The organism is Catelliglobosispora koreensis DSM 44566, from assembly GCF_000379685.1.
Classification (GTDB): domain Bacteria; phylum Actinomycetota; class Actinomycetes; order Mycobacteriales; family Micromonosporaceae; genus Catelliglobosispora; species Catelliglobosispora koreensis.
Map to the genome: position 1 here is coordinate 1 of NZ_KB903293.1, position 57,431 is coordinate 57,431.

Below are 57,431 nucleotides of genomic sequence, written 5' to 3' on the forward strand. Positions count from 1 at the left end.
CCCGCCGTCCTTCCACCCCATTCCCCTCCCCATCCGCTTCCCGCCCGCTTCCGATCCGCCTCGCGCCCCTTCTCATCCGCTTCCCCCCTTCTCATCCGCCTCCCGCCTTCTCATTGATCCACATCCCTTGAGACGTGATCAAAGCGCCTTTGGATCACGTCTGAGGGGATGTGGATCTGCATTGTGGATGTCGATCACGACCATGTTCATCAACCGCTTCCGCCCGAAACGGCGGGAGCCGCGCGAGGAACGCCAGGAAGCGGGAGTCGCACGCGGAAGCGGGAACCCGGCGGGAAAGCAGAAGCCGCACGCGGAAGCAGGAGCTGCGCTGGGAAGCGGGAACCCGGCGGAAAGCGGGAGCTGCGCGGGGAAGCGGAGCTGCGCGGGAAAGGCGCGGCAGCGCGGGAAAGCAAGAGCCGCGTGCGGAAGCGGGAACCGCGCGGGAAAGCAAGAGCCGCGTGCGGAAGCGGGAACCGCGCGGGAAAGAAGAAGCCGCACGCGGAAGCGGGAACCGCATGGGAAAGGCGCGGCAGCGCGGGGATGCAGGAGCCGCGTGCGGAAGCAGGAGCCGCGCAAGGAAGCGGGAGTTGCGCGGCGCAAGGCGGGCCTGGGATGCGCGGACCTGGAGGGCCTCGCGGGAGGGACGGTCGCCACTACGGCGGACATCGGAAATGGTGATTAGGGGGTTAGAGCGGCTGGTTCTCGCGGGCCTGAAGCGGCGGCTGGGCAAAGGTGCGTGGGCGGCGGGGTGGCAAGGGGCGGAAGGCGATGACGGCGAAGAACGTCAGGGCTCCAGCGCCGAAGGTGAGCAGGCCCGGGATGGAGTTGGCGAGCTGATCACCCTCGGACGTCGGCGCGACGGCGGCGATCATGACGATGAGCCAGGGGATGGCCGCGAGGGACCAGGACCAAGTGGTGCCAACGGTTTCGCGGGTGAACCAGTAGAGGAACAGGTTCATGAGGACCGCCGCGATCGCTGGGACGAACCAGAGCCACGGGGTGTAGACGGCCTCGAGAAGGGCGCTGAGGGCACCCATGAGAACCGCGAGAATGCCGCCGAGCACGCGCAGCAGCCGATCAAAGACCCGCAAAAAGATCATCTTCCCAGCCGTTGGGGCCGTTGGCCGGACCCTTCTCGCCCACGGCGAGGATGAAGTGCTCGACGCCCATGAATTCGGCACCGAAGTTGCCGGCGATCGAGTAGAGCCAAGAGTTTTCCGGGATCTGGGTCGCGTGGGCTTTGAGCGCGCCGACCTTCGCCTCGTGGTGGTCAGAGCCGTCGATGCAGGCGCTGACTTCGTCATCAGGGGTGCCGAACGGGAAGTCATCGGCGTTTTCGATCCCGGCGAACGGGTTGTTCTCCGAGCCAGCGAAGGCTTCGATGCCCGCCTTCAGGACGCTCAGCGGCATCGCCGTCCAGTAGATCTTGGAAGGGGCGTCCGGGCCGGCCAGTTCAGCGGCACGCATCGCGACGCGGTGAGCCTGAATGTGGTCAGGGTGGCCGTAGAAGCCGTTGGGGTCATAGGTCACGACGACCTGCGGCTTGACTTCCCGCATGATCTCGACCAGGTGACCTGCCGCCTCGTCGAGATCGGCCTTCCAGAAGCAGCGCTCATTCTCGTTGGCGGCCGTGCCCATCATCCCGGAGTCGCGATAACGGCCCGCCCCGCCGAGGAACCGGTGATCGGTCACGCCCAGCGAGGCACACGCCTTCGCGAGCTCTGTGAGCCGGTAACCGCCGAGCTGGTCGGCCTGGGCCGCCTCCAGTTGAGCCAGAGCAGGCACGTGAATCTCGCCCTCTTCGCCGAGTGTGCACGTCACCAGCGTCACCTTTGCGCCCGCGGCGGCGTAGTGCGCCATGGTCGCCCCGGTTCCGATCGATTCGTCATCGGGATGCGCATGTACAAAGAGGATGCTGCGAGCCATCCGGCCACTCTATCGGGTTCCGCCACGAGCACCCCGGGCTGGCGCATAGCATCCCGTTCATGGGGTTCGAAGTCTCGGTCAGCGCTGACGGGATGCGGGTGCTGCATCTTTCCAGCGGAGTGCTGCGCCTATGCGAGGTGGCGACCGGTGAGGTCAGCACGCTAGCCGAAGGCGTCGACGACTACGGACTCGACCGGACCGGGCGAAATATCGCCTGGATTAGTGACGGCGCGCTGTTTCACAACGGCAAGCCACTGCCGACTCCGGCACCGGTGCTGGCCGCGGCGCCCGACCCCACGGGCAACCGGCTGGCCTACCTGGCGGACGGGACGCTGCGGGTTGTTCTCGACTCAGGTGCCGACGTCCTCCTCGCCGGTGAGGAAGACGGTGTGTGCTGGGGGTGCATCGACGAAGCCGGGCCGTACTTCGGGCGGGACCGCGGCTTTTGGTGGTCCCCCGACGGGGAAACGGTTCTCGCGTCCCGGGTTCAGGGATCCTCGGTGTCCCTTCACCTGCTCGACCTCGACGGCGGCTGGGTCGACGTGCACTGGGACCGCGAGATCTACCCCTATGTCGGGATCGTCTCGTGGTCGGAAGGCAGTCCGCTCATCACCGTCTTGCGGCGCTCACAATCACACGGGCTCGTGTTGGCCGTCGATCGCCGGACTGGGGAAACCCAGGTCCACGCCGAACTCGCCGATCCGCGCTGGGTTAACCCGATTCTTGGTACGCCACGTCATCTCCCCGACGGCCGCGTGCTCGTGGGCGGAGAGATAGCGCACGACGGCTACGACGCACGGTGCCTGTTCGCTGACGGCACCTTGCTCACGCCACCGTCGCTCTACGTTCGCCGCGTCGTGGGCCGGTTAGGCCCTCGCGCCGCCGGAGGTGAACTCGGCGAACTGTTGGTCGAAGGCAGTGACGGTGAGCCAGCCGAACAGCATCTGTTCCGGGTGCGGGGCGCCTCAAGCGGCGCGATGGTCGTGCACAAGCTGACGACCGCGCCGGGGTGGCACACGGCGGCCTGTGCGGCCGACACCATCGTGAGTGGATTCCGCTCGTGGGCACACGACACGACACAGTGGACAGTCATGCACGACGGCGATGTGGTCACCGAACTGACCGGTCACGTGCCTGTCGCCGCAACGGTTCCACCGCCCGGCATCGATCGTGTCACCGACCGTCGCCTGCCCGCCGCGGTGCTCTATCCGCCTGGTCACGTTTTCGGGCGGCGGCTGCCTGTCATCCTCATGCTCCCGCCCGACCCGGCGGTGCAGCAGGTGCGGGCCGACCACGCGGCGTTCACTCAAGCCCGCCGCCTTGCCGCGGAAGGCTTCGCGGTCGTGCTCGCCGATGGCCGCGGGTCGATGGGCATCTCCCCCAGCTTCGAAAAGGTGACCCATCGGCGGCTGGCTGACCTTGCCCTGTCGGATCAGGTCGACGCGCTGCGGGCCTTGGCGGACAAGCACTCTGACCTCGACCTTGGGCGCGTCGCCGCCGTCGGCTCCGCCTATGGCGGCTGGCTCGCCACCATGCTCGTGACACGCCGTCCCGATGCCGTTAACGCGGCGATAGCGGTCGACGCGTGGGATTGGGCTAACGTCCCGTCACCCGTCGCCGAGCGTTACCTGGGCCCACGCGACCTTGAGTCTGAGGTCTACGCCCGCCACGAACCCGGCGTGATTCCGTCTTCCGTCCTGGAACTGTCCACCATGGACGAAGCGGCCGCGCTGGCATTCCTGCGCGACCGCTTCACCTCATGAAGTTGTTCTAGTTCTCGATGAGAACGGCGTTCTCCGGGAAGTGACACGCGGCCAGCGAACCGGTTTCCTTGACGCTCAGCGCCGGTTCCTGGGTGGCACAGATGTCCTGCGCCTTCCAGCACCGGGTGCGGAAGCGGCAGCCGCTCGGCGGGTTAATCGGCGTCGGAACGTCGCCCTGCAACCGGATCCGGCCAACCGACTCGCCCAGGCGCGTCGCGTCAGGAACAGCCGACAACAGCGCCTTGGTGTAAGGGTGCGCCGGACGGTTGTAGATCTGCTCACGTGGGCCGATCTCAACAATCTTGCCGAGGTACATGACCGCGACCCGCTGCGAGAAGTGCCGCACCACAGCCAGGTCGTGCGCGATGAAGACGAACGCCAGGTTCAGGTCGCGCTGCAAGTCCCGCAGCAGGTTGATGACCTGAGCCTGAATCGACACGTCCAAAGCGGACACCGGCTCGTCAGCCACGATGATCTTCGGGCGAAGGGCGAGCGACCGGGCGATACCGATACGCTGCCGCTGGCCGCCAGAGAACTCGTGCGGGAACCGGTTGTAGTGCTCAGGGTTGAGACCCACCAGCTCCAGCAGCTCCTGGACCCGCTTCTTCACCCCGCCGGGCGGGTTGATGTTGTTGACCTTCAACGGCATGCCGACGATCGTTCCGACGGTGTGCCGCGGGTTCAGCGACGAATACGGGTCCTGGAAGATGATCTGCATGTCGGACCGCAGCCGCTGCAGCTGACCGCGCCGGGCGTGCGTGATGTCCTGACCCTCGAACGTGATCTTCCCGCTCGTGGGCTCCAGCAAACGCACCAGCATGCGGCCCGTTGTGGACTTGCCACAGCCAGACTCGCCCACCAGACCGAGCGTCTCACCTGGACGGACCTCAAAGGACACGCCGTCAACAGCCCGCACATGCTGCTTGCTGCCGAACATGCCGCCACGCACCGGGAAGTGCTTGATGAGGTTCTCCACCTTGAGCAGCGGCTCGCCCTGGGCTGCCTTCCAGCCCGTGTCGAGCTGGACCGCATCTACCGTCTCGGTCATTGCGCCACTCCAACCGACGAGATTTCTTCTTGGTACGTCTCGATCCGCTGCCGCTCCGGCAAGTGACAAGCCACGGTGTGCCCCGGCTCGTCAACTGTCCGCAGCTGAAGCAGCTCCGGGACCTCACGGTCACACGGGCCGCCCTTGAGCATGGCGTAACGGCAACGCGGGTGGAACACACAGCCGGGCGGCACGTTGAGCAAGCTCGGCGGGTTGCCCTTGATCGGCAGCAGGTCGGCCTCTGGGTCACCACGCAACGACGGCATGCTCGCGAGCAGACCCCACGTGTACGGGTGCTGCGGCAGCTTCATGACCTGTTGCGCGGTGCCGTACTCGGCCACGCGGCCGCCGTACATCACCAGGACGTCGTCGGCGACCTGGCTAACCACACCGAGGTCGTGCGTGATCAGGATGACCGCCGAGTGGAACTCGCGCTGCAGGTCGTTGAGCAGGTCCAGGATCTGTGCCTGCACCGTCACGTCCAGCGCGGTCGTCGGCTCGTCAGCGATCAGCAGGTTCGGGTCATTGATCAGCGACATAGCGATCATCGCGCGCTGCCGCATGCCGCCCGAGAACTCGTGCGGGTACTGGCCGAACCGGCGCTGTGGCTGCGGAATGCCGACGCGGTCGAGCATCTCGATCGCCCGCTTCTTAGCGACAGCCTTGGTCACCTTGTGGTGCACCCGATAGGCCTCCACGAGCTGGCGGCCGATCGTGTAGAAGGGGTGCAACGCCGTCAGCGGGTCCTGGAAGATCATTGCCATGTCGCGGCCACGCAGCAGACGCAGCTTGTCGTCAGGCATCCCGACCACGTTGCGGCCGTCAACCAGGATCTCGCCCTGCAGCAGGGTCGACTTTGGATTGTGCAAGCCCATGATGGCCAGGCTCGTCACGCTCTTTCCAGAGCCCGACTCACCCACGATGCCGAGGGTCTTGCCCTTCTCCACCGAGAACGTCACGCCATCAACGGCTTTGACCGTGCCGTCGTGCGTTTCGAACTTGACCCGGAGGTTGCTGACCTGGAGGTATGGGTTATTCGCAGTGCTCATGCTCAGTGACCCCCACTCGTGCCGAGCTTGACGCGCGGGTCGATCACCGAGTACAGGATGTCCACGATGATGGTGCTGAGCACGAGGAACATCGCGCTGAACAACACGATTCCCATCACGACTGGCAGGTTGGCCTCGTCGATCGCCCTGACTGCCGTGCGTCCCATGCCGTTGAGGCTAAAGGTTGTCTCGGTGATCGCGACACCACCTAGCTGGCCGCCGATGTCCAGACCGGCGATGGTGACGATGGGCGTGACTGCGGCCCGCAGCGCGTGCCGGAAGTAGATCGGCGCGATAGCAAGACCCTTGGCCCGTGCGGTACGCACGAAGTCTTCACTCAGCGTCTCGATCATTTGAGCTCTGGAGAGCCGCGCGTATTGGGCCGAGTTGATGAGCCCCAGCGCGATCCACGGCACGATCATGCCGCCCAGCCAGCCCAGTGGGCTTTCGGTGAAGGGCACATATTTCGGCAGCGGTAAGAGGTCCGTCTGGTACACGAAGACGAGCAGCAGCACCGAGCCGATGAAGAAGATCTGAGTCGACGCGAAGGTCAGGGCGGTACCGGAGGCGATGCGGTCAAAGATCGATCCGCGTTTGATCGCGGAGAGCATGCCGAGGCCAGTACCTATAAGGACGTACAAGACGGCACCGCCGAGGACGATGCTGAACGTGATGGGCATGGTCCGGCCGATAACCGTGCTGACCTGCTCATACGTTCGGAAGTTGATGCCTAGGCAGGGCGCCGGGCACTCGATCGCGTCAGGCGAGTCGCCTCCGATCGTGCGGCCGACAAAGATCCCGCGCATGTAAGAGGCGTACTGCTCGTGCGGCGGCCTGTCGAGCTCCAGGAATGTGGTGATCCGCTCATGCTGCACCGGAGTGCACTGCTTGGTGCCACACATCGATGCCGCCGGGTCAGCCGGACCCATGAAAAACAGCGCAAACACCGTGACGGAGATTGCGAAAAGGGTCGACACGCCAAGGAGGACCCGTTTGATGAGAAACCGAAACATGGATGTTGCCTTCCGGGGGATGCCGGCAGCTGGAGCGTGCTAGGTCGGGGCGGGCAGCAAGGGAGCTGCCCGCCCCGGTTATCTAGACGTGCTGCTAACTACTTGACGTAGGCGGCGAGCAGGTCGAACTGGCTGAACTGGTTGAGGAAGGTGTTGCCCACGTTCGGACCGTAGATGCCGAACGTGCGGCCGTAGCGGAGCGGGATCAGCGGAGCGTGCTGCTCCATGATCTGCTTCTCCAGCTCGCCGTAGCCCTTCTGAGCGGCGCCACGGTCTGCCATCTCACGCAGTTCCTTGAGCTTGGCCACAACAGCTGCGTCGTTGAAGTACGAGTAGTTGTTGTTGCCCTCGGCCTTGATCTGAGCGCCATCCATCAGCACACCCAGAACCGACTGCCCGTCGGCCCAGTCCTGGCCCCATGCGGAGGTGATCAGGTCACAGTCGATGCCCTTGCGGCCAACGGTCGTGTAGTAGTCACCAGACGGGATGAACTTCGGCGTAACGGTGATGTTCGCGCGCTTGAACGACTCCTGGAGCACAGCGGCAACCTTCTGGTTGACAGCGGTGTTCGCGGTGCAGAGCGTCAGCGTGGGAACGGTCTTGCCTTCGAGCAGCTTCATCGCCTTGTCAATGTCACCGTGGTTGTCCGACTTCGACGGGTAAGCGTCGAACTCAAGGTAAGCCGGGTTAACTGGCGAGGTGATCGTCGAAGCCGGGTTGGCGATGTCGTAACCACCGACGGCCTTGAGGTAGGCGTCACGGTCGAACGCGTAGTTCAGCGCGCGGCGGACGTCCACGTCGGTGACGCGGGTGGTGTTGATGTTGAGGTAGTACACGTACTGGTTCGGAGCCGAACCAACGCGCTTCATGAGCTCGGCGTTGCCCTTGACGACCGGGATCTGGTCCGGGGGAACGTTACCGGTCATGATGGCGGCGGCGTCAGGACCGTTGGCGGCCGACATGCGGTCCGTCTGGGTCTTGGCGTCGGTGGTGCAGTCGAAGACGAACTTGTCAACGTACTGCTTGCGGATCGGGTCCGAGTTGGGGTCCCACGCCGGGTTCTTCTCGAACACGATCCGGGTGTCCGGAACGAGCTCGGCACGCTTGTACGGGCCGGACGAGACGAACTCGAAGTCGTACTTCTCCTTGGTGTCCTTGGCGGCCGGCACCGGGGTGCTGGTCGGGAAGGCGAGCCAGTAAGGAAGCGCGACCTGCGGGGTGGCGAACTCGAACTTGATGGTCTTGTCATCCGGCGTGGTCACACCGGGGACCTTCAGGTCGCCGGTCGACGGTCCGGCGTAGCCACCCTCGGCGCCGAACTTGGCGTCAAGCGCGGCCTGCAGGAACTGCGGGCCCTGAACACCAAACTGGCCGAAGGAACGGGCGATACCGTAAGCGACGTCCTTGGACGTGATCGCGGTGCCGTCTTCGAACTTGATGTTGTCACGCAGGGTGTAGGTCCAGGTCTTGCCGTTGTCCGTCGTGGTACCCGCGTTGGTCGCGAGGTCGCCAACGAGCTTCATCGGCTCGCCCTCGACACCCGTCTCGACGTAACCGGTCAGCGAACGGTGCACCAGCGGGCCGTAGGACAAGGCGTCAGAGACGTAGATCTGCTGCGGGTCGAGGTGCTCGAAGCAGGCGGCCTTCAGAATCGTGATGGTGCCACCGGTCTTAGCTCCGGCAACCTCAGCACGCGGTCCCTTAACGTCACCCTTGTAGTCGACGATAAAGTTCTGCTCTTTGGCCGTGTCCTTTTCCTGGTCCGTACCTTTGTTGGCCGAACAGGCGGCCGTGAGGACCAGGCTGGTGGCGATAGCGCCCAAGGCTAATGCCTTGACGGTCTTTCGCACGGGGGTTCTCCTTCCTTTTTTGCCCGGGCCCTCACGGTTTTGGAGAGGTGAGCACCGGGACATCTTTGGGATCCTTCGGTCGCGGCTTTCGGGTTACCGCGACGACTTCGGATCGAGTGCGTCGCGCAGGGCGTCGCTGAACAGGTTGAACGAAAGCACCAGGGCCCAGATGGAAACACCGGGGATCACCAGGTACATGAAGTCGGATCGCATGTAGAGCAGGCTGTCGTTGATCATCCGGCCCCAGTCGGGCGTCGGCTGCTGCACGCCGATGCCGAGGAAGGACAGGGCCGCTTCGGCGGTCACCGTCGCCGGCAGCGACAGAGAGAAGGTCACCAGGATCGGCGCCCAAAGGTTGGGCAGGATCTGCCGGAACATGATGTGCCAGGAGTTGGCGCCAGCGGCGCGCGCGGCTTCGACATATTCACGTTCGCGTAGCGAGATCACCTGACCGCGCACGAGGCGGGCGGTGTACATCCAGCCGAAGAGGGAGAAGACGACGATGATGGTCGCCACGCGCTCATAGACGGTGACATATCCGGTTTCGTCTTCGAGACGCGTGTTGAGGATCGGGATGACCGCGATCGCCATCAGCACGAAGGGGAACGCCAGCATGTAGTCGGTGAACCACGACAGCGCCTGGTCGATCCATCCACCGAAGTAGCCGGCGAGGGTGCCGATGAAGATGCCGATGATCACGGAGATGACCGTTGCCAGCAGCGCGATGATCAGTGAGGTTCTCGCGCCATAGACGAACTGCATGAACACATCCCACCCGGTGGCCGGCATGACACCGAGGATGTGGATGTGCCCGGAGGGGTTATCCGTGGTGAAGTCGATGCCGCCGAGGTAACCCAGCGGCTGGCCCGTGGTGTCCAGCAGGTCCGGGCTGTTCACAGTGGGCCCGATGCCGTAAATCCACTCGATCACGTCGGCGAAAACGGCGATGAACACGAAGAAACCGAGCACCCAGATCGTGCTGCGAGCGGTCCGGTCTTGCTTCAACCGGAACCAGGCGAGCTGTCCGGGGGACTTGCCAACGATCGCCTTCGGCGCCTTGGCGGTCTCTTCAATAGGGGCGACCTCGAGCACATCCGTGGCAGAGTCCGTCTGCCGCGGCACAAAATCGCTCATTCGCGCCTCGCTTCCTCATCGGTCCTTCGGTGGCAGCCAAACGCACTGAGGATGTACAGCCCCAGGCGTCCTCGAAAACGTAGTGCGGATTCCTGCTGTCGTGAAGGACACTCAACATCGGTTCGGTAACAAACAGGGCACGAGCCGGAACCGTGACCCAATAACGAAGACGCCTGAGTGCTGAATCAGGGTTCAGCGAAAGATTGTTTCGTTTGGATAACGCCTTGTGAAACTCAACTTTCGGTCGCCCAGAGCCCGCCGAACTGCGGATTTACCCAGATGATCGGCTAGCCGAATTCCGTCTCTTCCGCTGATGCGAAAGGGGCTAAGGTCAGGATTCATGACTTACTTCGGCCTCGCCGAGACGGCTATTTCGGCCGCGCTTGACGCAGGGGCGCGTTATGCCGACGCCCGCGTTATGCACAGGCGATATGAATCCATGAATGCGCGTAATGGCGAAGTGGAGGAACTCGCCTCGGACGAATCCGCCGGGCTCGGTGTCCGGGCACTCGTCGGATCCAGCTGGGGCTTCTTCGCGGTACCAACACTGTCGGAAGCGGGAGCACGACAGGCTGGAACGCGCGCCGCTGAGATCGCGAAAGCCAGCGCTCGCGTCCCCGGTCCGGCTCTTGACCTTATTCCTACGCAGGTCAACACGGCCTCGTGGCAGAGCGACTGTGTCATCGACCCGATTGGCGTAGCTCTGTCCGAAAAGGGTGATCTGCTCACGCACGCCAGCAAGCTGATCCTTGAGCACGGCGCCACCCTCGCCGAAGCGCAGTACCAGATCTGGGACACCACAAAATGGTTCGCGTCCAGCGAAGGTCACCGCATCGACCAGCACATCCGTGAGACCGGGGCCGGCATCACCGCCACCAGCATCGGCAACGGCGAGTCCCAGCGCCGGTCCTACCCCGCCGCTCGTGGGCAATACGGCACCCGCGGCTGGGAGCTCGTGCACGACCTGGACCTGCTGGCACACGCGCCGCGCGTCGCGGAGGAGTCGCGTGCGCTGCTCACCGCACCGCTCTGCCCGTCGGGCGAGACGACGCTGATCCTGGGCGGTGAGCAAATGTGCTTGCAGATTCACGAATCGGTCGGTCACGCCATCGAGCTCGATCGCATCCTCGGCTGGGAAGCCGCGTTCGCGGGAACCTCCTGGCTGGACTTGAACCAGCTCGGCAGCCTGAAATACGGCTCGGAACTGATGAACATCATCATCGATCCCGCGATCCCCGGAGCGCTCGGCAGCTTCGGCTTCGACGACGAGGGCACCCCGGCACAACGCCGTTACGCCGTCCAAAATGGAATCTGGAAGGGTGTCCTGGCTGGCCGCGACTCGGCGGCACGCGCAGGGCTCGACTACGGCGGCAGTGTGCGCTCCGACGGCTGGGCCCGCCTGCCCATGGTCCGGATGACCAACGTCGGCCTGGAGCCCGGCCCGCACACGCTCGAAGAGATCATCGCGAGCACCGACGATGGCGTCTTCATGGAAAACAACCGCTCCTGGTCCATTGACGACAAGCGGCTGAACTTCCAGTTCGGGTGCGAGATCGGCTACGAGGTCAAGAACGGCAAGCTCGGCCGGATGGTCCGCAACCCCACCTATACCGGCATCGGCCCGAAGTTCTGGAGCTCCATGGACATGCTGTCCAGCGAGATCATCAACTGGGGCACGCCGAACTGTGGCAAAGGCCAGCCAAGTCAGACCGGGCACACGGGCCACCCCGCCGCGCCAGCCCGCTTCCAGAACGTCCGGGTAGGAGTCCGTTCATGAACGCAGATCAGGTTCTGCAAGCTATGGCCAAGGCTCTGCCGGGCGCTGACGTCGAGGTGCGCGTGGAATACCGCGACTCGGCCCTAACCCGGTTCGCCAACTCGTTCATCCACCAGAACGTGGCAGAACAAACCACGACCTTGGGGGTACGAGCCAACCACGCCGGCCGGACGGTAAGCGTGACCACGACGACCGTCGATCTGGAGTCGCTGGCTGAGCGCACGAAAGCCGCGCTGGCTGTGGCACCGCTCGACCCGGCGTGGCCGGGGCTGACGGCACCCAGTCCGCTCGTGGCCGAGTCGGTAGTGGACGACGCCACCGCTAACGCCACGCCGGATGAACGCGCGTCGATCGTGCGCGACTTCGTGGAGGCGGCGAAGGGGCTGGAGACAGCTGGGTATTGCCGGTCCGCGCACTGGACGGGGTCGTATCGCAGCACGGCTGGCCAGTCCCTCGACGCGGCCGCCACTGACGCCGCTTTCGACGGCATCGCCCGCCTGAACGGGGCAGACGCCGTGGCCAGGCGAGCGTCCGCACGGCTGTCCGATGTGGATGGCACGGCGATGGGCGAGCGGGTCGCGGCCTCGGTGCGTTCACTGGCCGATCCGGTGGAGCTTGAGCCCGGACGTTACGAGGTCGTGCTCATGCCGGAAGCGACCGCGGACATCCTGCACGCGCTCGCGATGTACAGCTTCAACGGGCGGTTCTTCGCTGACGGGCGATCCTTCGCCGAGCCGGGTGCCACGCAGTTCGACAGTTCGATCAGCATCGTTGACGACCCGTTCTTCGCGGGCCGCCCCTACGACCCCGAAGGCACTCCGCGCACGCGGCTGACCCTCGTGGACAAGGGCGTCACCAAGGCGATCGCGCACGACCGGCGTACAGCGGCGCAGGCTGGCGTGGCTTCCACCGGTCACAGCCTCGGCGAGGAGGGCGTGTTCGGCCCGATGCCCCTGAACCCGGCCTTCCTGCCCGGCACGGGTTCCGTTGACGACATGGTGGCCAATGTGGAACGCGGGCTGCTCGTGACCGACTTCTGGTACACGCGCGTGCTCGACCCCAAGACACTCGTCATCACGGGCCTGACCCGCAACGGCGTATGGCTGATCGAGAACGGCAAAGTCGTGCGGGCCGTGCGGAATCTGCGGTTCACCCAGGGCTACGCCCAGGCGCTGGCACCGGGTCAGGTGCTTGCCGTGGGCAGCGAAGTCGTGCCGCAACCAAATCGCCGCGACCTTGTTAACTCAGCGCCGGTCGCGCTGCGCCTCGCTTCCTGGAACTTCACGGGTGGGGCGAGCGGCTAGGAAAAACTCCCCCGGCGTAACGTGTCGGTGATCGGTACCACATATAGCTGTAGTCCGCTGGAGTGACTTGATATGACTACGTTGGCAACGAGGCCGTCCGGCGCCAAAGCGCGCGCCGCGATTTCGGCCAAGACGTTGCGCACCGACAGATGGTGGCTCTCGCCCCTGATAATCGCCGCGATCCTGCTGTTCTTCATCGTGTACTCAACGGTCCGTATCTTCATGGCCAAGTGGTACTTCGTTGAGGACTACGGATACCTCACACCGCTCTACTCACCGTGTTTGAGCGACTCGTGTGTGGAGGGTTCCTCGCACTTTGGAACCCCGCTGCCGAAGCTGCCTTTCTTCCTGCCGCTGGGCATCGTCGCGTTTCCCATCGTCGCCGGGTTCCGCGTGACCTGCTACTACTACCGCAAGAGTGGCTACCGTTCGCTTTGGTTGTCGCCGCAAGCTTGCGCTGTTACTGAACCGCACAAGAAGTACAGCGGCGAGACGCGCTTCCCCCTGCTGTTCATGAACCTGCACCGGTACTTCTGGTACTTCGCCCTGCTCGTGCTGGCGATCAACGCCTACGACGCGATCCTCGCGTTCCGTGGCAAGGACGGTGGTTTCGGGCTCGGGCTCGGCACCATCATCATCGTCATCAACGTGGCGATGTTGTCGCTGTACACGTTCTCGTGTCACGTATGCCGGCATGTCATGGGCGGCAGGCTGAAGCACTTCTCGAAACACCCAGTGCGTTACCGCTTCTGGACGTGGGTGTCCAAGCTCAACGAGCGGCACGGCACGTACGCGATGATTTCGCTGTTCACCGTGCTGCTCACGGACTTTTACATCATGGCCGTGTCGGCTGGTTGGTTCCCTGATCTGAGGTTCATAGGCTAATGGACAAGTTCGTATATGACGTCGTCGTCATCGGGGCTGGCGGTGCCGGTCTGCGCGCGGCGATCGAGGCAAGGCTCGCGGGCAAGCGCGTCGCCATCATCTCCAAGTCACTGTTCGGCAAGGCGCACACGGTCATGGCCGAGGGCGGCGCGGCCGCCGCGATGGGCAACGTCAACAGCAACGACAACTGGATGGTGCACTTCCGTGACACCATGCGGGGCGGCAAGTTCCTCAACAACTTCCGCATGGCCGAGCTGCACGCGAAGGAATCGCCGGACCGCATCTGGGAGCTGGAAACCTACGGCGCCCTGTTCGACCGCACCAAGGACGGCCGCATCTCGCAGCGCAACTTCGGTGGCCACGAATACCCACGGCTGGCCCACGTCGGTGACCGCACCGGCCTTGAGCTGATCCGCACGCTGCAGCAGAAGATTGTTTCGCTGCAACAGGAAGACAAAGCGGAATACGGCGACTACGAAGCCCGCATTCGCGTTTTCGCCGAGTGCACGATCACGGAGCTTTTCGTGACCGAGGGCCGGATTTCAGGCGCGTTTGGCTACTTCCGCGAGTCGGGCGACTTCGTGTTGTTCGAGACGCCCGCGGTGGTGCTCGCGACCGGCGGCGTCGGCAAGTCCTACAAGGTCACCTCGAACTCGTGGGAATACACGGGCGACGGGCACGCGCTCGCGCTGCGGGCCGGAGCCAAGCTCATCAATATGGAGTTCCTGCAATTCCACCCGACCGGCATGGTGTGGCCGCCTTCGGTCAAGGGCATCCTGGTCACCGAGTCGGTTCGTGGTGACGGAGGCGTCCTCAAGAACACCGAGGGCAAGCGCTTCATGTTCAACTACGTGCCCGACGTGTTCCGCAAGCAATACGCCGAAACCGAGGCCGAGGCCGACCGCTGGTACACCGACCCGGACAACAACCGCCGTCCCCCGGAACTGCTTCCCCGTGATGAGGTCGCGCGCGCGATCAACAGCGAGGTCAAGGCTGGGCGCGGCACGAAGGCTGGCGGCGTTTACCTCGACATCGCGTCGCGGTTGCCCGCCGAGCAGATCCGCAAGCGGCTGCCCTCGATGTACCACCAGTTCAAGGAACTGGCTGACGTCGACATCACTTCGGCGCCAATGGAAGTCGGCCCGACGTGTCACTACGTCATGGGTGGCATCGAGGTTGACCCCGACTCAGCGGCCGCTGCCGTGGAAGGTCTGTTCGCCGCGGGCGAGTGCTCCGGTGGCATGCATGGCTCCAACCGTCTGGGTGGAAACTCGCTTAGTGACTTGCTCGTGTTCGGCAAGCGCGCCGGTGAGCACGCGGCGTCCTATGTGGACGCTCTGCCCGCCCGGCCGAAGGTCGCGGCTTCCGATGTGGACAGTGCGACACAGGCCGCTCTGGCGCCGCTGGAGCGCAAGGACGGGGACAACCCGTATGCGCTGCAGCATGAACTTCAGGAAATCATGGGCGACCTCGTCGGCATCATCCGCCGCGAGGGCGAACTGGCCGCCGCCATCAAGAAACTCGGCGAACTGCGCGCCCGCGTGGCCGCCGTCAGCGCGACCGGTGGCCGCCGCTACAACCCCGGCTGGCACCTCGCCCTCGACCTGCGCAACATGCTGATCGTCAGCGAGTGCACGGCGATCGCGGCTCTTGAGCGGGAAGAATCGCGCGGTGGGCACACCCGCGAGGACTTCCCGAAGATGGAACCCAAGTGGCGCAAGGTAAACCTGGTTTGCGGCATGGGCCCCAATGGCGAGGTGACCCTCGAGCACCAGCCGGTTCCGACCATGCGTGACGATCTGCTGAACCTGTTTGATAAATCCGAGCTGGCCAAGTACCTGACCGACGAGGAGCTGCCCGCATGAGCAAGCGCAAGTTCAGAATTTGGCGCGGGGACGCTACCGGCGGGGAGCTCAAGAACTACCAGGTAGAGGTCAACGAGGGTGAGGTCGTGCTCGACGTCATCCACCGGCTGCAGGCCACGGAGGAACCAGACCTGGCGTGCCGCTGGAACTGCAAGGCCGGCAAGTGCGGTTCGTGCTCCATGGAAATCAACGGCATGCCGCGCCTGAGCTGCATGACGCGGATGTCTACGTTTGAGGAGACCGAGACCGTCACGGTCACTCCACTTAGGACCTTCCCGGTCATTCGCGACCTCGTCACGGACGTCTCGTTCAACTACGAGAAGGCTCGTGAGATGCCAGCATTCGCACCGCCTGTGGGTCTCAAGCCCGGCGAATACCGGATGCAGCAGATGGACGTGGAGCGCTCGCAGGAGTTCCGCAAGTGCATCGAGTGCTTCCTGTGCCAGAACACGTGTCACGTGGTTCGTGACCACGAGGAGAACAAGAAGGAATTCGCCGGGCCGCGGTACTTCATCCGCGCCGCCGAGCTGGACATGCACCCGCTCGACGCGAAGACCGACCGCAAGGAACTGGCTCAGCAGCAACAGGGATTGGGCTTCTGCAACATCACCAAGTGCTGCACCGAGGTCTGCCCCGAGCACATCAAGATCACAGATAACGCCATCATCCCGATGAAGGAACGGGTCGTGGACCGGCGTTATGATCCGCTGGTGATGCTTGGACGCAAGATTCTGCGGCGCGACCAGATCGCCCCGCTCGCCAGCACCGAGCCGGCCGTGCACGCCGGCCCGGTTGTCGTCGACGAAACCAAGGCTCCCGTTGACTTCGGGCGTGAACTGCTGCCCCCGATGGGTGCCGCAGTCAATGCAAAAGGCAAGGTCGACCTCAACGAGATGTTGTCGGACCGGTCGGCGGCGGCATCACCGTTCGGCGATGACGTTCAGTTCCCGGTTGACCCGACGGCGCTGAACTACTACCACCCAGACAAGCTGTAACACTTACAACCAAAAAGGCAGCGCGGCGACTATCGGAGCGTCAGCGGGCAGCCACGGAACCGTGTGCAGCTCGCTGGCGCTCAGCCATTTCAGCTGTGAGTGCTCCAGTGGCTCTGGTGTCCCTTTGAGCAGCGTGGCCAGATAAATGCGCAACACGGCCCGGCCGTGGCCCAGCATCACGTCTTCGCCGACGCGTGGGCCGACCGCGATAGTCACGCCCAGTTCCTCTTCACACTCGCGGATCAGCGCCTCCTCTTCGGTCTCACCGGGCTCGACCTTTCCGCCGGGAAATTCCCATTTTCCAGCGGTTTCAGCAGGTTCGGCACGTTCGCAGGCCAGAACCCGGCCATCGCCGACGATCGCGGCACCAACGATGACTCTGATCTCGGGTGAGGAATGCCTCGGCGAGCGGTCTGGCGCCGAGCCGCGATGCTGCTCGTGCGCGGAAAATTCAGCCACGGCGGACACTGTGCCAGACAAACGGCCAAAGTTGGGAGTGGGTGAGGTTTCTGGGGCTCAAGTCGCTTTTGTGCGCGTGGACACACAGCGAGTTAGCAGGCAGGATAGGGGTCACCGAAAGGTGACAGTGCGGAGAAGATTCGGCCACAAGCCGGCAACGACGCTGGAGGGTGCTCATGGGTGTTGTCTGGAGAAGGCGACCGCAAACCGACTATCTCAGTGACGCCCTATCGCAGCTCAGTGGCTGGATGCGCGACGGTGAATGCATCAAGCGGACGCTCCAGATCGACGACTCCCAGCACGCTGTCCTCACCGAACGGATCACGATCGCGGCTGACGCTCTCGGAGTGCGCCCGCAGATTCGCCGCCTCGACGGCCGCACCCAGATTCGCCTGTGCCACGAGAGCCAGGGATCGCTGACGCCCGCCGAGGTTGGTCTCGCAGCCCGGATCGAAGCGGTCTACTCCCAGCTCACACGTTAAAGCGGAATTCGACGACGTCTCCGTCCGCCATAACGTATTCCTTGCCTTCAATGCGCACTTTACCGGCTGACTTCGCGGCCGCCATCGACCCTGCGGCCATAAGGTCGTCGAAAGCGACCACTTCGGCCTTGATGAAGCCGCGCTGGAAGTCGGTGTGGATGACGCCAGCCGCTTCTGGGGCGGTGGCGCCCACGGGAATCGTCCAGGCCCGTGTTTCCTTCGGCCCAGCGGTCAGGTAGGTCTGCAGCCCGAGCGTGCGGAACCCGACGCGGATCAGCTGGTCGAGGCCCGGCTCAGCCTGGCCGATCGACTCAAGCATTTCGCGCGCTTCATCCTCGGGCATATCGATCAGCTCTGACTCGATCTTCGCGTCCATGAACACGGCCTCGGCCGGGGCGACCAGTGCCCGCAGCTCGTCGAGGAACTCGGCGTTGGCCAGCTCGGCCTCATCGACGTTGAAGACGTAAAGGAACGGCTTGGCCGTCAGCAAGTGCAGCTCACGCAACGGTTCCAGGTCGAGACCGGCGGCGAACACGGTCGTGCCGTTGTTGAGCACCTCACCGGCTTTGCGGGCCGCATCGAGGTTGGCCTGGCGCGCCTTGTTGCCGCGGGTTTCCTTCTCCAGCCGGGGAATCGCCTTTTCGATGGTCTGCAGGTCAGCGAGGATCAACTCGGTGTTGATGGTCTCGATGTCGTCCTTCGGGGAGACCTTTCCATCGACGTGCACGACGTTGGGGTCGCTGAACGCGCGAACAACCTGGCAGATGGCCTGAGTGTCGCGAATGTTGGCGAGGAACGCGTTACCCCGGCCCTGGCCCTTCGACGCGCCACGCACGAGGCCGGCGATGTCGACGAAGGAGACGGGAGCCGGCAGGATCTTCGCCGAGTTGTGCATCTCCGCGAGCTTCGCGAGCCGCGCGTCGGGCAAGCCGACGACGCCCACGTTCGGCTCGATGGTGGCGAAGGGATAGTTCGCCGCGAGCACGTCATTGCGGGTCAGAGCGTTGAACAGGGTGCTCTTCCCGACGTTGGGGAGGCCGACGATGCCGATAGAAAGACTCACGGAGAGCAATCGTAGTCGCGTCCGTTTTCCGCCAGCGGGCCGGGAGTTAGAGGGGGCAATATTGGCGACGTGGACTTGTATCCGGCTATAAGCAGCAAGGACCGTCGCTTTGACGGACGGTTCTGGGTCGGGGTGACCTCGACGGGAATTTACTGCCGTCCCTCTTGCCCCGCACGCACCCCGAAACGGGAGAACTGCCGGTTCTTCCCCAGTGTCGCCGCCGCCGCCAAGGCCGGGTTCCGGGCGTGCCGCCGGTGCGCTCCGGATGCCGTGCCTGGGTCTCCGCTGTGGGACTCGCGGGCCGACCTGACGGCGCGGGCGGTCCGTCTCATCAACGACGGAGTCGTCGACCGCGGCGGCGTGCCTGCCCTGGCTGACCGTCTCGGTTACACAGAGCGTCACCTGAACCGGCTTCTGACCGCCGAACTCGGCGCTGGGCCGCTCGCGCTCGCGCGCACCCAGCGGGCACAGACCGCCAAGACGCTCATCGCCAAGACAGGGCTGAGCCTGGCCGAGATCGCGTTCGCTTCGGGCTTCGGCAGCGTCCGGCAGTTCAACGACACGTTCCGTGAGGTTTACGGGTGTGCTCCGAGCGAGCTTCGCCGAGTACCAGCTGATGATGTTGATGGTGAGATCAAGCTGAAGCTGACCTATCGCCCGCCCCTCGACGCGGCTTCGCTCTTTGGGTTTTTGGCGGCGCGAACGGTCGATGGCGTTGAGTCCTATGTGGACGGAACGTATTCGCGTTCCCTTATGCTGCCCCACGGGCCAGCGAGCATCAGCTTGACTCCGGCCGAGGGGCACATCGCCGCGTCGCTGCGCCTGACCGACGTGCGCGACCTGACCCCTGCCGTGGCGAGATGCCGCCGGCTGCTCGATCTCGACGCCGACCCGGTCGCCATCGAGGCCGCGCTCTCGCAAGACCAAACCCTTAAATTCCCTTTGGGGGTACGCCTTCCGCGCGCCGTGGACGGCTTCGAGGCCGGAGTCCGCGCGATCGTCGGTCAGCAGATCAGCGTCGCCGGTGCCCGAACGGTGCTCAAGCGCTTGTGCCGCAACGGTTTCTTCCCATCACCACAACAGCTGCTGGAGTTGCCCGACGAGGCGTTCTCGATGCCGACACGACGACGGGAAACGTTGCGCGGCTTGGCAAACGCGATGCTCGACGGGCTGACCCTCGACACGGGAAGCGACCGGGCGCAAACGCGCGCGGCTTTGCTTGAGCTGCCCGGGATTGGCGAGTGGACGGCCGACTACATCGCGCTGCGCGCTCTTGGTGACCCTGACGTTTTCCTGCCGACCGACCTGGGTTCACGGCACGGTGCCGTGGCCTTGGGCTTGCCGTCTGACCCTGTCTCGCTAGCCAAGCACGCCGAACGTTGGCGCCCTTGGCGTTCCTATGCCCAGATCCAGCTTTGGAGAGCCGCATCATGATTACCCTGAGCACCCCTGCCGGACCGTTCACGATGACCGGAAACGGCGTCGCGGTCACGGCTGCCCGGTTCCACTCCGATGACCTGCCTACCGGTGACGTCCCGCAGAGCGCGATCGATGCTGTGAAGTCCTATCTCGACGGTGACATCGCCGCGCTCGATGACGTCCCTGTCCTGCAACACGGCTCGCCCTATCTGTCGCACTGCTGGGAAATTTTGCGGACGCTCCGTGAGCCCGTGACCTACACCACGTTCGCCGCTCTCACCGGCAAGGGACCGCAGGCGGCGCGGGCGGCGGCCCAAGGGTGTGCCCGCAACACGATCGCGCTGTTCGTTCCCTGTCACCGCGTCCTGCGCACGGACGGTTCCCTCGGTGGTTATCGATGGGGTCTGCCCGTCAAGCAGTGGCTGTTGCGGCATGAGACAGAATTCCTACTAGACCGATAGAGTTTTAGGAGATAATCTGAGCCGGTGCCAACCGTTACCCTCACCGTCACGCTCTCCGGCCCGGACGCACAAGAGTCCGCCGACCGGCTCGTTCAGGCCATCTCCGAAGTCGAGCACACAGCTGCCGTGAGCGGATCGCCCTCTGTCCTCATCGACACGGTGAGCCGCAAGGTGGTTCTTGGTGGCGGGGAGGCGCTTCGCTTCACCCGCCGCGAATATGACCTGCTCTTGTTCCTCGCGTGCCACCCGGGTGCGGCTTTCACGCGGCTACAGCTGCTGCGGGCGGTGTGGGGACACGAGTTCAGCGGCGAACGCACGGTCGATGTGCACGTGCGCCGGATCCGGATGAAACTTGGCGCCGTGGGCGATTCGATCTCCACGGTGCACGGCTTCGGCTACCGCCTGGAAAACGCGCACGAGTTCTCAGTGGTGCGGCAAAGCTTCTGAGGGCTAGATTCTGGTTCCATGACCCAAGAACAGGCCGACAAGAAAGACGCAAAACCGGAACCGGTTGATCAACTGGTGACAACCGTTCACGAACGGGCCGGCCTGCGTTACACCGCGACCGCGGGCCGGGTGGTCGTCCGGTATGAATCCCACACCGAAGACAAGTTCGACGGGCACAAGGCCAAAGCCGAGATGTTCATGGTCTCCTATGTGCTCGAAGGCGGCGATCCCAAAACCCGGCCAGTGATCTTCGCGTTCAACGGCGGTCCCGGCTCCGCGAGCGTCTGGCTGCACCTCGGCCTGCTCGGCCCACGCCGCATCGTGATGGGTGACGCGGGCTCCCTGCTGCCGCCGCCCTACGGTCTGGCCGACAACGAAGAAACCCTGCTCCGCCACGCTGACCTCGTGTTCATCGACCCGGTTTCCACCGGCTACTCGCGGGTGGCCGAGGGTGAGAAATCCAAGGAATACCACGGTTTCACCGGCGACGTGGAAAGCGTCGGCGAGCTGATCCGCCTGTGGACCTCACGCAACCACCGCTGGATGTCGCCGAAATACGTGTGCGGCGAGTCCTACGGCACGCTGCGCGCGGCCGCTCTGGCACACCACCTGCAGAACCGCCATTCCTTGTACCTCAACGGTTTGATGCTCGTGTCCAGCGTGCTCAACATCGGCACACTCGAGTTCCACCCGCACCTGGACATCGCCTACCCGTTGTTCCTGCCCACCTATGCCGCGATCGCGCATTACCACGGCAAGCACGGCGACCGTGCACTGTCCGATGTGCTCGCTGAGGCCGAAGAGTTCGCGGGCCGCGACTACCCGTGGGCACTGGACCGGGGTTCCCGGTTGACCGCCGAAGAACGGTCCGCCGTCGTCGCGAAATTCGCGAGCCTGACCGGTCTGTCCGAGGACTATGTGGACAGAGTGAACTTGCGTCCCGAGCACGTTCGCTTCTACACCGAACTGCTGCGCGACCGCCGCCAAACGGTCGGCCGCCTCGACGGGCGCTTCACCGGATGGGAAGCCGACTACGGCCGCGAGCACTTCACCACCGACCCGTCGCTCGACGCGATCATTGGGCCCTACGGTGCCGCCATCAACCAGTACCTGCGCGAAGAACTGCAAGTGGAACAAGACCTTCCCTACGAACTGCTGTCCCGCCAGGTACACCCCTGGTCGTTCAAGGAGTTTGAAGGCCAGCACGTCAACGTCGCCGACAAGCTAGCGGCGGCCATGCGGCAGAATCCGCACCTGCGGGTGCACGTCGCTTGTGGCTACCACGACGGCGCTACGCCGTACTACGCCAGTGAGCACACCTTCGCCCACTTGGAAATTCCGGCCGGGCTGCGGGCAAACGTTGAGTTCAAATACTACGAAGCCGGGCACATGATGTATGTGCACGAACCTTCACGCGTGGCGCAATCGCAGCACCTTGCCGAGTTCATCCATGCTTAGGGCGTGGGCAATCTAGCGATCGTCGTCATCTGCCTTCTCGCCGGTGCCGCGCTCGGGTGGTTCGCCGCCCGGGCGCGCACCGCGCCAGAGCTCGCACGCCTGACCGCCACCATCGAAGCCAGCCAAGCCGGTGAAGTGCGCCTGGAACAAGCGATGCGGTCACTGTCCTATGAGGCCACCGCCCAATCGCAAGAAGCCGTCGCGCGCGTCATCAGCCCGCTCAACGAGACCCTGCGCCAGCTCGAACATGACCGCATCGACGCGTACGCCGAGCTGCGTTCCCAGTTGCGTGTCGCCAACGAACAGACCGGCCAGCTGGTCGGCGCCTTGCGCACCTCGCACGTGCGCGGACGCTGGGGCGAACACCAGCTCAAGCGCATCGTCGAAGCCGCCGGAATGTTGTCGCACTGTGACTTTGACGAGCAGGTGACCGTCTCCGTTGACGGAGCCGTGGCACGGCCCGACATGGTGGTTCACCTGCACGGTGGACGCAAAGTCGTGGTCGACGCCAAGGTGCCGCTCGACGCCTACCTGAACCAGCAGTTTGACCTGCATGCCAAGGCTTTCCGCGCGCACGTGGACGTCCTGAGTGGACGGTCGTATTGGCAGGCCTTCGACCAGTCCCCCGAATTCGTCGTGCTCTTCGTGCCCGCCGAGCCGTTCCTCGACGTGGCCTTACAGCAGGACCCCACGTTGCTGGAGCACGCCTTCGCCCGCAACGTCGTGCTGGCCACACCGTCCACTTTGGTGGCTCTGCTGCGCACCGTCGCGTACACGTGGCGTCAAGAAGCCTTGTCCCGCAACGCGATGGAGATCCATGCGCTGGCCAAGCAGCTGTATGGCCGCCTCGGCACGGTCGGCGGACACTTGTCCAAGCTGGGTAACGCTCTGACGGCTTCGGTCGCGGCCTACAACAACGCGGTGGGCTCCCTCGAACAACGCGTGCTCGTCTCCGCGCGCCGCCTGTCCGACCTAGGTGTCTCCGGCGACGAACCGCCGGAGCTGACGCCCGTGGAAATCACGCCCCGGCAACCCCAAGCGCCCGAGCTTTCATATCCTTCTTCAACTCTTGGGGAAGAGAGAAGATGAGGCGCTCATCGACGGTCACGACCTCTTCGACCTCGCCGAAACCGCGCTCAGCAAGGTAAGCCAGGACGTCCTGCACCAGCTCATCGGGGACGCTAGCGCCACTCGAAAGTCCGACCGTCTGCGCGTTTTCAAGCCAGGCATCGTCGATCTCGTGCGCGAAGTCGATCAGGTAACCCTGGCGGGCACCGGCCTGGACGGCCACTTCAACCATGCGCACCGAGTTAGAAGAGTTGCGTGAGCCGACCACCAGCACGACGTCACAGTCGGGCGCGATCTGCTTCATGACCTGCTGACGGTTCTGCGTGGCGTAGCAAATGTCGTCACTTGGCGGCGATTGGAGCAGCGGCAGCTTCTCCTTGAGCCGCGCGACTGTGCTCAACGTCTCATCCACGCTCAGCGTCGTCTGCGACAGCCACACGACCTTGCTCGGGTCGCGAACAACGACTTTGTCCACGTCATCGGGGCCGTCGACCAGCTGAATGTGCTGGGGCGCCTCGCCACTGGTGCCGATGACCTCTTCGTGCCCTTCGTGGCCGATGAGCAGGATGTCGTAGTCCTCAGCGGCGAACCGGCGGGCCTCATGGTGGACCTTGGTGACCAGCGGGCACGTGGCGTCAATCGCCTTGAGCTTGCGCTCTTTTGCCTGCTCATAGACCTCAGGAGCAACGCCGTGCGCGGAGAAGATCACCGTCGCGCCCTCGGGGACCTCTTCGTTTTCCTCGACGAAGATGGCGCCCTTGGCCTGCAGCGTGGTCACGACATGCTTGTTGTGCACGATCTCTTTGCGCACGTAGATCGGGGCGCCGTAGAGCTTGAGAGCCTCTTCGACGGTCTGCACCGCCCGGTCGACACCGGCACAATAGCCGCGGGGTTTGGCGAGCAGAACGCGCTTGGTCATGCCGTGCATTCTATCCTCGGCACATGGCAGCTGAATCTTCCGCGGAGGAACCGTGGCCCGTTCGGGTAGTAAGTCAGAAGATCAGCGCCTGGGTAGGCAAGCTGGGCTGGGTCTGGATGGATGGACAGGTGGCGCAACTCTCACGCCGCCCGGGGTCAGCGACCGTCTTCCTCACCCTGCGTGACCCGTCGGCCGACCTCAGTTTGACGGTCACGGCTAGCCGCGATGTGGTCGATTCCGGTGCTCCGATGCTCGAAGAGGGCGCTCGCATCGTCGTACACGCTAAGCCTGAATGGTTTGCCCAGCGCGGCACGCTGTCGCTGCGGGCCGACACCATCCGGCAGGTGGGGCTGGGCGAGCTGCTGGCGCGCCTGGAGCAGCTAAAGAAACTGCTGCATGCCGAAGGTTTGTTTGACCCGCGCCGCAAACGGCGGCCCCCGTTTCTGCCGCACAAGATCGGTCTGATCACGGCCCGGGCCAGTGCCGCTGAACGCGACGTGCTGACCAATGCCAAGCGCCGCTGGCCAGCCGTTGATTTCCGAGTGCTGAACGTGACGGTCCAAGGGCCGACCGCAGTGCCGTCGATCATCGGGGCATTGCAGAATCTCGATGCCGACCCTTCCGTGGACGTGATCATCCTGGCGCGCGGTGGAGGTTCGGTAGAGGATTTGCTGCCGTTCAGTGACGAAGCCCTGTGCCGGGCCGTTTTCGCTTGCCGCACACCGGTTATTTCCGCTATCGGGCACGAGCCCGACACCCCGCTCGTGGACTTCGTCGCCGACATGCGCGCCTCCACGCCAACCGATGCCGCCAAACGCGTCGTCCCAGATCTGGCAGAGGAAATGCGGCTCATCGCCCAGGCGCGTTTGCGCGTGACGAACGCGGTCCGCCAGCGCATCGACCGCGAGCAGCAACGTCTTGACGCCGTGCGCAGCCGCCCGTCGCTCGCCCGTCCGCACGCTTTAGTAGACCGTCTCAGCGTTGAGTTAACTCAGCTCACCGACCGCTCCCACCGCGCTATGACCCACCGGGTCCAGCGCGCCTCCAGCGAACTCGAGCACACCCTCGCCAGGCTGCGGGCTCTCTCCCCTGCCGCAACCCTTTCCAGGGGGTACTCGATAGTGCAACGCTCAGACGGCCGTGTGCTGCGCTCCGCGGCTGACGTCTCCGCTGGCGCGATGCTGAGGGTGCGATTAGCGGAAGGCGAGCTGAAGGCTACGGTGACAGAGTGAGCGATGAGCTGAGCTACGAAGCCGCCCGGGCCGAGCTGGCCGAAGTCGTGTCCAAACTGGAGTCCGGCGGCGGCACCCTGGAAGAAGCGCTCGCGCTCTGGGAACGCGGCGAGAAGCTGGCCGAGATCTGCCAGGCCCGCCTCGACGGTGCCCGCGCCCGACTTGACGCCGCTTCCTCTTCCGATGTGGCGTGACGGCCACCACGGCACCGTCCCTTCCCCGCCCGGCGCGGCCTTTGCTCGCCCTCGGTTCCGCACAGCGCACCCCTTGCTCGTGATCCACATCCCGGCAGACGTGATCAACAGGCGGTTTGATCACGTCCCGAGGGCTGTGGATCACCGATGTGGCTGTGGATCACGATGAAGCCGCGCGGAGAGGCGACCCGGCTCGCCAGCAAAAGAGTCGATCACTCGGGTTGATCCAAAGCCCAATCGGAGTGATCAAACAGCCTGTGGATCACCCTTTTCGGGATCTGGATCAGCGCGAGTGATCCAAAGGCATTCGGCTCTCACAGGGTTTCGCGAAAACGTTGGCAATTACCCAACAAGCTCGGTAATTGCGCAAGAAGCAGCCAAAGGACTAGCGCTCACACACGTCGGTCGCCAGCGGGCGAGTGGCAAGCAAACACAGCAAAGGGCAACTCGGCAGCAGGCAAAGGAGGACGGGTGCACTAAGCAGGAAAGGCGGCTGCGAACGGAACCGGCAGAGAAGGCTTGGAGCGCCGGCAACCTGAGCGTGAAAGGGCGAGCGGCGTGCAAAGGCATGCGGCACGGCAAGGCAAGGAAGCCGGGTGGCGAAAGGGCAAGCGGGGGTTAGGAAGCGGAAGTGGTGCGGGGAGGGCGGGAGGCTAGGGCGACTGCTGCCAGGGCGATTAAGGCACCCACGAACGTTGCCGGGCCGGGTCGTGCCGCTACGGGGAAGAAGGTGTCGATGATGAGGGCGCCGATGATTTGGCCCGCTATCGTTCCGAGCCCGAGGAGCAGCACGCCGACGTGACGCACCAGTGCGGCGGCGATCGCGATGAACGTTATGCCGATCGGGCCGCCTAGGTAGAGCCAGAAGTCGGAGGGCAAACTGCCCGGGATTCCGCGCACGGCAACGATAATCAGCAACACGGGCAGCAAGGCACTAGTACCAACGATGAAGTTTATTAAGGTGGCAGGCCAAACGGAGCCGGCGGCTTGGCGGACTAGGCCGTTGACGCCTTGTTGCCAGGCGATGCCGATTCCAGCGAGCAGGGGCAGCAGTGCGAGCCCGAGTGCGCGGGCGTCGCCGAGGCGGCCGCTGACGGCGATGAAAACCGCTACGACACAAAGGATTGCGCCTAGGGCACGATTCACCGTCACAGCCCGCTTACCGCCGGGCACCAGGCCGAGCCGGTCGACGGCAAGCGACGAGGCGGACTGTCCGGCCACGACAGCGACCGTAAACACGGCCACACCTAAAGCGGGCACCGTAAGCCCTTGGGTGGCAACGAGAAACGCACCGCACGCGCCACCTAGACACTGCCACGCCCGCAGGCTGCCGTCACGCAAAGCCAAGCGCACCTTGGCCAGCCCTGGCCGCATCCAGAAGGCACCGACGAGCAGCAGCACCAGTCCGGTGCCGAAAGAGATTGTCGCGGCGGCGATTCCGTCACCGAGACGTTGCGCGAGCGCACCGTTGATACGCGCTTGCACGGCGACACCGAGGCCGGCGCACAACGCAAGCGCGACGCCGGCGGCTCTATTCAAAGTCCACCAGGGAGTACGAAGCGAGCTTCTCCAGCCGGTGATAAGAGTCAATGACGCGGACAGTGCCTGACTTGGACCGCATGACGATCGACTGCGTGTAGGCACCGCCAGAGCGGTAGCGCACCCCACGCAGCAAGTCGCCTGACGTGACCCCGGTCGCGACGAAGAACGCGTTGTCCCCGCGTACCAAATCATCGGTGGTCAGAACGCGGTCCAGATCGTGTCCGGCGTCGAGCGCTTTTTGGCGCTCTTCGTCGTCCTGGGGCCACAATCGCGCCTGCATCATGCCGCCGAGGCACTTGAACGCACACGCGGCCGTGATGCCTTCGGGCGTGCCGCCAATGCCCATCAGAACGTCCACATCGGACTGTTCCCGTGCCGCGTAAATCGCCCCTGCGATGTCCCCGTCGGAGATGAACTTGATCCGGGCACCCGTGTCCCGCACCTCTTGCACCAACTCAGCATGACGAGGACGGTCCAAAATGCACACCGTGACGTCGGCCACCCGTGATTTCTTGACTTTGGCGATGCGGCGCAGGTTTTCCGAAGCTCCCGCTGTGATGTCGATAACGTCGGCGTAGTCCGGGCCGACAGCCAGCTTGTCCATGTAGAAAACCGCGCTGGGGTCAAACATAGCGCCCCGTTCCGCGACGGCGAGCACCGCGAGCGCATTAGGCATGCCCTTGCTCATCAGCGTGGTCCCGTCGATCGGGTCGACCGCGACGTCCACCTCGGGGCCGCTGCCGTCGCCGACCTTTTCGCCGTTGAACAGCATGGGGGCGTTGTCTTTCTCACCTTCACCGATGACGACAGTTCCGCGCATCGGCAGTGAGTTGATCAGCTTGCGCATCGCGTCGACAGCCGCGCCGTCGCCGCCTTCCTTGTCGCCCCGCCCAACCCAGCGCCCGGCGGCCATGGCTGCCGCCTCGGTCACCCGCACGAGGTCAAGCGCCAGGTTGCGATCGAGATCTTGTGGATTCCGCTGAGTCATACCGCTCCCTCACCGCGCCGTTGCAGCAACACCGCCTGGTACGCACCCGCCTAAAACCCGCCGGAACGAAGGGCCGGCGGCACGGCACCAGTGATACTGCCATCCAAGCATGTCGGGCTGGTTAACGGTCGTTCGGGTGCGGGTGTCTAACCTGGGCATGTGACCGCAGTTCCCCCGACCAAAATACGCCGCCCCCGGGACATGGCGATTTCCCTGATCGTCCTGCTTATCCCCGTTATCCTCGCGGCGTTAGCGATCAAGTACCTCTATGGCGGAACCGACCCGGTCACCGTCGACCCCACCGAGACCATCGGTTCGGCGCAGCGGGCAGGGCTAACGCAGCTCCCGCCGCCCACAGCTCCCGAGGGCTGGAAGGTGGTCCGGGCGAACTTCAAGGACGGGACGCTGCGGATCGGCTACCTCACGCAGGACGAAAAGGGCGTACAGCTGATTCAGTCACGCAGCGACATCGCCACGACCGAACAGGCACGTGACGGCGAAACCCGGCTCATCGGGCGCAGTGGCGACATGACCGTCGTGCTTCTCGGCCGCAACGCCGACCTTGCCCCGCTTGCGGAAACGTTGCCCATCAAGGTTCAGCCGTGATCGTGGTCGTCGGGGAACAGGTCGTCGATCTCGTCCCGGCCGGTGACGGTCTGCTCAGGGCGGCCTTGGGTGGCGGGCCGGCTAACACCGCTATCGCCGCCGCCAGGCTCGGTGCCTCAGTCGCGATGGCCGCGCGGTCCGGGCGCGACAGCTTCGGTGCCGCGTTCACGAACCGTCTTGCCTCGTCCGGAGTGGACACTCGCTACGTCGTTCCCACGCGCCAGCCGTCAGCTTTGGCGTTGGCGACTGTCGATGAGACCGGCGAGGCACGGTATGACTTCTGGCTCGCTGGCGCGGCCGACTTCAACTGGCGTTACACGGATCTACCGCAGCTGGAAGCGGGCACCACTATCCACATTGGATCGCTGGCGGCCTTCCTCCAGCCGGGTGCCGAGGCGATCGAGGACTGGGCACTGGACCATCAGGACCGTTGCACCATCAGCTTCGACCCCAACTTACGCCCCGTCGCGCTTTCTAAACCCGATTCTCTGGTACGCCTAGAGCGCTTAGCTGAGCTAGCAAACGTGATCCGGGTCAGCTCAGACGACCTGCACCAGGCCTATCCGTTCACTGATCCGCTGACAACGGCACGCCGCTGGCTGGCCAACTGCAACCTGGTGATTGTCACGCACGGGTCCTCGGGTGCGACGGCGCTGACAAACGACCTCGAAGTCACCTGCACCCCGCCGCCAGTGTCCATTGAGGACACCATTGGCGCGGGTGACACGGCGACCGGCGCTCTTCTCGCCTGGCTGCAAGCCAATCCGTGGCCTTCCACCGAAGCCGGCCTGGGCGGCCTGTTGCGGTTTGTCTGCACCGCCGCGGCGCTCAACTGCACGCGCGTCGGCGCAGACCCACCTGTGCTGGAAGAGGTCACGCGTTGGATGAATGTCCCGGGAAGAGATGTGCGCCGGGATTGATGACGATCGCCGCGTTGTTGACGGCGGTCGCCGCTTCGCCGAAACCGGTGGCGATCAGGCGCACCTTGCCCGGATATTCCACGATGTCACCGGCCGCGAAAATGCGCGGCTGATTCGTCGCCATCGTTGAGTCGACCAAAATATTGCGCTTATCCAGGGCCAGGCCCCATTCCGCGAGCGGGCCCAAATCGGCGGTGAACCCGAGTGCAGCGACGACGGTGTCGACGGGCAGCACCTCCGATCCGTTGATTTCCAAGGTTTCTACCTTCTGCTCGCCGGTGATCCGCGTGACTTGGCTGTTCACGAGAATCCGCACGGGCAGAGCTTTGACCTTGTCAACGGTGGCCTGGTGCGCACGGAACTTGTCGCGCCGGTGCACCAGCGTCACGCTTGCCGCGATGTCGGCCAGGGCCAGCGCCCAGTCGAAGGCGGAGTCACCGCCACCGACGATCACGACGTGCTGTCCCGCTAGGACGGCTGGCTGCGGCACGAAAAACACGATGCCTTCGCCGCCGAAGCCCTCTGCGGCTGGCAGCGGCCTCGGCGTAAAGGAACCGAGCCCACCGGTGATGATGACCGAGCCACAGATCAGCTCCGCTCCATCAGCCATCCCGAGCACGGGCAAACCATCGTCGGTATAGGACAGTGTTTTGGCCTGGACACCCAGGCGGTACTCAGGGTTGAACTGCCCCGCCTGGGAAACCAGATTGGCGATGAGGTCACGCCCGAGCACCTGTGGGAAACCACCCACGTCGAAGATTTGCTTCTCCGGGTACATCGCGGTGACCTGCCCTCCCGCTTCCGGGAGGGTGTCGATGACCACTGTGGACAGGCCACGGAATCCGGCGTAGTAAGCCGCGAAAAGACCCGTGGGGCCGGCCCCAATGATCGCGATATCGACGTCGCTGCGCTCGCTCATGTCAGCAAACTAGTTGGCTAGAGCCGACTCATCAATCTTCAATGCGTTCTCAATATCGCCGATGAAGTGCGAAACCTGTGTATAGACGCCCGGGAATCCAGCGCGTCCACAGCCCACGCCCCAGCTGACGATGCCGACCTGCACCCAGCGGCTCTCATGCCGTTTGAGCAGCGGCCCACCCGAGTCGCCCTGACAGCTGTCCTTGCCGCCCCGGCTGAGCTCGCCGGCGCAAATCATGTCGGAGCCGACGTAGTTATAGCCCTCGTCGCTATAGATGTCCTGGCACTTGCTGTCGGAAACCGCGGGCACCTGCACCTTGCGCAGATGACGTTGCTGCGACAGCGATCCTTCGCTCGTCGACCCCCACCCGACAACCGTGAACGTCCCGCCGTCCAACCCGGACCCACTGGGCAGCGACACCACAGGCGCGTCAACGGCTTTGGCCAGTTTGATGACCGCCCAGTCCCGGCCGTCGGTCACGCCGCGGAACCCACTAGCCCGCTCGACCGCCACACTGCGCACATCCACGCCGCGTGACGAGGACAGGTCACTCGTCCCGGCTGTCACGGTGATGGAACTGGTCTTTCCCGTCCTCTTTACACAGTGGGCGGCGGTCAGCACCATCTGCTGGCGCACCAAGGTGCCGGAACATCCATTGGATAACCGCACGACCCAAGGGAATTCGTGGGATCCAGCTTGGACCCCGCCCACGATTTCGGCCCGGGAATCCACCGCCTGGGCGGTGCCAGCCGGGCCGGCCACCGAGATCAACAACGTCACTACCAGCAGTGCTGCCCTCATATCGAGATGCTACGCCCGATTTGTCCAATTAGCTCGGCGCTGCTCCCCGGCCAATATCCGCGTGCCGGCTCCGCCTCGCCTCCATGCCGCCGGGCCCGCGCCAAACACACGGCCCGCATCACGTCCTCTCAGCTCCCCGGCCGTAACACCTAGCCGGCTCCGCCTCGCCTCCATGCCGCCGGGCCNGCGCCAAACACACGGCCCGCATCACGTCCTCTCAGCTCCCCGGCGTTGAGCGGCCGTGTCGCCCTTCTTCGCCACCGGCAGGTGTTCGCCCGCGTTAGCGAGCCCAAAGCGCGGCATGTTGCCGTACAGCGTCTCGTATTGCCCTGCCTTGACGACGTAGGTCTCGTGCCAGATGCCGACATCACCATTGCCGCCGACGGCCTTGTTGAACGCCCTCCAAGCTGGACGGTGCGGCATAGCGGCGTCACGAGCGAAGGCCTCGAGGTGTTCGGGACTGCGCCAGTACTGAATCGTCACCGGACCTCGCGCCATGATGGCGAACTCCGCGCCGAGGAACCCAGACTCAGGATGATTCGCCAACGCGCGCAGCATCTTCGGCATCGCCGTGAACGCGCCCCACCATTTGTGCACCTTCCACGGCTTGTTGAACCGCATCCCGATCAGGAAGACAACGAAGTCGCCCTCGATGTCTGCGGTCATCCGGCCGTTGACGATTTTGCCCATAGCGCCAGCCTCCCTCAAATGGATAACAGATAGTGCCGCTATCCATGATGGCGTCAAAGAGAGCCGGGCGCAACCCGGCTCTCTTTGAAAGTGCTAGTACCAGCCTTGAGACTGGAACTTCGACCAGGCACCACACGGGGTGCTGTAACGCTTCTTGATGTAATCCAGACCCCACTTGATCTGCGGGACCGGGTTGGTCGCCCAGTCAGCGCCGTAGACCGCCATCTTGTCGCCCGGCAACGCCTGCGGGATGCCGTGAGCGCCGGATCCGCTGTTGTGCGAGTTGGGGTTCCAGCCGGACTCCTTGGTCCAGAGCTTCTCCAAGCACGGGAACTCTGAAAGCGGGAATCCCCAGTCCAGCATCAGCGCACAGCCCGTGGCGCGGTGTCCCGAATACTCCGAGCAGCTGGCCGGAATCGGGTAGTTCGTGGTGGGGGTGTTGCGGTTCTTGTTACGAGCCGCTTCTTCGGCCGCCTTCTTGCGCGCTTCCTCTGCCGCGGCGGCTTCGGCCGCCTCGCGGGCGATGCGCTCATCCTCAGCGCGTTCCTCGATCATCCGGCGGCTCCAGCCGGCGTAATCGGCGCGGATGATGTCCAGCTCGGCCTTCTCAGCGGCCTGGATCGCAGCTTCCAGCTGCGCCGCTTCGTTCTTGTCTGCCTTACGGTCGCCAAGGTAGAGCCCGCCAGCTACGCCGAGCAGGAGTGTCAAGGTCGCCGCTACGCGGATGCCTATCGAACCCCAAGATCGGGCAGTCCGGAGGCTCGTACGATGTCGGGGCACGGGGGTGTTCCCTTCGTCTTCGTTGACAGCAAACGAAGACCCCACCCTTGCGCAGCAAGCACTTCCGGCGCGTCGCCTGCCCAGGTGATTGTGATCCCGGGCACGCCATTTTTCACCCTAAAATCGGGTGAATTACCCCTCCAAGAGGTCCGTAACGACTTCCGCGATGGCGGAACGTTCAGAGCGCGTGAGAGTTACGTGAGCGAATAGCGGATGCCCCTTTAGGGTTTCGATAACGGCTGTTACACCGTCATATCGGCCTACGCGAAGGTTGTCCCGTTGTGCCACATCGTGGGTCAGCACCACCCGCGACCCTTGCCCGATGCGCGATAGGACGGTCAGCAAGACGCCCCGCTCCAGGGACTGTGCCTCGTCGACGATCACGAACGCGTCGTGCAGGCTGCGGCCCCGGATGTGTGTCAGCGGAAGGACTTCGAGCAATCCGCGCGAGAGCACTTCGTCGCGCACGTTGTCGTGCACGACAGCACCGAGCGTGTCGAAAACGGCCTGTGCCCATGGCGACATCTTCTCCGCCTCGCTGCCGGGCAGATAGCCGAGTTCTTGACCGCCAACGGCGTAAAGCGGGCGGAAGACGATGACCTTCTTGTGTTTGCCCCGCTCCATAACCTGTTCGAGCCCGGCGCACAGGGCCAGCGCAGACTTGCCCGTGCCGGCCCGCCCGCCGAGCGAAACGATGCCGATGGCGTCATCGAGCAGCAGGTCAAGAGCGATGCGCTGCTCAGCGGACCGTCCCCGGAGCCCAAACGCCTCGCGATCGCCCCGCACGAGGCGGATCGACTTGTCATCTTGCACGCGCCCGAGCGCGGACCCCCGGCCGGCGTGCAGGATCAGTCCCGTGTGGACGGGCAGATCTCCTGACGCGTCAAGGGAAATCGTCTCTCCCCCGTAGAGCGCCGACATCTCCGCATCGGTGATGTCGAGCTCGGCCAGGCCAGACCAGGTGGGATCGAGCGCTTGCCCGTGGCGGAACTCGTCAGCGGCCAGCCCCACCGAGGCCGCCTTGACCCGCAACGGCATGTCCTTGGACACCAGGACAACATCCAGCCCCTCAGCCGCCAGTCCTAAGGCGACAGCCAGGATGCGAGCGTCATTGGACTCATTCCTGAACCCCTGAGGCAGCAGTTGCGGGTCCATGTGATTGAGCTCGACCCGGATCGTGCCGCCCTCATCGTTGACCGGCAACGGAACGTCAAGACGACCGTGCTTGATGCGCAGCTCGTCGAGTTGACGCAACGTTTGCCGGGCGAACCAGCCAAGCTCCGGATGATGCCGCTTTCCCTCCAGTTCGGAGATGACCACGAGCGGAAGCACCACATCGTGCTCGGCAAAGCGGCGGAGAGCGGCCGGATCGGCCAGGAGAACGGAAGTGTCTAGAACGTAGGTACGCTTTTGGACATCGACCATGACTCACGCTAACGGCCGGATGCGACAATTACCAGGGCATCACGGGTTCGCCACGCCACGGAAAGTTCTGCGGTAAGCCGATGGGCTAACACCAACGGTGGCGTGCAAATGCTGGCGCATCGCAGTCGCCGTGCCGAATCCGGACTCCGCCGCGACCCGGTCGACGGGCAGATCAGTGGACTCCAGTAATTGGCGAGCACGCTCAACCCGTTGCCAGATAAGCCATTGGCCCGGGCTCAGCCCTGTCTCATCGCGGAATCGCCGCGTGAACGTGCGCACGCTCATCCGCGCGTGAGTGGCCATCGTGGACAGATCTATCGGTTCGGCGAGCCGCTGCTGGACCCACGCTCGCGTGGCTGTCGTGGTCAGGTCTGGGTCATGCGGCACGGGCCGCTCGATGAACTGGGCCTGACCGCCATCACGCCACGCCGGAGCCACGCACCGGCGGGCCGCGTGGTTGGCCACTTCGGTGCCAAAGTCCTTACGCACCACGTGTAAACACAGGTCGACGCCCGCGGTCACGCCAGCTGAGGTCAAGATGTCGCCGTCGTCCACGAACAACACGTCGGGATCGAGCTTCACGTTGGGGTAAAGCTCAGCGAACCGGGCCGCATGCCGCCAGTGGGTAGTGGCCGGACGGCCATCGAGCAGGCCGGCCGCGGCGAGCGCGAACGCTCCGGTGCAGATGGACAGCAGGCGCGCTTTTCCGGCCACCGCACGGAGCTTCTCGCGTACCAGCGGATGGATCGTGCCGTCGGTGAAGGGTGAGCCGCCGTGGATGCCTGGAATGACGACGGTGTCGGCGTCATCAAGGATGGCCAGGTCATAGGGCGCGGAGATCTGGCACATGCCGTATTCCGCGGTGACCGGCAGCCCGTCGGGGGTGCAGATGCGCACGTGATAGCGGCCGTCCGTGGACCCGAACACCTGCATGGCGGTGCCCATGTCCATCGGGACGACGTGATCCAGCGCCAAAATCACGACACGATGCTTCATGGCTCGATTCTTTCACATGATGGCTTTCAGGCCACTACCCACTTGAGCGTACTCAGCGGAAGCTGATCGAGTGACAAGACGAGTGCATTACGCCTGGATCGTCGCCGCAGTGGCTTTCCTAGCCCTGCTTGGCGCGGCGGGCATGCGGTCGGCCCCATCGGTGCTGATGGTGCCCCTGCAGGAAGAGTTCGGCTGGGGCCGCGCCGCGGTCTCCTTCGCGGTATCGGTAAACCTTGTCCTCTATGGACTGATCGCGCCGTTCGCGGCGGCGCTCACGGAACGTTTCGGCATGCGCCGCGTGGTGACGTTTGGGCTAGTACTCATCGCGCTTGGCAGCGGCCTGACCATCTTCATGACCGCGACCTGGCAACTCGTCATGCTGTGGGGCGTCTTCGTGGGCACCGGCACCGGAACAATGGCCATGGTGTTCGCGGCGACGGTCGCGAATCGCTGGTTCGTCAAGCGCCGGGGCCTGGTCACCGGTGTTCTGACCGCCGCCGGGGCGACCGGTCAGCTCGTCTTCCTGCCGGTGCTGGCATCGGTGGCCTCGAACACGGGCTGGCGGACCGCTTCACTGATCGTGGCGGGCTCCACTTTGCTCGTCGCACCACTGATTCTGATTTTCCTCCGGGAGCACCCTTCCGATGTCGGGCTGTTGCCTTACGGCGGAACGGCCGCGGTGCCTTCGTCACCGGTGCGCCTGAGTGCTCTCGGGACGTTGCGCTCGGCGGCCCGCACACGCACGTTTTGGTTGCTGGCAGGCGGTTTCGCGATCTGTGGCGCGACCACGAATGGTTTGATTGGCACGCACTTCCTGCCCGCCGCTCACGATCACGGCATGGGCGCCACGACAGCGGCCGGTTTGCTGGCACTGATCGGCATCTTCGACGTCATCGGGACGGTCGGCTCCGGCTGGCTCACCGACCGCGTCGATCCTCGCGTCCTGTTAGGCGTGTACTACGGGTTGCGTGGGCTGTCCCTCCTCGTGCTGCCCCTGGTGCTGACTTCCGCCGTACAGCCGTCGTTGCTGATATTCATCATCGTCTACGGTCTGGATTGGATCGCCACTGTCCCGCCAACGATCGCGTTGTGCCGTGAGCACTTCGGCACGGCCGGAACCGTGGTCGCGGGCTGGGTCTTCACCTCGCATCAAATCGGAGCCGCCATCGCCGCCACCGCCGCTGGCGCGGCTCGTGACGCCTTCGGCACTTATGGCGCGACGTGGATCGTGACCGGCATCCTCGCCGTGATCGCCGCCGGGCTGTCGGTTTCTATACGCTCCTTGCCACGCACCCCGGCCGCGGCCTCGGTTCCCGCCGCGGCGCCGGAACCGGCCGCCGTTTAACGCCTCGCCCCTGCGTTCAGCCGCCGGGTAGCGTGGCGCGGTGACTGACGCAGGGATCTATCACGAGTTGGGCGAGCAGGCCTGGTCTTGGGTGCAGGGGCAGTTGCGGGGAGACGACGGACCGTGGCTGCCGGAAAACTTCGGCGAGCAAGCGCCCAACGACGACCGGGACACATTTTACGCAGGCATCGCTGGGCTGGCCCCAGCGCTCGCCGAGATCTCCCTGTGCCGCGAGCTGACCGAGGCGGAACGCGCGCTGCAAAAGGCGATCGCGCAACGGCTCGTGGCACAGGTGCCCACTCGGCAGGAGGCCTGTCTCTACACCGGACTCGCCGGGGATGCCACCGCTCTGAAGATCCTCGCGCCTGGTCAGGAACAGATCGCATTACGACGCCTGGCCGAACTTCAAACCCCTGAAGGCTGGCCGACGACCGTCGACTTCGGTTCCGGTTTCCGGGGCGCGATTTCCGACGTGGTACTAGGTACCGCCGGAGTTGTCATGACCGCCGTGTGGGCCGGTGGGCCGCACGCCAAGGACATCGCGATCGCTGGTTCGGAAGCCCTGCTTAAGGTGGCCCGTCCGATGGGGGCCGGCCTGGAGTGGCGGCTGCACCCGGAATACCCATCGAGCAGCCCCAACTTCTCACACGGCACCGCCGGAGTCGCGGCAGCGCTGGCCCTGACCGGACTCACCTACGGCCGCGCTGACCTGGTCGAGGCGGCGCGCCAGGGCGCGGAAAGCCTGGTCTCACTGGCACACCAGCTGGACGAGGGCGGCTTCGTGGTGCCGCATACGATTCCGGACTCCACTCGCGACGTCGAGCCGCTCACCTACACCTGGTGCCACGGCCCGACCGGCACGTCTTACCTCTTCTCGGCGCTCGAACTAGCAGGCGCCGAACGGGCGGGCGGCTTCACGATGCGCGAGTTGCGGCAGCGTTGCGTGCACTCGGTGCTGACCTCTGGCCTGCCCGAGCGGCTGCGTCCCGGCTTCTGGGACAACGATGGCCGGTGCTGCGGCACGGCTGGCGTGGGCGACATGTTGCTCGACGCTTATCAGGACGGCATGGGCGACGAACTGCTGCCACAGGCCCAGCGCATGGCCGACGCGCTGCTGCAGCGGGCGATCCGAGACGAGACCGGTGCCTGCTGGCGCTTCATCGAGCACCGCAACGACGAGCCATTACTGCCGCCGGGGACCTCCTGGATGCAGGGTGCGGCCGGGGTCGCCACGTTCTTGCTGCGCCTGGCCCGCGTGCTGCGCGAGGGACCCGAGGCGAGAGTCGTCACGCGGCCAGATCAGTGGTGGGGCGTCCCGGCCCGGCTCGCTCGAGTCAGCATCTGAGCCCCCGGCGGTTTCAAAACCGAGGCGAGCGGGCCTTTGTGTCGCGGCCGGAGAGCTGAGAGGACGTGACGCGGCCGTGCGGTTTGCGCGGAGCCGCCGGCATGGAGGCGAGGCGAACCGGCCTTTGTATCGCGGCCGGGCGGCGGGCCGGTTGACCGGCGCGTCATGATGGTGCTGTGCAGATCTCGGCAAGAGGCGATTACGCGGTACGGGCGACGCTGGAGTTAGCGGTCGCTTACCCAGCGACGGTTTCGGCACAGGCGCTGGCTGACGCGCAGGACTTGCCGCGAAAGTTTCTCGAGGCTGTGCTCGCGGATCTCAGGCGTTCCGGGGTAGTGCACGCCGTTCGTGGTGCCGAAGGTGGCTATGTGCTCACGGCTCCCCCGACCGAGATCACGATCGGGATGGTGCTGCGTGCCGTGGACGGTCCGCTGGCGGGAGTTAGGGGACACCGGCCTGAGCAGACCAGCTACACGGGAACGTCGACGCATCTGCCTCAGCTGTGGGTAGCGGTCCGTGCGGCGGTCCGTGAGGTGGTCGACGAAGTCTCGCTAGCGGAGGTCGCGGCTGGTGAGCTTCCGGAACGAATCCGTCAGTTGACTGCTGGTCCGGATGCCTGGCAGCCACGTTAGGCTATCTCGTGATGGGCACCATGAAGCAGCGGATGCGGGACATCGCCTACCTGCTGTACGGCAAACGGCTAGCGGCAAGTCTCGATGGCAAAGTGCGGCCGCGACACGTCGGCGTGATCGTCGACGGCAATCGCCGCTGGGCTCGCGAGATGGGTTATGTCGACCCCAATGACGGTCACCGTGTTGGTGCCGAGCGCATCAAGGAACTCCTGCGCTGGTGCGATGAGGCCCACATCGAGCTGGTGACGCTGTGGCTGCTGTCGACGGACAATCTCAGCCGCCCGCCGTCCGAATTGGACCCGCTGCTGCAGATCATCGAAGACTTGGCCACCGAGCTGGCTGAGCCCGGAAACCCTTGGCAACTAAGGATTATGGGCACCCTCGACGTGATCCCCTCGCCGCACGCGGCCGGGCTGAAAGCCGCCGAGGAGAAGACGATCGGCCGCCGTGGCGGTGCTCAGGTCAACCTCGCCATCGGCTATGGCGGCCGCAAAGAGATCGCTGACGCGGTCCGTTCCCTGCTCCAGGAGCACGCCAAAGCGGGAAGCACCCTGGAGGAGCTTGCCGAAAGCCTGGACGTCGAACACATCGCCGGTCACCTCTACACCAAGGATCAGCCCGACCCTGACCTGATCATCAGGACCAGTGGGGAGCAGCGGCTATCGGGCTTTCTTCTGTGGCAGAGCGCCCACTCCGAGTTCTACTTCTACGACGGCAACTGGCCCGAGTTCCGCCGGGTCGACTTCCTGCGTGCGCTGCGGGCTTATGCCTTGCGGCAGCGCCGGTTCGGTTCGTAGCGCCCGCCATAACAGCAGCGTTACGGCGATCGAGGCGAGCGCCGCTCCAGTCATGGCCCACGGGACACCGGAGACTTCCGCGAGTGACCCGATGGTGAACGCGCCCACTGCCTGAAAACTCATCCGGCCGCTGCCATCGAGCCCAAAAGCCTGTCCCCGCAACGCTTCTGGGACAGCGTCGTTGAGCCGGCTCTGTAGGCCGAGGGTCGCGGCGAAGCCGATTGAAGCGACGAAGACCGCCACCGTGCCGGCCCACACGTTCGGATTCACGAAGAACACCAGGTACGGCACGGCAAGCAGCAGATGCAACGGGTTGACGAGCGCGCTCAGCCGGGCCGGGCTGACCCACCGTCCAAGGCAGACATCGCCCGTCAGCATGCCCAGTGCTGCCGCGATGAACAGCACACTGGCCGCGTCGCCGGCGAACGGCACGTACATCGCCTCCGCGCCAACGATAAGCCCATTGGGCACCCAGCCACCGAGCAGGAGAGCCCGGATTCTCGATGACCGGAACAGCTCCTTGTTCCCCTGCCACGTCGCGGAAACCCCTGGCCGCCCAACGGCTTTCGGCGCCCGGGCCTTGAGGCCAAGCCAGGTCACGAGACCGGAAACGCCAAGCAGCACGGCACTGACGGTCAGCGCACGGTGCGGGCCGAGCGCGGCGATGAGCAGACCGCCCGCCGCGAAGCCCGCGATCTGCATCGCCCCAACGGAAACGTTAAGCAGCGACCGCGCGAGCACGAAACCGCTGGGCACGATGTCAGCGAGCACCGCCATGCGTATGCCGCCGCTGACCGCGTTAACGGCACCAAGTCCCGTCAGCAGAAGCAGCACTCCCCACACCGGCAGGACGTTCAGCGCCATCAACGCCGCAGAGCCACACCGGGCCAGCTCCCAAAGAGCCAGAAAACTTCGCGGGGGTACGCGGTCCGCATACGACAAGAGGGTCAGCGCCCCGATCGCCTGTGGCAGGAGGCCCCCGAGCAACATCAGTGCCGCGAGCAGGGGTGAGCCGGTCTCGGCGTAGACGGAGGCGGCCAGCGCGAGAGACAGGATCGTTCCGGCCGCGACGGCCAGCGCGTTGCTGGCGAACAGGGCGCGGAATTCCCCGTTAGCGAGCAGGCTGCGATAGGTGGTCATGACTCAGAGCCTCCCGTGGGTCTTATCGGCGAGCTATTGTTTCGCCAGGGGGCGAAACGATGACGATGCTGAAAGTGGATCCCGCGAACCTGGCCAACATCCGCTTCGCGCTCTCGCCCATGGCGGAAACGCTTTCGGCGCTTCATACTTTGGCCACTAGCCCACCGGAATGGCTGCGGCCCTGGCGCGACCGCCACCGGGAAACGTTTCGCGCGCTCAGCGAGGATCCGGTCTTTCAGGCGTTCACGCGACTGTTGAGCACCACGAGGTGGACGCCAGACTTTCTCACCCCGCCACCGTCGGGAATGGACACGACGTTTGAGGCCGAACTCAGTGTTGTCCGCGCGACTCCGGTGACGCAAGCCCGGCACGACTTGGCGCAGATGGGACCGGTGCCCAAGGCGCTCAAACGCCCAGACGTCGTGGACATTCTGGCCGACGCTATGGCGCGCTTCTGGTCCGCCGTCATCGCACCGGAGTGGCCTGTGCGGCGGGCCATTCTCGAGCGCGACATCGTCCAGCGAGCGGGCCGCCTGGCCACCTATGGCTGGGCCCGGGCGCTAGAAGACTTGGGGCGCAACATGAGCTGGCGCGACGACGGGCATATCAAGGTCAACGACTGGGATACGCCAACGCAAGTCGTGGGCGAGGCGCGGCTTGTCTTGGTACCAAATGGATTTGGGTATGGATGGCTCGGCCTGGACCCTCCCCGGGCTTTCGCTCTGGTGTATCCGGCGCGTGGTGTCGCGGCATCGCTCGACGAGACAGACACTCAGGCACTGGAACGCCTCATCGGAAGGTCGCGAGCCTTGCTGCTCAAGGCACTTCCGGCGAGCACGACGCAATTGGTCGCGAGCCTGGACATAAGCCTGGGTGCCGTGGGCGATCATCTGGCCGTGCTTAGGCAGACAGGTCTCGTCACGCGCACACGCCAAGGGCGGTCCGTCGTTTACCGACGAACCGCCCTGGGTGATGCGTTAGCCGCTTAGTTACTCGTGCACGCCGAGACGGGCCTTGAGGGCGTCAAGCTCGGCCCACAACACGCCCGGCAGCTTGTCGCCGAACTTGTCGAACCACTCGGTGATCTGCGGGATCTCCTGGCGCCACTCGTCGTCGCGCACGGCGAGCGCGGCTTCGAGGTCGGCCTCAGAGACGTCGAGGCCGGACAGGTCCAGATCGGACGGTGTCGGCACGAAGCCCACCGGCGTCTCCACGGCACCTCCGGTGCCTTCGAGCCGCTCGACGACCCACTTCAGCACACGGGAATTCTCGCCGAATCCAGGCCACAGGAACTGGCCTTCGTCACCACGGCGGAACCAGTTGACGTAGAAGATCTTCGGCAGCTTGTCAGCGTTGCCGTCGACGCCCTTGCCCATGTTGATCCAGTGGCGGAAGTAGTCACCGGCGTTGTAGCCGATGAACGGCAGCATGGCCATCGGGTCGCGGCGAACGACTCCGACCTGGCCAACGGCCGCGGCGGTCGTCTCGCTGGACAGCGTCGCGCCCTGGAACACGCCATGCACCCAGTCACGCGCCTGCGACACCAGCGGGATCGTCGTCTTGCGCCGGCCGCCGAACAGGATCGCCGAGATCGGCACCCCGCGCGGGTCGTCATATTCCGTCGCCAGGATCGGGCACTGCGTGATCGGCGTGCAGAAGCGCGAGTTCGGGTGCGACGAGAGCGACTCTGAGTCGGGCGTCCAGTCGTTGCCCTTCCAGTCGGTCAGGTGCGCGGGCGGCTCGCCCATGCCCTCCCACCAGATGTCGCCGTCATCGGTCAGCGCGACGTTGGTGAAGACCGAGTTGCCAGAAGCCAGCGTGCGCATGGCGTTGGGGTTGGTCTTCCAGTCGGTGCCGGGAGCGACGCCGAACAGGCCGTATTCCGGGTTCACGGCGTAGAGACGGCCGTCGTCACCGAAGTGCATCCAGGCGATGTCGTCGCCGAGGGTCTCGACCTTCCAGCCCGGGATGGTCGGCTCAAGCATCGCCAGGTTGGTCTTGCCACACGCCGACGGGAAAGCACCCGCGATGTAGTGGACTTTGCCTTCCGGCGACGTGAGCTTGAGGATCAGCATGTGCTCGGCGAGCCAGCCCTCGTCACGGCCCATCACACTGGCGATGCGCAGCGAGTAACACTTCTTGCCCAGCAAGGAGTTTCCGCCGTAGCCCGAACCGAATGACCAGATCTCACGGGTCTCCGGGAAGTGCGAGATGTACTTGGTGTCGCTGCACGGCCACGCGACATCTTTTTCACCGTCGGCCAGGGGAGCGCCGATCGAGTGCATCGCGGGAACGAACGTGGCGTTCTCCCCCATCGCCGTCAGCACCTCGGCGCCCATACGCGTCATGATGCGCATGCTGGCCACCACGTAAGCGCTGTCGGTGATCTCGACACCGAACATCGGGTTCTCGGCGTTGATGGGGCCCATGCAAAACGGGATGACATACATGGTGCGGCCACGCATGCAGCCGCGGTACAGCTCGGTCATGAGCTGCTTCATCTCGGCCGGGGCCATCCAGTTGTTCGTCGGGCCAGCGTCGGCCTCGTCGTCGGAACAAATGAACGTGCGCTCTTCCACGCGTGCCACGTCTGACGGATCGGTGCGGACCCAGAAGGAGTTCGGGCGCTTTACCGGGTCGAGCCGCACCAGGGCACCGGTGTCTACGAGCGCACCGGTAAGACGGTCCCATTCAGCTTGGGAGCCGTCGCACCACACCACGGCGTCGGGAGTGGTCAGCTCGGCAACCTCACGCACCCAGGCGAGCAGTTTGGCGTGTTTGGTTGGAGCTTCGTTTAGCCCAGCGATGACAGCCGGCGCGGTCATATATTCGTCTCCTCAACGGTCGGCCCTGACCTTTCGTTCAGACTAAGACCCAGCCCCCGTAACACGTCCACTGCTGCTTGTGAATAAGTGCACAAGCTTTTACAGTTTCGCGTTTGCGTGCACGAATCTGCGGGCAAACGCGCACGTTCCCGCAAATCCTGCGGTTTTTGTGACCCAGTTCTCCGGGCATTCCCCAAAGCGGACATTTGGTCTAATGTCGACTCGGCGGTCTATTCACTCCCAATTCCCCCGGGAGGCGACGATGGTTCCCACCGTGCTCGATTCTGAGGTGGAGAGCGATCCTTATCTGATCTCGCTGGTGCGAGGCGGCGACATGGAGGCGTTTGGTCAACTCTACGAACGCCATGTCGCCGCGGCCCGGCGGCTGGCACGCGTGCTCACGAACAATCCGTCCGATGCCGACGACCTCGTGGCCGAGACGTTCACCAAAGTGCTGACAGCTTTGCGGTCCGGGCACGGGCCGGACACGGCATTTAGGGCATATCTGCTAACCGCGTTGCGTCATGCCGTCTACGACCGGGGCAAGCACGCCAAGCGGATTGAGTACACCGACGACCTCACGCCTTATGAGCGGCCCGCTCCAGCAGAAGACCCAGCTGTGCGGATGCTCGAACGGACCTACGCCGCGGCCGCGTTCGCGAAACTGCCCGAACGCTGGCGGGCCGTGCTCTGGCATACCGAGGTCGAAGGCGAGTCTCCGGCACAGGTCGCGCCACTGCTAGGACTCACGCCCAACGGTGTGGCCGCGCTGGCCTACCGTGCCCGGGAACGTTTGCGCCAGATGTACTTGCAGGAGCACATCGGCCTCACGGATGCCCCGCGCTGCCACTGGACCGGGATGCACCTGGCCGGATATGTCCGTGCCCAGCTCGCCCGGCGCGATCGGTCCAAAGTGGAGGATCACCTGGCCGAGTGCGCCAACTGCCGAGTGCTGCACCGTGAACTCACCGAGGAAAACTCAGGTCTGCGTGGCGTACTCGCCACGGTGCTCCTGGGCACGGCCGCCACCGGCTACCTCGAAGACACGAGCCGCGGCGCGGGATTGCTGGCCGCCATCGGTGGTTCCGTAGCCGCGCTATGGCACTGGCTCGCCGGCTGGTGGAGTGGCCTTACCTCGGCGATCGCCAACGGCTGGCACCACTTGACCGGGCTGCCCAGACGCCTGATCGAGCGCTACGGTCCGGGCAACGTCGCCGCGGCAGGGGGTGTCGCCGCGGCCGCGCTCGCGGGAGTCGTGACGTTCGCGGTGGTGGCCGTCCAAAACGGACCGTCCACAGACGACAACGCCGCCCTGCCACAGCCCGCCCCGGCGACGGCCCGTCAGCCACAGCCGACGCCCCTGCCCACGCTGCCGCCCTACATTCCGAACACGGTTTCGCCTCCTGCGCCTTCCAAGCCGCCCGTGGCGAAGCCTTCGGCGCCGGCCAAACCGGGCAGCATGACGGCCGCCAAACCCATGCTCACGAGTGATCCGTCGGCGGCACAACTGTCCGCCGGCGAAGACGGCGTCCTTCCCATCGCGGTCCGTTTCCCCGAGAACACGGCACCGCGAAAGGACGTCACGTTCACGGCACACGTCCCGGGCGAGATGACCCTGCGCGGCTCCGATGCCGGGGAAGGCTGGAGCTGCAAGGCACCACAGCCCACGCAGATCGTGTGCACCCTCCCGTCCACGGCCGGTCCCCGTTCCAGCACCGCTCGCATTCCGGTGGCTGTCGCGGCTGGGCTCACGGGGTACACGCCGATTGGGCTGGAGGTGGAAAACGAACGCAGCACGATGCGTGTTCCGATTGCCCCGCAAGGAATGCGTGTCGCGCAGGCACTAACCGGCAAAGGTGGATTTAGCTTGGGCGGCAACGCTTTGCTGGCGTGCCAGTCTCGTCCCGCGTGCCTGAACGCTGACAACAACGGACAGCAGATGGTGCCGTTCGCCCCGGCTGGCCGCGAACCCGGTGCCCCGGGCGGAAATCCGGGCGCACATGCCATGAGCGGAGCCAGGATAACCGTCCCGGCTGGCGCCGAGGTGCAGTGGGCTGGCCTTGTTTACACAGCGTCGGCGAACCAAGGGCCAGAACGCCTTATCGTGCACGCTCCCGGTGGCGGCTGGGAGCCCGTGAGCATGGGAAACAACCGCACCAACGATGGCGGCAGCCGTCCCGCCATCCAGTTGATCAGCGACGTTACCGCTCTGTGGAAAAAACACGGCTCTGGTGACTGGTGGATCGGGGCCAGCGACGCTGCGCTTCCTTCCGGTGTCGGGCAGTTCGCCGGCTGGAGCCTGATCGTGCTTTACCGCGATAAGGCGGCACCGTCCGCTGAGATCGCCGTTTACCTGGGCCCCAAGGGCTTGAAAGAAAAACAGGAACTGTCGGTCCGCCTCGATACCGGTGGCACCGTTGACCTCGGCGTCGTGCTTTGGGATGCCGACCGCGACCTCGCGGGCGACGCATTGCTTGTGGGACAAGACAAAGTCGACGTGGCTGGTGGGAGCAATGCGTCGGCATTGATCTGTGTGGTCACCGGTGACCCGTGTGCCTGGCGTATCCCTGGATTGGATCTGCTGCGGCGAAACGCCCAGGCCAGTCCGGGATCTTCGGCAACATTGCAGTCTGGCGGCGACCCGATGGAAGTCGGGTTGCTGGCTGTCCTGACCAGGCCGGCCGGGTAGGCTCAGGCACGTGAAGTCGGTCGTGTCGCGGATCTTTCAGCGCCTCTTGCACCTGCGTTTTGAGCTCGGCAAATTCGGTGTAGTGGGCATTGCCGCCTACGGGCTGGACACCGCTATCACTGCCGCCTTGCTCTGGAGCGGGGTGGAGGGTTATCGCGCGAAGATCATCGCTACTGTGATCGCCGCCACAGCAGCATTTCTGGGTAACCGGTTCTGGACGTGGCGTGACCGCGATCGCTCTGGGCTAGCCCGCGAATACCTGCTGTATTTCGGCTTTAACCTGGCAGGACTCGGCATCCAACTCGCTTCGTATACGTTCACTCACTTTGTGTTGGGTGCGATGTGGGGAATCTTCGCAACGAAGCTGTTTGACCTCATATCACTGCAGCTCATTGGCAATGGTTTCGCCACGATCTTCCGGTTCTGGGCTTATCGCCGGTTCGTATTCATCGCACCTACACCGGTCGAGGCGACACGCTGAACCACGCCGTGAGGTCGCCCGCTTTTAACGTCCAGAAGACATACCCGTGCCAGATCTCGCGTAAGGTAGCCAAGTGCGCCTAGCCCAGTTTGTACCTCCGCGTTTACGAGCTCTCGGCCCCGAGGTCGCCAAATTTGGTGTCATCGGTGGCATCAATGTGATCGTGAACGCGGTCGCGTTCAACCTGCTGCTACTACTGCCGGTCTTCGACAACAGCCAGGTCAAGGCAAAGGTTCTCGCGACCGCCGTGGCGATCGTGTCCGCCTACTTCATGAACCGGCACTGGACCTACAAGGACCGCGATAAGTCCGCCGCACACCGCGAATTCGTGCTGTTTCTGTTCTTCAACCTGGTCGGCCTGCTGATCGAAGTGGCCGTCATGAGCGCCACGAAATACATGTTCGGCCTGACCAGCTGGCTCGCCATCAACGTCGCGATGCTCGTCGGTCTGGCGATCGGCACCGTTTTCCGCTTCTTCACCTATCGCACCTGGGTGTTCAAGCACGCCGATCCCGAGCTGGAGCCCGCGTTCGAGGCCGAGTTCGAGCAGCTCACCGCCCCGCTGGAAGTCGAGTTCGCGCTCAAGCAGCGCAAGCAAAAGCGCAGGACCCGAAAGAGCCCTGCGCCTGCCCGCACTCGCTAAGACTGCTTCTCTTCTTTCGTCGGCTCCGTCTCCGGCGCCTGCACCGGAACGACCCGCCGCCGCTCGTCGTCACCGAACGAGTGAATGTCCCGGTCGTGCTCAACCAGCTCATACAGCTTGGTTTGCACCATGCCGACGCGCGGAATGTCCGTCAGCACGGTCTGCCCGCGCTCACCGGCCGACTCAATCGTCAGCGTGCCGCACCCAAGAATGCGGTCGATGAAGTTCTGGCTCATAGCGTGGTCATTGACCCGCATCAGCGGAATGTCGCGCCGGTCGCGAGAGAACACGCCGAACTGGAAGATAATGCGCTCGTTGGTGAAAATGTAGTGCGTCGTGCGCCACCTCAGCCAAGGCGCGAACGCCAGCCACAACAGCAGCACCACCGCCACAGCCGCGATGATGTAAACGACGGCTTGTGCCCAGCCGAGCAGCAACGCGGTCAGGAACACCGCGACGCTGACAACCAGCACCAGCGTCGGGATGATCATTACCTTCCAATGTGGACGCAGATGCAGCACGACTTTTTCGTCGGCCGTCATGATGTCGTCGGGGAACGCCATTTCTCCCCTACCTCCTCGTTGGTGGTTAGCGCCGTCAGGTTAGTTGGTCAGCGCACGTGCGTCACGTCTCCGGCAGCGATCGGACGGTTTCCGACAATGAGGCGCCCCTCGCTGTCCACCCCTGTCGCGGTCCCAGCTATTACTTCTCCGCCCGGTGTCGTCACCCTGACTTCCCGGCCAATAGACCAACATCTTTGCTGGTACGCCGTGAGCTGCTGCGTTTGTTCAAAAGTCTCGTAATGCTCCGTCATGCGATTCAGGAACGCGATGGCGAGGCTGGTGCGGCTCAGGTTTTGCGCCCCTCGGGCTGTCAGCGAAGTCGCCTGCATAGCCGTCGGACCGGTGGGCAGGTCTTGCTCGTCCTGCCACACGTTGAGTCCTACCCCGACGATCACCGCGCCCGGAACCGCCGCCTCGGCCAGGATGCCGGCACACTTTCGGTCATCGATGAGCAGATCGTTCGGCCACTTCAGCCCGGTCTTGAGGTTCGTCTGCTCTTCCACGGCTTCCGCCAGCGCGACGCCAGTGATCAGCGGAAGCAGTCCCCACTTCCACATCGGCGCGGTCGGCCGCAGCAGCATGCTGAACCACAGACCCTGGCCTTTCGGCGATGCCCAAGTCCTTGCGAGCCGCCCACGGCCGGCGGTCTGTTCCTCAGCGAAGACGACTAACCGCTCTGGCTCTTGTGCCCGCAGCACCACATCCGCATTGGTCGACCCGGTCGTCTCCTTGACCTCGGCCCGCCAGCCCGTCTCGCTGGTAATCCGGCCCGCATCCAGCACATCGTCGCGCACGCCGTGACCTTATCCCGCTTCCCCGCCCCCGTGATCACCCGCGCCGATCGCCACGTCCCACTGTGGGCCCGCTGCCTCGCGTCCCTCGGCCTAACCCCGGTGGGCCGCTTTCGGCCTAGCTTTGGTGATCCACATCCGTTGGGACGTGATCAACAGGCGGTTTGATCACGTCTCCGAGGCTGTGGATCTCACATTCGGCTGTGGATCAAGTGTTGGTTAACGAGGACCGGAGACCGGTCCGAGCCAGTCAGGCAGCGTGATCTCCTCGCGACCCGGCGCCGGCGGAACCCTCCGCGCACGCGAAATCGTCTCGACCCGGTGCCTTCTGGCCTGGCTGTTGCCTGAACCGTGTCCGGCACCGAACCCCAGGTCGACGCCATAGTCGTGCCCGTTGCCAACCACCCGCTCGGCCCCAGGACCGTGACCGCTGCCCGGAGGCTGCCCGCCGCCGAAGCCCGGGTCAGTGCCGTAGTCGTGCCCGTTGCTCAACATGCGCTCAGCACCCGTTCCCTGGGCACGACCGTGGCCATTGCCCGGAGGCTGCCCGCCGCCGAAGCCCGGGTCAGTGCCGTAGTCGTGGCCGTTGCTCAGCTTGCGCTGGGCGCCCGGAACGTGGACGAAGGACGGGTTGGTGGCTTCGTCGTGGGGAGAGTGCCCGCGGGTGCGAGCGCCGCTAGAGGGCTTGGCCTTAGCGCGAGGTGCGGCCGATGGGGGCGGATCGTCAAGCACATCAGGGCGGGGTGAGGATTTGGCGCCCGGTTGAGGGCGGCCTGGCCGGGGGCCTGCTTTGACTTTCGGCGAGGGGCGCTTGATGGGCTTCATCGAGATCACGGCGGTAGGCGTGTCATCTGGCTCATCGTCATCGTCATCGTCGCGGCGCCAGGGCTTGACGATGGCCAGAATGGCGATACCGCCAGCAATCAAGACCATTCCGAACAGTGTCGCCACATGTTAATTAACGAGGTCGCTGGCCTAATGTGGCGCAATCCACGGCCTGTGCGCGGTTCCTCACAAGTAACATCACGCCCGTGACGTCAACGCTGCCGGATATCCACACCACCGCTGGAAAGATCGCCGACTACGAGCGGCGCATGGATGAAGCGGTCCACGCTGGTTCAGCCAGAGCCATCGAGAAACAGCACGCCCGGGGCAAGAAGACCGCCCGCGAGCGCATTGAGATGCTGCTCGATGAAGGCTCCTTTGTGGAGCTCGATGAGCTGGCCAAGCACCGGTCAACAAACTTTGGGCAGGACAAGACGCGCCCCTACGGCGACGGTGTGGTCACGGGATATGGCACGGTCGATGGACGGCCCGTCTGCGTGTTCGCACAGGACTTCACCATCTTCGGTGGATCGCTCGGCGAGGTGTTCGGCGAGAAGATCGTCAAAGTGATGGACCTGGCGATGAAGACCGGTTGCCCCGTGATCGGCATTAACGACTCTGGCGGCGCCCGCATCCAGGAGGGTGTCGTCTCGCTGGGGCTTTACGGCGAGATCTTCTTCCGCAACGTCCGCGCCTCGGGTGTCATCCCGCAGATCTCCCTCGTCATGGGACCGTGCGCGGGTGGCGCTGTGTATTCACCGGCCGTCACCGACTTCACCGTCATGGTCGACCAGACGTCACACATGTTCATCACCGGGCCAGACGTGATTAAGACCGTCACCGGTGAAGACGTCGGCATGGAGGAGCTGGGCGGAGCCCGCACCCACAACACGAAGTCGGGCAACGCGCACTACCTCGCGACTGACGAGCAGGACGCTATCGACTACGTGAAAGCGCTTCTGGCGTACCTCCCGAGCAATAACCTGGACGCCCCGCCAACCTGGCCGACGGCAGCGGACCTCGCCCCCCGCGATGAGGATTCCGCTTTGGACGCTCTGATCCCAGACTCGGCCAACCAGCCCTATGACATGCACAAAGTCATCGAGGCGGTGGTCGACGACGGCGAATTCCTTGAGGTGCAACCACTTTACGCGCAGAACATCATTGTCGGGTTTGGACGGATCGAGGGACGGTCCGTCGGGGTTGTCGCCAACCAGCCGATGCATTTCGCGGGCTGCCTTGACATCGCGGCCTCGGAGAAAGCGGCGCGTTTCGTGCGCACGTGCGACGCCTTCAACATCCCGGTCGTGACATTCGTTGACGTTCCTGGTTTCTTGCCGGGCACGGGCCAGGAATGGGAAGGCATCATCCGGCGCGGAGCCAAGCTCATTTACGCCTACGCCGAGGCGACCGTCCCGAAACTGACCGTTATCACGCGCAAGGCTTACGGCGGGGCCTACGACGTCATGGGTTCCAAGCATCTCGGCGCCGACCTGAACTTCGCGTGGCCGACCGCGCAGATCGCGGTCATGGGCGCACAGGGTGCGGTCAACATCCTCTATCGCGCCGAGCTGGCTGCGGATCCGGACAAGCGCCCTGAGCTGATCGCCGAGTACGAGGACGCGCTCTGCAACCCCTACGTCGCCGCTGAGCGGGGCTATGTCGATCTGGTGATCCGCCCGTCCGCGACGCGTGCCCACCTCGTGCGCGGACTGCGGACACTGGCGACCAAACGTGAATCACTTCCGCCGAAGAAACACGGCAACATCCCGCTGTAAGTCGCTGACATGAGTGAACACTCAACGAATTTTCACGTCCCTGTGGAAAGATGACGGGATGACAGCACCCCGTCGCCACACCGTCCTGGTCGATGTGGGATATCTCTATGCGGCTTGTGGTGAGTTGCTCTTCGGAACGGCTAATCGGTCGGAGTGCCGGGTCAACGCCGAGGGAATGATTCACGCCTTGATGGGACTAGCGTCTTCGCACCTTGGCGACGATCTGCTGCGCGTTTACTGGTTCGACGCCGCACGTGATCGGGTGCCGACCATTGATCAGCGCGTCATCGCTCAGATGGCCCAGGTCAAGTTGCGGCTCGGCAACCTGAATCTGCGCGGCCAGCAAAAGGGCGTCGACGCGCAGATCCGCACGGACCTGGAAACCCTTGCCCGCCATAGTGCCGTGACCGACGCGGTGCTCCTCGCGGGCGACGAGGACATGATTTCAGCGATCGAGGCGGCGCAAAGCTACGGCGTGCGGGTGCACCTGTGGGGCGTCGAGCCTCCCTATGGCACCAACCAGGCTGAACGTCTCGTGTGGGAAAGCGACACCGTGCACACGCTGGACGCGGAGTTCGTACGCCCCTATTTCACCTCCGTCATCGCCCGCCCGAAGACACCGACGCCAACCGAGGTCTTTTCTGGACGGCTCGCCATCGCGTCTCCGGTGTCCGCGCTGGTGCACGCACCGGCCGAGCCGCGCCACGCTCCCCCGCGGCAGGCCGGACCGCCGTTGCCGGGACGCACCGACATCGTCGAGATTGGCGAGTTCGTGGCGCAGAAATGGATTCTGACCCGGGGCCGCGACAACATTGGCGACCTATTGCCTGGGCCTTTGCTGCCCACCGTCATCGACAAAGAACTCCTCGTCGAAGCCGAGAAGGAACTCGGCATTTCGCTTCGGCTACACGAGAAGGCTCGCCTGTGGGTCAGGGACGGCTTCTGGTCCCGGGTCTATCGTGAGTTCGGCATGTCCCGCCCCAATGGAGAGCAACCATGAAGATCGTTGTAGAACGCGGAAACCCCACCGCTGAGGAGATCGCGGCACTTGTGAGCGTGCTCACGGCAGTGCCAGTGTCCACATCGGAGGCCGCTCCAGCTCCATCAATGTGGTGGCGCAGCGGCCTGCCCGCGCATCGTGGTTCCTGGCGGGAATCTGGGTTGCCCCACTTGTCGCAAGCGTGAGGTACGCTCCAAGACGCGTTTGACGTCTTATGGGGAGGCGGGCCTTATGGGGATTCCCGAAGAGGACAAAGTAGCAAGCTGGCTGCGGGACTGGGGCCGCGCAAGCGGCACGGCTACTTACGACAACCAGACCGGCTGGTTCGACACGACGGCACTCGTCGCGAACCCGGGCAACATGAAGGCGCTTGCCGACAGCCTTGAAAAGGAACACATAGAAGACTATTGCAATCATGCTCGAGCGGTCATATCCAAGCTGGAATATGTGCATGGAGTGACGACCTACACCGAGCTTGATGACGCGAACACGCACCAATCTAAACTTGCCTATTCCGCGACGGACCTCTTCCGTGAACACGACTACGCCGTAACGAAGTTCGTGGCGTTCGTGCGAGAGATGGCGGAGAAATACCGCACCACTGACACCGAAAGCGTCATCAGGGTGTCCGACGTCAGCAACGAGCTGCTGGCACCGACGACCACATCGACGAGCGGCCCGCCCGCTGCGAACAGCTCGCCCAACCTCGGCGTGTCTCCGGCGACCACTGGAGATCCCACCAACGGCGAGACGTCAGAGGAGTACTGATGGTTGAGCTTGAGGACAACTACTCCGGCGAATACGTGCCGATCAAGACCAACTGGTTCGACCGCACCGTTCCGCAGATGTGGCACTACGTCAATCAGCAGCTGGAGCAGCACTACAACCAGGCTCAGGGCTGGAAGATGGCGACCGAGCTGACCGGCCTCTACCGCTCGCGGCTGGAGACCTACAAGGAAAGCTTCGCCAACGAGTGGCGTAACAGCCCGGCCCAAGAGCTCTTCATGGCTGAGCTGGACAAGCTCATCCTGTCGGTGAAGAACTCCACGGATATCGCTTCGGCCAACTACACGGCGGCCGTCGACATCCCCGGTGCGATCTTCGAAGCCAAGATGAAGCTTGAGCCGATCTACAACGCGTTCAAGGCTGCCTCGACCGACCTTTCGTCATGCGAGGGCGACACCGAGCCAGACGATATCAAGGCGCTCAACAAGACGATGGACGACAAGAAATACGAAGCCGCCCCCATCATGTATGAGCTGTCCCGTCAGATCGTCAAGGCACAGCAGGCCATGATTCAGCCGGCGCCTTATGTCGGGCCGGGGCGCGTTGACGGTCAGGGCAATGACTATGGCAGCCCGAATCTCCCGCCAGCGATGATCCCGCCCGTGCTTCCTGTGCCGCCCCCACCGGCGGCACCGACGCCGACGCCAACCGCTCCCTTGCCGACGCCCACCGCGCCGGATCTGAGCAGTCTGCAGCCGACGCAGACGCGTCCTCCGATGCCGACGCTTCCCACGCCACCGATCACGCCAACGCCGACGACGCCGGGGCTCATTGGCCCGCTTCCGCCGACGCTGCCAACAGCGGTAGGCCCGCCGCGGCCAACGCTCGGCTTGCCAGGAATGCCTGGCGTGCCCGGCCCCACCACCGCTGCGGGTAACCCGCGCTCAGCGCTGCCTCCGGGCGGCATGATCGGCCAGCAGCCTGGGGCTCCCGGTGCACCTGGCGCTCGCGGGGCTGGCGCTAAGCCGTTGCCACCCGGCGGCATGATCAACGGTGCTGGTGGTGGCGCAGGCCGTCCCGGCATGGGTGCCCCGGGTGGCCCAGGTGCTCCTGGCCGTGGAGGACCGCTTGGCGGAGCTCCCGGCCGTCCTGGTGCGCCAGGCCAGCACGATGAGGACGGCGAGCACTTCGATCCAGACACGCAATGGCATGTGGCCCATGGCGTTGCGCCCGTGGTCGTCGCCGACGACGCGCCTGGGACGATCAACCCTGGACCCGCGATCGGATTGGATCGATGACCAAACTGCTCCGTTCGGTGGCGGCGAGCTTGCTCGCCGCCACCGCTTCGCTTGTGTTCATTAGCAATCCGGCCTACGCCGACCGCTATCGCGATGACCAGTGGCACCTGCCGTTCCTGAAGATTTCGGAAGTGCACAAGCTCAGTCAGGGCGAGGGCATCACGGTCGCCGTCATCGATACGGGTGTGGACAACAAGCATCCCGATCTGACCAACAACGTCCTACCCGGACTCGACGTCGCCATGAAGGGCAACGGAAACGGCTGGGGCGACGAGATCGGGCACGGCACGGGCATGGCTGGCCTCATCGCCGCGCACGGCCGAGGATCCGACGGCGTGCTTGGCATCGCCCCCAAGGCAAAGATCCTTCCGATCCGCGTCAACCTCACCGAGGGCAGCACCTTCAACGGCGCCGACCTCCTGGTGGCGATCAAAGAAGCGGTCAGCAGGGGCGCCAAGGTTATTTCGATGTCGCTGTCAGCAGACAACAGCGCCGCCGTCGAGACTATGCAATACATCGAGGCGAACAACATTGTTGTCCTTGCCGGTGCCGGCAACAAAGGCCAGGAAAACCTCATGATCCCGCCGGGCAGCTTCAAGGGCGTTCTGGCGGTGGGCGCGCTCGACCGCAACGGAAGTGTGGCTGACATTTCCATTCGCGATGACCGGGTTTCCCTAACCGCGCCCGGTGTCGACATCGTCTCCTCGAGCCGTGTCACGTCGACCACTCAATACCGCAAGAGCACCGGCACCAGCCCCGCGACCGCGATCGCGGCGGGCACGGCGGCCGTGCTCTGGTCGAAGAATCCACAGTGGACAGCCAAAGATGTCATGCGGCAACTGACAACCACCGCGACGGACAAAGGCGCGCCAGGACGCGACAAGGACTACGGCTTTGGTGCCGTAGACCCACTCAAGGCACTGACCTCACCCCTGGCGGCGGTCAGCCCGAGCGGCAACCCTGATCCGTCAGTGAGCGTGTCGGTTCCAGGCAAAGAGGGCGACAGCAAGAGCTCCAGCACGCTGCTTTACGTCGGAATCGGCGTCGTCGTTTTGCTGGCCGTCCTTATCGGAGCGTTCTTCCTGTTGCGCCGCCGACGGTAACGGCCAATCGGGCGGCAAGTATCCTGGGCCCGTGGGACAGCAGCAGCCACTACTGGTATTGGCGTCAGCTAGCCCGGCACGCAGGGCATTGCTGACAGCGGCCGGGATCGATGCCGACGTCATCGTGTCGGGTGTCGACGAGTCCGCTGTGGATGCCACCGCGCCGGACACTTTGTGCGCGATGCTGGCGCGGCTCAAGGCCCATGCGGTGGTGAAGAGGCTGCGGCAGCGGCCGGCTGAACCCGGCAGGCAGGTGCTCGTGCTCGGCTGTGACTCGGTGCTGGCCTTCGATGGGCAGATCCTGGGCAAGCCAGAGGACACGGGCGACGCCGTGAAACGGTGGCAGGCGATGCGAGGGCAGTCCGGGGTGCTCCACACAGGACACTGTCTGATCGACCTGGCGACGGGCGAAGCACGGGAGCGGGTTGGCTCGACAACGGTCCATTTCGCTGATCTGACCGATGACGAAATCGAAGCCTATGTGGCGACCGGCGAACCGCTTTGGGTCGCGGGCGCGTTCACGATCGATGGGCTGGGCGGTCCGTTTGTGGAAGGGATCGAAGGCGACCACACGAATGTCGTTGGTCTTTCCCTGCCACTGCTACGTCATTTGCTCAATGACTTCGGCTGCTCGATCACTGATCTTTGGCGCCGTCGCGGTGGTGACAGCTAGCCACCACGCCAGTAACGCGGCGATCACGATGAACACCGGCACGAGTAACAGGGCCGTGTGCGCGCCGACGGAGTCGGCCAGCAGGCCCAGCACGAACGGTCCGGCACCGAAACTCAGGCCCATGCTGTAGGACGTGACGCCGGCTGCCCGGTCAGCTTGGCCCGGCGCGACCGCGAGGGCCAGCGCGATGACGAGCGGATAGTGCATCGCGTTACCGAGCCCCGCGATGAACAGCCCGGCAACGGCCATGATGCCGGTGGTCGCGGTCCAGAAGACAGTGAACCCCGCGAGGCTGACGAGCAGGGCGCTGAAGAACAACGGGATCGGCTTGTGCTTGAGCGCCAAGCGGGCGCCGAAGCTGCGGCCGATGAACATGCCCAGCAGAATCGCTGACACCGCAGCCGATGCGGCCGCTGGCGTGAAGCTGATTTCTTCCCGCAGCACGATCGCTGTCCACAGCGACAGCACGATTTCGATGCAGCCGGTGAACACGAGGATCGTCCAGGTGAGCCAATAGGCCCGCGGGAGAGGCTGCTTGACCTGTGAGCGGTCAGCCGATGGAGCGGATGCCGGGATCGCGAGTCCCTTGCGCCAGGCGATGACCGCCACGATCGCGGTCAGTCCAATCAGGACACCGGTTCCCATGCGCCAGCCGAGCCCGAGATTAACGGCCAGTCCAATGGCAAGCGGTGCAACGAGTCCCGCGCCCACGGCCATCGCGTTCGCTTCACTGATCGCGGAAGGCCCAGCCAGTCCGTGCATATGTGTCAGCGACACAACAGTGACGCTGACGACACCCATGCCGCCGATCGCGATCACGCCAATGATGGTCAGCGTGAGCGGATAGAGCGGCGGGAGCACGACGAGCGCCAGCACGCCAGTGAGCACGAGCGACAGGCTGCCCCACATCACGGCCGAGCGGCTGTAGCGACGGGTAGCCATGGGGAACAGTGCGCCACCGACCATGGCACCGGCGGCGAGCGCCGCACTGTGCAGGCTGGCCAAGGCGTTGGACGTTCCTTGCTCGTCGCGCAGGAAGCTGAGCACAGGCCCGAAGCCGTAGAGGAAATAGGCGTAGAGACCTAGCTGCACATAAATCAGCCAGGTAACAGGGTCTCTACGCAGGCGGGCCACTGACTAGACGCTACGCGCCCGGTCAGTGGCCCTTACCAAAAGTGAGACGAAGCTAACGCACCGACTTGGCAAACGCCCGGGAGGAGATCACCAAGGTGAAGACGGTCAGCGGGACGAGGATGACCAGAGCCTTCCAAACGTCAGGGCTGCCGGGGTTGCCGGCGA

Annotated in this window: 55 protein-coding genes (1 of these 55 running past the window's edge); 31 read left to right on the plus strand and 24 right to left on the minus strand. The window is 64.5% G+C overall.

What is annotated here, in order from left to right:
• Positions 1–686 precede the first annotated feature (686 nt).
• Together A3E1_RS43895 and mshB are read right to left on the minus strand one after the other, a co-directional pair.
• The gene (locus A3E1_RS43895; RefSeq protein WP_157631960.1) at positions 687–1,091 is read right to left on the minus strand and encodes a hypothetical protein; all 405 of its coding nucleotides are present in this window, start codon (positions 1,089–1,091) and stop codon (positions 687–689) included.
• A complete protein-coding gene (mshB, locus tag A3E1_RS0135975; protein WP_020525683.1) occupies positions 1,078–1,926 on the minus strand; it encodes an N-acetyl-1-D-myo-inositol-2-amino-2-deoxy-alpha-D-glucopyranoside deacetylase in 849 nt (282 codons plus the stop codon). Before mshB ends, A3E1_RS43895 begins: the two co-directional genes overlap by 14 nt.
• 59 nt (positions 1,927–1,985) lie before the next feature.
• Between mshB and A3E1_RS43900 the strand changes: the two genes are divergently transcribed.
• Positions 1,986–3,689, plus strand: coding sequence for a S9 family peptidase (locus A3E1_RS43900; RefSeq protein ID WP_051105257.1), 1,704 nt, complete (start codon positions 1,986–1,988; stop codon positions 3,687–3,689).
• A 7-nt stretch (positions 3,690–3,696) separates the two neighbouring features.
• Here A3E1_RS43900 and A3E1_RS0135985 read toward each other — a convergent pair whose 3' ends face one another.
• The 5 genes from A3E1_RS0135985 to A3E1_RS0136005 form a co-directional block, all read right to left on the minus strand.
• On the minus strand, positions 3,697–4,737 hold the full coding sequence (locus tag A3E1_RS0135985; protein ID WP_020525684.1) for an ABC transporter ATP-binding protein: 1,041 nt from the start codon (positions 4,735–4,737) through the stop codon (positions 3,697–3,699).
• Complete coding sequence (locus A3E1_RS0135990; RefSeq protein ID WP_020525685.1) at positions 4,734–5,786, minus strand: ABC transporter ATP-binding protein; 1,053 nt, start codon at positions 5,784–5,786, stop codon at positions 4,734–4,736. The genes A3E1_RS0135985 and A3E1_RS0135990 overlap by 4 nt, the downstream gene beginning before the upstream one ends.
• A gap of 2 nt (positions 5,787–5,788) precedes the next feature.
• A complete protein-coding gene (locus A3E1_RS0135995; protein WP_020525686.1) occupies positions 5,789–6,799 on the minus strand; it encodes an ABC transporter permease in 1,011 nt (336 codons plus the stop codon).
• Positions 6,800–6,897: 98 nt separating this feature from the next.
• Entirely contained in the window at positions 6,898–8,649 is a 1,752-nt protein-coding gene (locus A3E1_RS43905; RefSeq protein WP_020525687.1) for an ABC transporter substrate-binding protein, read from the minus strand.
• A gap of 93 nt (positions 8,650–8,742) precedes the next feature.
• Positions 8,743–9,783 carry an ABC transporter permease gene (locus A3E1_RS0136005; protein WP_020525688.1) on the minus strand — a complete coding sequence of 347 codons (1,041 nt, stop codon included), beginning with the start codon at positions 9,781–9,783 and terminating at the stop codon, positions 8,743–8,745.
• A gap of 340 nt (positions 9,784–10,123) precedes the next feature.
• On the opposite strand from A3E1_RS0136005, the gene A3E1_RS0136010 reads away from it, so the two are divergent.
• The 5 genes from A3E1_RS0136010 to A3E1_RS0136030 all read left to right on the plus strand — a co-directional run bounded on the left by A3E1_RS0136010 (position 10,124) and on the right by A3E1_RS0136030 (position 16,609).
• Positions 10,124–11,560: a TldD/PmbA family protein gene (locus A3E1_RS0136010; protein WP_020525689.1), complete on the plus strand. Its 1,437-nt coding sequence runs from the start codon at positions 10,124–10,126 to the stop codon at positions 11,558–11,560.
• The gene (locus A3E1_RS0136015; RefSeq protein WP_020525690.1) at positions 11,557–12,864 is read left to right on the plus strand and encodes a TldD/PmbA family protein; all 1,308 of its coding nucleotides are present in this window, start codon (positions 11,557–11,559) and stop codon (positions 12,862–12,864) included. The genes A3E1_RS0136010 and A3E1_RS0136015 overlap by 4 nt, the downstream gene beginning before the upstream one ends.
• Before the next feature lie 72 nt (positions 12,865–12,936).
• Positions 12,937–13,749, plus strand: a complete 813-nt coding sequence (locus A3E1_RS0136020) for a hypothetical protein (protein WP_020525691.1) — start codon at positions 12,937–12,939, stop codon at positions 13,747–13,749.
• The gene (locus tag A3E1_RS0136025) at positions 13,749–15,614 is read left to right on the plus strand and encodes a fumarate reductase/succinate dehydrogenase flavoprotein subunit (RefSeq protein WP_020525692.1); all 1,866 of its coding nucleotides are present in this window, start codon (positions 13,749–13,751) and stop codon (positions 15,612–15,614) included. The genes A3E1_RS0136020 and A3E1_RS0136025 overlap by 1 nt, the downstream gene beginning before the upstream one ends.
• Positions 15,611–16,609, plus strand: coding sequence for a succinate dehydrogenase/fumarate reductase iron-sulfur subunit (locus tag A3E1_RS0136030; protein WP_020525693.1), 999 nt, complete (start codon positions 15,611–15,613; stop codon positions 16,607–16,609). The genes A3E1_RS0136025 and A3E1_RS0136030 overlap by 4 nt, the downstream gene beginning before the upstream one ends.
• A gap of 3 nt (positions 16,610–16,612) precedes the next feature.
• Here the strand turns inward: A3E1_RS0136030 and A3E1_RS0136035 are convergent, their stop codons facing one another.
• The gene (locus A3E1_RS0136035; protein WP_169454503.1) at positions 16,613–17,068 is read right to left on the minus strand and encodes a (deoxy)nucleoside triphosphate pyrophosphohydrolase; all 456 of its coding nucleotides are present in this window, start codon (positions 17,066–17,068) and stop codon (positions 16,613–16,615) included.
• A gap of 176 nt (positions 17,069–17,244) precedes the next feature.
• Here A3E1_RS0136035 and A3E1_RS0136040 point away from each other — a divergent pair, with 176 nt between their 5' ends.
• On the plus strand, positions 17,245–17,550 hold the full coding sequence (locus A3E1_RS0136040) for a 4a-hydroxytetrahydrobiopterin dehydratase (protein ID WP_020525695.1): 306 nt from the start codon (positions 17,245–17,247) through the stop codon (positions 17,548–17,550).
• Here the strand turns inward: A3E1_RS0136040 and ychF are convergent.
• The gene (gene ychF / locus A3E1_RS0136045; protein ID WP_020525696.1) at positions 17,540–18,613 is read right to left on the minus strand and encodes a redox-regulated ATPase YchF; all 1,074 of its coding nucleotides are present in this window, start codon (positions 18,611–18,613) and stop codon (positions 17,540–17,542) included. The genes A3E1_RS0136040 and ychF overlap by 11 nt on opposite strands.
• A 60-nt stretch (positions 18,614–18,673) precedes the next feature.
• On the opposite strand from ychF, the gene A3E1_RS0136050 reads away from it, so the two are divergent.
• From A3E1_RS0136050 to A3E1_RS0136070, 5 genes are read left to right on the plus strand one after another with little or no spacing between them, the layout of a single operon-like run.
• On the plus strand, positions 18,674–20,047 hold the full coding sequence (locus tag A3E1_RS0136050; RefSeq protein ID WP_026209166.1) for a DNA-3-methyladenine glycosylase 2 family protein: 1,374 nt from the start codon (positions 18,674–18,676) through the stop codon (positions 20,045–20,047).
• Positions 20,044–20,493, plus strand: coding sequence for a methylated-DNA--[protein]-cysteine S-methyltransferase (locus A3E1_RS0136055; protein WP_020525698.1), 450 nt, complete (start codon positions 20,044–20,046; stop codon positions 20,491–20,493). The genes A3E1_RS0136050 and A3E1_RS0136055 overlap by 4 nt, the downstream gene beginning before the upstream one ends.
• Positions 20,494–20,517: 24 nt before the next feature.
• Positions 20,518–20,940, plus strand: coding sequence for a winged helix-turn-helix domain-containing protein (locus A3E1_RS48890; RefSeq protein WP_020525699.1), 423 nt, complete (start codon positions 20,518–20,520; stop codon positions 20,938–20,940).
• Positions 20,941–20,958: 18 nt separating this feature from the next.
• Complete coding sequence (locus tag A3E1_RS0136065; protein WP_020525700.1) at positions 20,959–22,398, plus strand: S10 family peptidase; 1,440 nt, start codon at positions 20,959–20,961, stop codon at positions 22,396–22,398.
• 3 nt (positions 22,399–22,401) lie between these two features.
• Complete coding sequence (locus tag A3E1_RS0136070) at positions 22,402–23,487, plus strand: DNA recombination protein RmuC (protein WP_020525701.1); 1,086 nt, start codon at positions 22,402–22,404, stop codon at positions 23,485–23,487.
• Here A3E1_RS0136070 and A3E1_RS0136075 read toward each other — a convergent pair.
• Entirely contained in the window at positions 23,417–24,394 is a 978-nt protein-coding gene (locus A3E1_RS0136075; RefSeq protein WP_020525702.1) for a 4-hydroxy-3-methylbut-2-enyl diphosphate reductase, read from the minus strand. The two genes, A3E1_RS0136070 and A3E1_RS0136075, sit on opposite strands and share 71 nt — an antisense overlap.
• Positions 24,395–24,408: 14 nt before the next feature.
• Between A3E1_RS0136075 and xseA the strand changes: the two genes are divergently transcribed.
• Both xseA and A3E1_RS0136085 read left to right on the plus strand, forming a co-directional pair.
• Complete coding sequence (xseA, locus tag A3E1_RS0136080) at positions 24,409–25,617, plus strand: exodeoxyribonuclease VII large subunit (RefSeq protein ID WP_026209167.1); 1,209 nt, start codon at positions 24,409–24,411, stop codon at positions 25,615–25,617.
• Positions 25,614–25,811 carry an exodeoxyribonuclease VII small subunit gene (locus tag A3E1_RS0136085; protein ID WP_020525704.1) on the plus strand — a complete coding sequence of 66 codons (198 nt, stop codon included), beginning with the start codon at positions 25,614–25,616 and terminating at the stop codon, positions 25,809–25,811. Before xseA ends, A3E1_RS0136085 begins: the two co-directional genes overlap by 4 nt.
• Positions 25,812–26,429: 618 nt before the next feature.
• Here A3E1_RS0136085 and A3E1_RS0136090 read toward each other — a convergent pair.
• On the minus strand, positions 26,430–27,392 hold the full coding sequence (locus A3E1_RS0136090; protein WP_026209168.1) for a DMT family transporter: 963 nt from the start codon (positions 27,390–27,392) through the stop codon (positions 26,430–26,432).
• Complete coding sequence (gene glpX / locus A3E1_RS0136095; protein ID WP_020525706.1) at positions 27,343–28,341, minus strand: class II fructose-bisphosphatase; 999 nt, start codon at positions 28,339–28,341, stop codon at positions 27,343–27,345. Before glpX ends, A3E1_RS0136090 begins: the two co-directional genes overlap by 50 nt.
• A gap of 159 nt (positions 28,342–28,500) precedes the next feature.
• Between glpX and A3E1_RS45465 the strand changes: the two genes are divergently transcribed.
• Together A3E1_RS45465 and A3E1_RS43920 are read left to right on the plus strand one after the other, a co-directional pair.
• Complete coding sequence (locus A3E1_RS45465; protein WP_157631962.1) at positions 28,501–28,947, plus strand: DUF4245 family protein; 447 nt, start codon at positions 28,501–28,503, stop codon at positions 28,945–28,947.
• Positions 28,944–29,867, plus strand: a complete 924-nt coding sequence (locus A3E1_RS43920; RefSeq protein WP_020525708.1) for a carbohydrate kinase family protein — start codon at positions 28,944–28,946, stop codon at positions 29,865–29,867. The genes A3E1_RS45465 and A3E1_RS43920 overlap by 4 nt, the downstream gene beginning before the upstream one ends.
• Here the strand turns inward: A3E1_RS43920 and A3E1_RS0136110 are convergent.
• The 6 genes from A3E1_RS0136110 to A3E1_RS0136135 form a co-directional block, all read right to left on the minus strand.
• On the minus strand, positions 29,821–30,786 hold the full coding sequence (locus A3E1_RS0136110) for an NAD(P)/FAD-dependent oxidoreductase (protein ID WP_020525709.1): 966 nt from the start codon (positions 30,784–30,786) through the stop codon (positions 29,821–29,823). The two genes, A3E1_RS43920 and A3E1_RS0136110, sit on opposite strands and share 47 nt — an antisense overlap.
• 9 nt (positions 30,787–30,795) lie before the next feature.
• Positions 30,796–31,587 (minus strand): S1 family peptidase, encoded by a 792-nt coding sequence (locus A3E1_RS0136115; protein WP_020525710.1) that lies wholly within the window; start codon positions 31,585–31,587, stop codon positions 30,796–30,798.
• A gap of 207 nt (positions 31,588–31,794) precedes the next feature.
• Positions 31,795–32,277 (minus strand): DUF4188 domain-containing protein, encoded by a 483-nt coding sequence (locus A3E1_RS0136120; RefSeq protein WP_020525711.1) that lies wholly within the window; start codon positions 32,275–32,277, stop codon positions 31,795–31,797.
• Positions 32,278–32,370: 93 nt separating this feature from the next.
• Positions 32,371–32,985 (minus strand): aggregation-promoting factor C-terminal-like domain-containing protein, encoded by a 615-nt coding sequence (locus tag A3E1_RS0136125; protein ID WP_020525712.1) that lies wholly within the window; start codon positions 32,983–32,985, stop codon positions 32,371–32,373.
• A 204-nt stretch (positions 32,986–33,189) separates the two neighbouring features.
• Positions 33,190–34,482, minus strand: coding sequence for a PhoH family protein (locus tag A3E1_RS0136130; protein WP_020525713.1), 1,293 nt, complete (start codon positions 34,480–34,482; stop codon positions 33,190–33,192).
• Positions 34,483–34,521: 39 nt separating this feature from the next.
• The gene (locus A3E1_RS0136135) at positions 34,522–35,478 is read right to left on the minus strand and encodes a GlxA family transcriptional regulator (RefSeq protein WP_020525714.1); all 957 of its coding nucleotides are present in this window, start codon (positions 35,476–35,478) and stop codon (positions 34,522–34,524) included.
• 70 nt (positions 35,479–35,548) lie between these two features.
• Here A3E1_RS0136135 and A3E1_RS0136140 point away from each other — a divergent pair, with 70 nt between their 5' ends.
• The 5 genes from A3E1_RS0136140 to A3E1_RS0136165 all read left to right on the plus strand — a co-directional run bounded on the left by A3E1_RS0136140 (position 35,549) and on the right by A3E1_RS0136165 (position 41,726).
• Entirely contained in the window at positions 35,549–36,823 is a 1,275-nt protein-coding gene (locus A3E1_RS0136140) for an MFS transporter (protein WP_026209170.1), read from the plus strand.
• Between the two features lie 40 nt (positions 36,824–36,863).
• Entirely contained in the window at positions 36,864–38,168 is a 1,305-nt protein-coding gene (locus A3E1_RS0136145; RefSeq protein ID WP_020525716.1) for a lanthionine synthetase LanC family protein, read from the plus strand.
• A gap of 176 nt (positions 38,169–38,344) precedes the next feature.
• Positions 38,345–38,800, plus strand: coding sequence for an RrF2 family transcriptional regulator (locus tag A3E1_RS0136150; RefSeq protein WP_020525717.1), 456 nt, complete (start codon positions 38,345–38,347; stop codon positions 38,798–38,800).
• A gap of 11 nt (positions 38,801–38,811) precedes the next feature.
• The gene (locus A3E1_RS0136155; protein WP_020525718.1) at positions 38,812–39,597 is read left to right on the plus strand and encodes an isoprenyl transferase; all 786 of its coding nucleotides are present in this window, start codon (positions 38,812–38,814) and stop codon (positions 39,595–39,597) included.
• A gap of 1,199 nt (positions 39,598–40,796) precedes the next feature.
• Entirely contained in the window at positions 40,797–41,726 is a 930-nt protein-coding gene (locus tag A3E1_RS0136165) for an ArsR/SmtB family transcription factor (protein ID WP_020525720.1), read from the plus strand.
• On the opposite strand, the gene A3E1_RS0136170 is transcribed toward A3E1_RS0136165, so the two are convergent.
• Positions 41,727–43,562: a phosphoenolpyruvate carboxykinase (GTP) gene (locus A3E1_RS0136170; RefSeq protein ID WP_020525721.1), complete on the minus strand. Its 1,836-nt coding sequence runs from the start codon at positions 43,560–43,562 to the stop codon at positions 41,727–41,729.
• Between the two features lie 274 nt (positions 43,563–43,836).
• On the opposite strand from A3E1_RS0136170, the gene A3E1_RS45470 reads away from it, so the two are divergent.
• The 3 genes from A3E1_RS45470 (at position 43,837) to A3E1_RS43940 (ending at position 47,375) form a co-directional block, all read left to right on the plus strand.
• Complete coding sequence (locus tag A3E1_RS45470) at positions 43,837–46,251, plus strand: sigma-70 family RNA polymerase sigma factor (protein WP_169454505.1); 2,415 nt, start codon at positions 43,837–43,839, stop codon at positions 46,249–46,251.
• 10 nt (positions 46,252–46,261) lie between these two features.
• Positions 46,262–46,732: a GtrA family protein gene (locus tag A3E1_RS43935; protein WP_020525722.1), complete on the plus strand. Its 471-nt coding sequence runs from the start codon at positions 46,262–46,264 to the stop codon at positions 46,730–46,732.
• A 73-nt stretch (positions 46,733–46,805) separates the two neighbouring features.
• Positions 46,806–47,375, plus strand: a complete 570-nt coding sequence (locus A3E1_RS43940) for a GtrA family protein (RefSeq protein ID WP_020525723.1) — start codon at positions 46,806–46,808, stop codon at positions 47,373–47,375.
• On the opposite strand, the gene A3E1_RS0136190 is transcribed toward A3E1_RS43940, so the two are convergent.
• The 3 genes from A3E1_RS0136190 to A3E1_RS0136200 all read right to left on the minus strand — a co-directional run bounded on the left by A3E1_RS0136190 (position 47,372) and on the right by A3E1_RS0136200 (position 49,662).
• Positions 47,372–47,938 carry a PH domain-containing protein gene (locus tag A3E1_RS0136190; protein ID WP_020525724.1) on the minus strand — a complete coding sequence of 189 codons (567 nt, stop codon included), beginning with the start codon at positions 47,936–47,938 and terminating at the stop codon, positions 47,372–47,374. The two genes, A3E1_RS43940 and A3E1_RS0136190, sit on opposite strands and share 4 nt — an antisense overlap.
• Before the next feature lie 47 nt (positions 47,939–47,985).
• Positions 47,986–48,732, minus strand: coding sequence for a biotin--[acetyl-CoA-carboxylase] ligase (locus A3E1_RS0136195; protein WP_020525725.1), 747 nt, complete (start codon positions 48,730–48,732; stop codon positions 47,986–47,988).
• Positions 48,733–48,948: 216 nt separating this feature from the next.
• Positions 48,949–49,662: a hypothetical protein gene (locus A3E1_RS0136200; protein WP_040393012.1), complete on the minus strand. Its 714-nt coding sequence runs from the start codon at positions 49,660–49,662 to the stop codon at positions 48,949–48,951.
• A gap of 161 nt (positions 49,663–49,823) precedes the next feature.
• On the opposite strand from A3E1_RS0136200, the gene A3E1_RS0136205 reads away from it, so the two are divergent.
• Genes A3E1_RS0136205 through A3E1_RS0136230 form a run of 7 tightly spaced genes read left to right on the plus strand, consistent with a single transcriptional unit; the run spans position 49,824 to position 56,132 of the window.
• The gene (locus A3E1_RS0136205; protein WP_083929803.1) at positions 49,824–51,332 is read left to right on the plus strand and encodes an acyl-CoA carboxylase subunit beta; all 1,509 of its coding nucleotides are present in this window, start codon (positions 49,824–49,826) and stop codon (positions 51,330–51,332) included.
• Between the two features lie 58 nt (positions 51,333–51,390).
• Complete coding sequence (locus tag A3E1_RS43945; RefSeq protein ID WP_020525728.1) at positions 51,391–52,332, plus strand: NYN domain-containing protein; 942 nt, start codon at positions 51,391–51,393, stop codon at positions 52,330–52,332.
• Complete coding sequence (locus A3E1_RS46570) at positions 52,329–52,517, plus strand: acyl-CoA carboxylase subunit epsilon (RefSeq protein WP_083929787.1); 189 nt, start codon at positions 52,329–52,331, stop codon at positions 52,515–52,517. Before A3E1_RS43945 ends, A3E1_RS46570 begins: the two co-directional genes overlap by 4 nt.
• 46 nt (positions 52,518–52,563) lie before the next feature.
• On the plus strand, positions 52,564–53,100 hold the full coding sequence (locus A3E1_RS0136215; protein ID WP_020525729.1) for a hypothetical protein: 537 nt from the start codon (positions 52,564–52,566) through the stop codon (positions 53,098–53,100).
• The gene (locus A3E1_RS48895; RefSeq protein ID WP_026209173.1) at positions 53,100–54,356 is read left to right on the plus strand and encodes a hypothetical protein; all 1,257 of its coding nucleotides are present in this window, start codon (positions 53,100–53,102) and stop codon (positions 54,354–54,356) included. Before A3E1_RS0136215 ends, A3E1_RS48895 begins: the two co-directional genes overlap by 1 nt.
• A complete protein-coding gene (locus A3E1_RS0136225; RefSeq protein WP_020525730.1) occupies positions 54,353–55,459 on the plus strand; it encodes a S8 family serine peptidase in 1,107 nt (368 codons plus the stop codon). The genes A3E1_RS48895 and A3E1_RS0136225 overlap by 4 nt, the downstream gene beginning before the upstream one ends.
• Positions 55,460–55,490: 31 nt before the next feature.
• Entirely contained in the window at positions 55,491–56,132 is a 642-nt protein-coding gene (locus A3E1_RS0136230) for a Maf family protein (protein WP_026209174.1), read from the plus strand.
• Here A3E1_RS0136230 and A3E1_RS0136235 read toward each other — a convergent pair.
• Together A3E1_RS0136235 and A3E1_RS0136240 are read right to left on the minus strand one after the other, a co-directional pair.
• The gene (locus A3E1_RS0136235) at positions 56,061–57,266 is read right to left on the minus strand and encodes an MFS transporter (protein WP_157631963.1); all 1,206 of its coding nucleotides are present in this window, start codon (positions 57,264–57,266) and stop codon (positions 56,061–56,063) included. The two genes, A3E1_RS0136230 and A3E1_RS0136235, sit on opposite strands and share 72 nt — an antisense overlap.
• A 52-nt stretch (positions 57,267–57,318) precedes the next feature.
• Positions 57,319–57,431: the 3' end of an ABC transporter permease gene (locus A3E1_RS0136240; protein ID WP_020525733.1), read on the minus strand. Its footprint extends 649 nt past the window's final position; only the last 113 of its 762 coding nucleotides appear in the window; the start codon falls outside the window, past its right edge; the stop codon is at positions 57,319–57,321.

Bases quoted from the DNA above. Each gene is read 5' to 3' on its own strand.
- mshB (WP_020525683.1), bottom strand. From the start codon at position 1,926: ATGGCTCGCAGCATCCTCTTTGTACATGCGCATCCCGATGACGAATCG.
- A3E1_RS43900 (WP_051105257.1), top strand. From the start codon at position 1,986: ATGGGGTTCGAAGTCTCGGTCAGCGCTGACGGGATGCGGGTGCTGCAT.
- A3E1_RS0135985 (WP_020525684.1), bottom strand. From the start codon at position 4,737: ATGACCGAGACGGTAGATGCGGTCCAGCTCGACACGGGCTGGAAGGCA.
- A3E1_RS0135990 (WP_020525685.1), bottom strand. From the start codon at position 5,786: ATGAGCACTGCGAATAACCCATACCTCCAGGTCAGCAACCTCCGGGTC.
- A3E1_RS0135995 (WP_020525686.1), bottom strand. From the start codon at position 6,799: ATGTTTCGGTTTCTCATCAAACGGGTCCTCCTTGGCGTGTCGACCCTT.
- A3E1_RS0136005 (WP_020525688.1), bottom strand. From the start codon at position 9,783: ATGAGCGATTTTGTGCCGCGGCAGACGGACTCTGCCACGGATGTGCTC.
- A3E1_RS0136010 (WP_020525689.1), top strand. From the start codon at position 10,124: ATGACTTACTTCGGCCTCGCCGAGACGGCTATTTCGGCCGCGCTTGAC.
- A3E1_RS0136015 (WP_020525690.1), top strand. From the start codon at position 11,557: ATGAACGCAGATCAGGTTCTGCAAGCTATGGCCAAGGCTCTGCCGGGC.
- A3E1_RS0136020 (WP_020525691.1), top strand. From the start codon at position 12,937: ATGACTACGTTGGCAACGAGGCCGTCCGGCGCCAAAGCGCGCGCCGCG.
- A3E1_RS0136025 (WP_020525692.1), top strand. From the start codon at position 13,749: ATGGACAAGTTCGTATATGACGTCGTCGTCATCGGGGCTGGCGGTGCC.
- A3E1_RS0136030 (WP_020525693.1), top strand. From the start codon at position 15,611: ATGAGCAAGCGCAAGTTCAGAATTTGGCGCGGGGACGCTACCGGCGGG.
- A3E1_RS0136040 (WP_020525695.1), top strand. From the start codon at position 17,245: ATGGGTGTTGTCTGGAGAAGGCGACCGCAAACCGACTATCTCAGTGAC.
- A3E1_RS0136055 (WP_020525698.1), top strand. From the start codon at position 20,044: ATGATTACCCTGAGCACCCCTGCCGGACCGTTCACGATGACCGGAAAC.
- A3E1_RS0136065 (WP_020525700.1), top strand. From the start codon at position 20,959: ATGACCCAAGAACAGGCCGACAAGAAAGACGCAAAACCGGAACCGGTT.
- A3E1_RS0136075 (WP_020525702.1), bottom strand. From the start codon at position 24,394: ATGCACGGCATGACCAAGCGCGTTCTGCTCGCCAAACCCCGCGGCTAT.
- xseA (WP_026209167.1), top strand. From the start codon at position 24,409: ATGGCAGCTGAATCTTCCGCGGAGGAACCGTGGCCCGTTCGGGTAGTA.
- glpX (WP_020525706.1), bottom strand. From the start codon at position 28,341: ATGACTCAGCGGAATCCACAAGATCTCGATCGCAACCTGGCGCTTGAC.
- A3E1_RS0136110 (WP_020525709.1), bottom strand. From the start codon at position 30,786: ATGAGCGAGCGCAGCGACGTCGATATCGCGATCATTGGGGCCGGCCCC.
- A3E1_RS0136115 (WP_020525710.1), bottom strand. From the start codon at position 31,587: ATGAGGGCAGCACTGCTGGTAGTGACGTTGTTGATCTCGGTGGCCGGC.
- A3E1_RS0136120 (WP_020525711.1), bottom strand. From the start codon at position 32,277: ATGGGCAAAATCGTCAACGGCCGGATGACCGCAGACATCGAGGGCGAC.
- A3E1_RS0136130 (WP_020525713.1), bottom strand. From the start codon at position 34,482: ATGGTCGATGTCCAAAAGCGTACCTACGTTCTAGACACTTCCGTTCTC.
- A3E1_RS0136135 (WP_020525714.1), bottom strand. From the start codon at position 35,478: ATGAAGCATCGTGTCGTGATTTTGGCGCTGGATCACGTCGTCCCGATG.
- A3E1_RS0136155 (WP_020525718.1), top strand. From the start codon at position 38,812: ATGGGCACCATGAAGCAGCGGATGCGGGACATCGCCTACCTGCTGTAC.
- A3E1_RS0136165 (WP_020525720.1), top strand. From the start codon at position 40,797: ATGACGATGCTGAAAGTGGATCCCGCGAACCTGGCCAACATCCGCTTC.
- A3E1_RS0136170 (WP_020525721.1), bottom strand. From the start codon at position 43,562: ATGACCGCGCCGGCTGTCATCGCTGGGCTAAACGAAGCTCCAACCAAA.
- A3E1_RS0136190 (WP_020525724.1), bottom strand. From the start codon at position 47,938: ATGGCGTTCCCCGACGACATCATGACGGCCGACGAAAAAGTCGTGCTG.
- A3E1_RS0136200 (WP_040393012.1), bottom strand. From the start codon at position 49,662: ATGGTCTTGATTGCTGGCGGTATCGCCATTCTGGCCATCGTCAAGCCC.
- A3E1_RS0136205 (WP_083929803.1), top strand. From the start codon at position 49,824: ATGGATGAAGCGGTCCACGCTGGTTCAGCCAGAGCCATCGAGAAACAG.
- A3E1_RS43945 (WP_020525728.1), top strand. From the start codon at position 51,391: ATGACAGCACCCCGTCGCCACACCGTCCTGGTCGATGTGGGATATCTC.
- A3E1_RS46570 (WP_083929787.1), top strand. From the start codon at position 52,329: ATGAAGATCGTTGTAGAACGCGGAAACCCCACCGCTGAGGAGATCGCG.
- A3E1_RS0136215 (WP_020525729.1), top strand. From the start codon at position 52,564: ATGGGGATTCCCGAAGAGGACAAAGTAGCAAGCTGGCTGCGGGACTGG.
- A3E1_RS48895 (WP_026209173.1), top strand. From the start codon at position 53,100: ATGGTTGAGCTTGAGGACAACTACTCCGGCGAATACGTGCCGATCAAG.
- A3E1_RS0136225 (WP_020525730.1), top strand. From the start codon at position 54,353: ATGACCAAACTGCTCCGTTCGGTGGCGGCGAGCTTGCTCGCCGCCACC.